The following is a 57671-nucleotide window of genomic DNA, read 5'->3' as shown; positions in this document are numbered from 1 at the left end:
AGAGGCCAGGGCGGGCAACGAGCAGTCGGCGGCGAAGGCCTTTGGCCTCGGCTTCGCCGCCAATGCGCTCAACCCGAAGGCGGTGTTCTTTTTCCTGTCGATCTTCTCGACGGTGGTCAGTGCGCACACGCCGATGATGATTAAGTTCGGCTATGGCCTTGTCATGGCGAGCGCCCTGATCCTCTGGTTCGTCGGCGTCAGCCTGTTCATGACGACGCCGCGGATGCGGGCCGCCTTTACGCGGGCGAGCAAGTGGATCGACCGGGCAAGCGGCGTGGTCTTCATCGGGCTCGGGTTGAAACTCGCGACCGAGAAGGTTGCCTGACGATGAAGCGCTGGAACGCTCTCCTCGCTTCGCTCGCGACCATCTCGGCCGCCGCACCGGCCCTTGCAGACGAGTGCTCGCAGGCGCATGCGATCTATGCCGACCCGGCAGGCACCTACGAGTTGCGATTCGAGCCGGTCGGCTCGGAAAGCGCCGTCACCAGCAATCACTTCAAGGTCAAGATCGGCAAGACCCGTCTATCGCTCGACGGCGTCGTGATGCAATCCGGCGAGCCGCTGCGCGCGAACGGCATCGTCATGCATGATTGCCCGACGGGCGACGTCACCGGCGCGGAGCTTGAGGCCTGCACCGTCTGGCAGGGCGCGATCTATACGGTCGACAAGGCCGGCCGCATCGGCCAGCTTCAGGCGGAGGACGCGCCGGCCGCCGAGCAGATCCTGCTTCCCGGTTTCGGTCCATCGTTGCGCACTTCCAGCGCCTGGGGCGACGGCAAGGCGAGCGCCGACAGCTCCGACGTCTTTGAGCTCAAGGGATGCGCCGCATGAGCGACGGGCGCGTTCTTCTCGTCACGGGCGGCAGCCGCGGCATCGGTGCCGCCGTCTGCATCGCAGCGGCAAGCGAAGGTTGGCGTGTCGCCGTCAACTACGCCTCGAACCGGCAGGCCGCGGAAGAGGTGGTGCGTGCGGTCGAGGCAGCGGGCAGCGCCGCGATTGCCGTCGAAGGGGACGTCGGTTCAGAAGCCGGCGTGAGGGCGCTCTTCGCCGCCGTGGACTCCGCCTTCGGCCGCCTCGACGGGCTCGTCAACAATGCGGGCATCGTCGGCCCGCCGCAGCGCATCGACGAGATTTCTCCCGAACGGCTGGACCGTATGTTCCGTGTCAACGTGACGGGTTCCATCCGCTGTGCGGCCGAAGCAGTGCTCAGGATGTCGACGCGTCACGGTGGGCGTGGCGGTTCGATCGTCAACCTCTCGTCCGTTGCGGCCATTCTGGGTTCACCCGGGCAATATGTCGACTATGCCGCCGCAAAGGGCGCCATCGATACCTTCACCGTCGGCCTGGCGCGTGAAGTGGCGGCGGAGGGTATTCGCGTGAATGCGGTGCGCCCCGGTATCGTCGATACGGACATTCATGCCTCCGGCGGACTGCCGGACCGCGCCCGCGACATGGCGCCCTCGATCCCCATGCAACGTCCCGGCACGGCCGGCGAGGTTGCCGATGCAATTCTCTATCTCCTGTCGGATAAGGCGACCTATGTGACGGGGGCAATTCTCAACGTCAGCGGCGGTCGGTAACCGCCCTGAAACAAGGACTGTCAAATGGCTTATGATCTCATCGTTATCGGAAGCGGCCCCGGCGGCTATGTCTGCGCCATCAAGGCGGCGCAACTGGGCATGAAGGTTGCCGTGGTCGAAAAGCGCAGCACCTATGGCGGCACCTGCCTCAATGTCGGCTGCATCCCCTCCAAGGCTTTGCTGCACGCTTCCGAGATGTTCCATCACGCACAGCACGGTCTTAATGCGCTGGGTGTGGAGGTCGCAAGCCCCAAGCTCAATCTCGGAAAGATGATGGCTCACAAGGACGCGACCGTTAAGTCGAATGTCGACGGCGTTGCGTTCCTGTTCAAAAAGAACAAGATCGATGGCTTCCAGGGCCTCGGCAAGGTCCTGGGGCAGGGCAAAGTCTCCGTCACCAACGACAAGGGTGAGGAGCAGGTTCTCGAAGCGAAGAACATCGTCATCGCCACCGGATCCGACGTCGCCGGCATACCGGGCGTCGAGTTCGAGTTCGATGAGAAGGTCATCATCTCGTCGGACGGCGCGCTCAAGCTGGAAAAGGTTCCTGAAAGCATGATCGTCGTAGGCGGCGGCGTCATCGGCCTCGAGCTCGGCTCGGTCTGGGCGCGCCTCGGCGCCAAGGTGACGGTGGTCGAATTCCTCGACACGATCCTCGGCGGCATGGACGGCGAAGTCGCCAAGCAGCTGCACCGCATGCTGACGAAGCAGGGCATCGACATCAAGCTCGGCGCCAAGGTGACCGGCGTCTCGAAGCCGGGCAGTGGCGCGCGGGTCACCTTCGAGCCGGTCAAAGGCGGCGAGTCGACCACGATCGACGCGGATGTCGTGCTGGTTGCCACCGGCCGCAAGCCCTGCACGGAGAATATGGGCCTCGCCAAGGCGGGAGTCGTGCTCGACGCGCGCGGCCGGATCGAGATCGACCGTCACTTCCAGACGAGCATCACCGGCGTCTACGCGATCGGCGACGTCGTGCGCGGTCCGATGCTTGCCCACAAGGCCGAGGACGAGGGCGTGGCCGTGGCGGAAATCATTGCCGGTCAGGCCGGCCACGTGAACTACGACGTCATCCCGGGCGTCGTCTATACCCAGCCGGAGGTGGCGTCGGTCGGCAAGACCGAGGAGGAGCTGAAGGCCGCCGGCGTCGCCTACAAGGTCGGCAAGTTCCCCTTCACCGCCAACGGCCGCGCCCGCGCGATGCTTCAGACGGACGGCTTAGTGAAGATCCTGGCCGACAAGGAAACCGACCGCGTGCTCGGTGGCCATATCATCGGCTTCGGCGCCGGCGAAATGATCCACGAGATCGCCGTGCTGATGGAATTCGGCGGTTCGTCGGAAGACCTCGGACGTACCTGCCATGCCCATCCGACCATGTCGGAAGCGGTCAAGGAGGCGGCTCTCGCCACCTTCTCCAAGCCGATCCACATGTGACAATTGGCCGGGGGGCTGCGACAAGCGGCCCCCTGCCATGCGGCGGCACGCGGCGCGAACATGAACGAACCGATATGAGGATCGTTCATGAGACCGCGAAGCGTCGCCGCTCCCCTCCCGAACGCGATACTGCCTGAAGCCGACTGGGCGGATCGCTACGAGCTTCTCATTTTGAATGAGCGGCTGACGGCGGGCGAAGCGGCGCAGCGCATGCTTGGTCAATTGCCGGCCTGGGTCCGTGCCCTTCTTGTGCTTCGAAACCGCATCGTGTCGCCGTTCGGACTGAAGACCGATGCGCCTGACGCGGATCGCGGTCTGATCGGTTTTTTTCCGATTTTGCTTGATGACCAACGCAAGGCCGTTCTCGGCTTCGATGACCGGCATCTGGATTTTCGCATCGTCGTGGAGGTTCGTGACGGTCCGGCCGACAGCCGGGTGGTCGGTGTCACGACCCTGGTGCGTCGCCGGAATTTTCTCGGCCGCATCTACCTCGCGGCTGTCACGCCGTTCCACAAGACCATCGTGCCGGCACTGTTGGCCGAGCTGAACGAGCGGCGTTGATCGATTCTAGAGCAATTCCAGGAAAAGTGTGCAACGGTTTTCCGTCCGGAATTTGCGTAGTTTCAACGAGTTAGATCGTTTCACTGTTTCAATGAAACAATGAAATGATCTAACGAGCGGGGGGAAGCCGGCTCACTTACCTTAGCCCGGCCTAGTTTGCCGGCGTGACGGTGAAGCCGCGTTGACGCAGGAGTTCGACCAGGCCCTCCGCGCCGGAAAGGTGCAGGGCGCCAACGGCCATGAAGGCGTTGCCGCCCTTCAGGATCGGTTCGGCACGCGTCGCCATGATCTTGTTGCGGTCGATGATGATGCGCTGCTCGAAATCGGCAAAACCGAAGTCCTTTGCCGCTGTCTGCGAGGAAACGGATTTCATCATCGGCATGATCATTCCGGTATCGCCGGAAAGATAGAGATCAGTCGTCGTCGTCATGACATCGTCGATCGTCTTGCCAAGCGCCAATGTTTCGATCAGCGCCTGCAGGTGAAGCTCGACGGGTAGCGAGTCCATCGCGGAAAGCTGCTCGACCAGCGTCTCCAGGCCCTTCAGCGTCTTCCCCTCGCTGAGCGCGTCCTCCGCCAGCTTCTTGTCGAGGAAGGACGCGCCGGCGGCCTTGCGCGACATCTCGCAGGCCGGAAGCGCGACGAAACTTGCAATCATCCACGGCTTCATCTTGGCGACGAGCGGCAGCGGAATGCCCCGCTCCTTGAGACCGCTTTCCAGGCGCGTGCGATCCTCCGGCTGGAGAAAGTCGTTGATCGTCTTGTCGCCGGCAAACATGGTGAGGTCCGGGCGCATCATGATCGCAGCCGCCGCCCTCTTGTCGTCGACGATCTCGTCCGATTCGACGATGACGATGGCCGCCTTGGCAAAGGCGTCGACCGCACCTTCCGGCATCGCCAACACGCGCGGATCGGTGACGTGCATGGTGCCGAGCAGCCACGAGGGTTCTGACCCCTGGCTTTCGATTTTCCAGAGAAGGCCCTTTCCGTTCGGGACCGCGTCGGCTTCCCGGCGCAGCGCGGCGAGCCGCGTCGGGTCCGACTGTTCCAGTCCCGTCAGGATGTTGCTGCCGCCGCAGGCGGGTTCCTCGGCAGCGCGCGCATCCGAGATCGAAAGCAGTGCGGTTATGAGGCTCGCGAGCACCAGAAGATGCAGGGACGCGATCAGCCACAGGGCGCTGTCTGCAAGCCTGTCGACAAGATAGCGAACGGGTTTTGAGATCGGAAACGTCGTCATCGGGCACCGATTCTGTACGATTCTACTTTCCTTGAATGCTCCCTCGAACCCTACGCCGCGATGGTCACGGGTTCCTTAACGGGTTTGGTTAATCCGGTACTTGGCCGATTTTCAGGCGGGCCGATTTTCAGGCGCGGGCCGAATTCAAGCGCGGGGATGAGCGCGATCATAGATTTCCAGAAGGCGAGCCGAATCGACGCCTGTGTAGACCTGCGTTGTCGAAAGGCTGGCATGGCCGAGCAACTCCTGGATGGTGCGCAGGTCACCACCGCCGGCCAGAAGATGGGTGGCGAAGGAATGCCGCAGGGCGTGCGGCGTTGCCGAATCGGGAAGGCCGAGGGCGGCGCGCAGTTTCTGCATCTCGCGCTGGATGATCGCCGGCTGCAGCGTGGCGCCGCGGGCACCGCGGAACAGCGGTGCATCGGCGGCGAGATGGTAGGGACAAATCCTGGTGTAGGTGGCTACGGCTTCGGTCGCGGCGGCAATGAGCGGGACGATTCGGGTCTTGCCGCCTTTGCCGTTGATGCGCAACGAAGAACTGGCGCCGGCAAAATCGTTGGGTGTCAGCGCAAGCGCTTCCGATATGCGCAGGCCGCAGCCGTAGAGAAGCGTCAGAACGGCAGCGTTTCGGGCTGCGATCCACGGCTCTTCCGCAAGCTGCGCGTCCGACGTGACGACCTTCAGCGCCTCGCCGTCCGTCAACGGTTTCGGCAGCGATTTCGGCTGCTTCGGCGAGCGCACGGCCTGGGCGCCCGCGGCGTTGGCAAGACCATTTTTCTCCAGGTAGCGCAGGAAGGAGCGGAGGCCCGCCAACCCGCGTCCGAGTGTACGCGCGCCCGCACCGTGTTTGCGTCGCTGCGCCAAGAAGCCGCGCAGGTCGGCCGGGCGCAAACTGCGGATATCCGCCAGGCGCGGCGGTCCGGCGAGGTGCCCGGTCAGGAAGGTCAGGAATTGCCGCGTATCGCGCTCATAGGCCTCGACCGTCTTCGCGGACAGACGCCGTTCCTGGGTGAGGCTCGCCAGCCAGCGCTGGCGTTCCGCCATGACTTCGGGGTGACCAATTGCAAGAAGCTCGTTCATCATCGCTCCGGCGATTCCGTGTGCCGTACACAATGTCGCCGGGCGTCTTATGTTTTTGCTAACGCACTTCTTTTTGCTGTCGCACCCTTGGAATTTGTCATTGTTCGATCATATTGAACTGCGATGGTCGGTCAGCAAACGCGGATGGGACTATGGCGAGAAGGGACATGGGGGGCGGATTCGCGCATTTTGCTGAGGCCATTGCCTTGGTTTCTCAGGGACAGCCCGGCCATATCGTCGATACCCTGATCGCCGAACGCGGCCGGAAGATCGTTCGCCACCCGTTGTGGCCGGCCATGCGGCCCTTTCTCTACACCCTGCTCAACTATCGCAAGGCGATCGAATTCGCCGATGCCGTCGCCAACATGCCGGGCTTTCAGGCGTTCGAGCACCTGAGCTCGCTGCTTTCGCTCGACATTCGCGTCGACAAGGCAGAGCGGATTCCGGCAAGGGGCGGCTTTCTCCTTGTCAGCAATCATCCGACCGGCATTGCCGATGGCATAGCGGTCTTCGATCTTTTGAAGTCCCGCCGGCCGGACATGATGTTCTTCGCCAATCGCGACGCGATCAGGGTCAATCCGCGCTTCGTCGAGATGGTCATTCCGGTCGAATGGCGCGAAGAGTACAAGAGCAAGCTCAAGGCTCGCGAAACGCTGCAGGTCACCAATCGCGCTATCGAAGAGGGCAAGGCAACCGTGCTTTTCCCTTCGGGCCGCATCGCCTATTGGGGCGACGGGTGCCTTAACGAGCGCCCATGGAAGAGTTCCGCCGTCGGTTTTGCGCGCAAATATGGCCTACCGATCCTGCCGGTGCATATGAGCGCGCGCAATTCCGGTCTCTTCTACTGGTTCGCCAAATGGTCGACGGAACTGCGCGACATGACGGTGTTCCATGAACTCCTGAACAAGAAGGGCGACCTCTTCGATTTTCGCGTCGGCAATCTGATCGCGCCCGAAGCGCTGGACGGCGATCCGGCAGACGTCACGCGTGCCCTGGAAAGACATACGGTTTTCGAACTCGCGGCCGACAGCGATTCGGTATTCGATCCGTCGGTCAGGCAGATCTGAGCAGATCTGAACGGCACACGCACCGCGACCCGAATGCACGAAGGCCCCGCATCGCTGCGAGGCCTTTCAAATTCTGCGCGCTGGAGCGCGACCGATCACCCGATCTTCTGGCCGGTCTTTGCCCAGTCGGCCAGGAACATTTCGAGGCCCTTGTCCGTCAGCGGGTGCTTGACGAGCGCCTTCAGCGTCGCCGGCGGCGCGGTGACGACGTCGGCGCCGATGAGGGCGGCTTCCTTGACGTGGTTGACCGTGCGCACCGAGGCGGCGAGGATTTCCGTCTCGTAGCCGTAGTTGTCGAAGATGTGGCGGATTTCACGGATGAGATCCATGCCGTCGAAGGCGATGTCGTCGAGGCGGCCGATGAAGGGTGAGACGAAGGTCGCGCCGGCCTTGGCGGCAAGCAGGGCCTGGTTGGCCGAGAAGCAAAGCGTCACGTTCGTCTGGTGGCCGTCCGAGGTCAGCGCCTTGCAGGCCTTGAGGCCGTCAAGCGTCAGCGGCACCTTGATGCAGATGTTGTCGGCGATCTTCGAAAGCGCCGCCGCCTCCTTCATCATCTCGCTGTATTCGGTTGCCGTCACTTCGGCAGATACCGGCCCCTCGACGATCGAGCAGATTTCCTTGGTGACTTCGACGATGTCGCGGCCCGACTTCAGGATGAGCGAGGGGTTTGTGGTGACGCCGTCGAGCAGGCCGAGGTCGTTCAGTTCCCGGATTTCCTTCACATCGGCGGTATCAACGAAAAATTTCATGGAGGTCTCTCCTTGGGGCATGATTGCCGTTCGGGCGCATATCTGCCGGGCGGAAAATCCGCGGACAGAAACCGCGCGCGTTGAAACTCTGATGGAACCGTGACAAACCCTGCTATCCACAAGGCAGCGGTTCGCTGCGCAGTTTTCTTTAACTGAAAGCGGTGGCAAGGTCACGGCAAAATGACTCTTGATTCAACCGATTTATTCGGGGCCGTATCCGACCGCCGCATCGTGCCCGTCCTGGTGCCGATGCCGGCGCCGAAGGCCTATTCCTATGTAGTGCCGGATGGCATGGCGGTCGAGCCGGGATCGATCGTGCAGGTGCCGCTAGGCCCTCGTCTTGTCGTGGGCGTGGTCTGGGACGGCGCCGATGATGGTACGGTCGATCCGAAGAAACTGAAGCAGATCGAGAAGGTCTTCGACTGCCCGCCGCTCACGGGCGACATGCGGGCCTTTCTCGATTGGGTGGCGGCCTATACGGTGACGCCGCCGGGGCTCGTCGCGCGCATGGCGTTGCGGGCGCCGACGGCCTTTGACCCGGAACCGATGGTGGAAGCATTGCGCCTGACGGATCAGCGGCCGGAGCGCATGACATCGGCGCGTGAAAGGGTTATCGCGGCGGCAAGCGACGGTTTTTCCTGGACGCGCTCCGGACTCGCGCATGCGGCAGGCGCTTCTTCGAGTGTCATCGACGGCCTTACCGCGCAGGGCGTGTTCGAGACCGTCTTCATGCCGCCGCCGCCCGTTGTTGCCCCGCCCGATCCCGATTTCGCCGCTCCCCGGCTGGAGGGCGCGCAGAAGGATGCCGCAGCCGATCTGCTGGCGGCGGTGGAAGAGGGAAGATTCTCCGTTTCCCTCATCGACGGCATTACCGGCTCCGGCAAGACAGAGGTCTATTTCGAGGCGATCGCCGCAACCCTGCGGGCCGGCAAGCAAGTGCTGATCCTGTTGCCGGAAATTGCGCTTACCGCAAGCTTCCTCGAACGGTTCCAGGATCGCTTCGGTGCAAAGCCGGCGGAATGGCATTCCGATCTCGCGCCGCGAACGCGCGAGAAAGTGTGGCGGCAGGTGACGACCGGCACGGTTCGCGTCGTCGCCGGCGCCCGTTCAGCGCTGTTCCTGCCCTTCGAGGATCTTGGTCTGATCATCGTCGACGAGGAGCACGACCCTGCCTACAAGCAGGAAGATCGCGTCTTCTACAACGCCCGCGATATGGCGGTCGTGCGCGGCAGGATCGGTGGCTTTCCGGTCGTCTTGGTATCGGCAACGCCCTCCGTCGAAAGCCGGGTGAACGGCGACGTAGGCCGTTATCGGCCGATCCACCTGCCGACGCGCTTTGGTGATGCGGCGCTTCCGCATCTCGGCGTCGTCGACATGCGCCGCCATCCGCCCGAGCGCGGCGGCTTTATCTCGCCGGTGCTCCTCAACCAGGTCGGCAAGGCGATCGGCCGTGGCGAACAGGCGCTGCTGTTTTTGAACCGGCGCGGCTATGCGCCCTTGACGCTCTGCCGCGTCTGCGGCCATCGCTTCCAATGCCCGGACTGCTCGAGCTGGCTCGTCGAACACCGCTTCCGCGGCCAGATCCAGTGCCATCATTGCGGCTATTCCGAGCGGACGCCGGAAGCCTGCCCCGAATGCGGCACACTCGATCATCTGGTCGCCTGCGGCCCAGGGGTCGAGCGCATCGCCGAGGAGGTCGAACGGCATTTCCCCGAAGCGCGCACGATCGTGCTCTCTTCCGATCTGATGGGCGTCAAACGTCTGCGACTGGAACTCGAGGCGATCGCACGCGGCGAGGCGGATATCGTCATCGGCACGCAGCTCGTCGCCAAGGGCCACAACTTCCCGATGATGACGCTGGTCGGCATCGTCGACGCCGATCTCGGCCTCGCCAACGGCGATCCGCGCGCGGCGGAGCGAACGTTTCAACTTCTTTCGCAGGTGACGGGGCGCGCCGGGCGGACGGGGCTGAAGAGCCTTGGCCTGCTGCAGACCTATCAGCCGCAGCATCCGGTGATGCAGGCGATCGTCTCGGGCGATTCGGACGCCTTCTACGAGCGTGAGATCAACGAGCGGGAACGCGCCGCGCTGCCGCCCTTCGGCCGGCTGGCCTCGATCATCGTCTCCGCCGACAGCCGTAATGACGCGGAAAGTCATGCGCGCAGTCTGCGTATGGCTGCCCCGCGCGTCGACGGCATCTCGATCCTCGGTCCAGCCGAGGCGCCACTCGCGCTCATCCGCGGGCGCCACCGCTTCCGTCTGCTCGTCCATGGGCGACGCAACAGCGACATGCAGGCCTTCGTCAAGGCGATGATTGCTGGCGGGCCCAAGGAGAGGGGGTCGATCAGCGTGCAACTCGACATCGATCCGCAGAGTTTTCTCTAGATCACGATGATCTTGGGTCGATTCGACCCAAAATCATAAACGCGATCGATTCTAATAAATTAGAAGCGGGACGCGGGCGGAAAACTGCACACACTTTCCTCATCCCGCTCTAATCGATGGTTTGAACGCGACGGAGCGGATTCACATTGGCGCCGACATGCGCTAGACCTCCCCCGGTGCCGCGTCTGCGAGGAATCGCTCGGGCGCGACGCCAACGACGATGATTCCATCAGCGGGGACGGCATGGAGTTCTACATTCCGACGGAAACCGGGGAGTTCCTGGCATTTTGCGCGGCGACCGCCGCAACGCTTATCGGCCTTGTCATGCTCTTTGCGCCGCGTCTTGCCTTTCGCGCGGCCGGCATCGGCGTCGCCGAGGGGCGCCGCGGCGGGCTTGCTGAAGCCCGCTCCACCATGGGCGGCATGCATGTCGGTCTCGGGCTCGGCGCCATCCTGCTCGGCCAGCCGATGGTCTATCTCGCTGTCGGCGCGGCCTTCGCGCTCGCGGCCTTCGGTCGCATCCTGTCGATGATGAGCGACAATGGCGGGACACTTTTCAACTGGATCGCCCTTGCTGTTCAGGCGGTGCTGGCGATCCTCCCGCTTGCGTATGTTTTCGGGCTGATCTGACGAACGTAAGCAGGATTTCAGCGTTTCATTCGGGGATTTACGGCAAAATTCGGCCGATGTGGGTCGACTTATGCCGCATTCCTGCCGTTGGCGTGTTGCGAGTCCAAACATCCTATGCTAGACGAACCGCGAATTGCGGGGGAAGTGGGTCGAGAGGCCTCGATATCCTGCGAGTTATTGCAGCAAATTCAAGGTGTTAAGTCAACGGTTCGCCGCAGCTGACGTTCTTGGATGATTTAGAGAGAAGCGTGTGCCCGTGGCAGACACATCCCAGCTTATTTCCGGTGTTGCAGAAAGATATGCGTCCTCGCTCTTCGAACTCGCTCTTGAGGCCGGTTCGCTCGATGCGGTCGGCGCCGACCTTAATCGCGTCCAGGCGCTGATCGACGGCAGCGATGACCTGAAGCGGCTGATCGTAAGCCCGGTCTTTTCTGCCGAGGACCAGTTCAAGGCCATTTCCGCGGTCGCCGAAAAGGCTGGTATCTCCGGGCTGGTCGGCAACTTCCTCAAGGTCGTTGCCCGCAACCGCCGCCTCTTCGCGCTGCCGGGCATCATCCAGGCGTTCCGCCTGATTGCCGCGCGCCATCGCGGCGAAATTTCCGCCGACGTCACGTCGGCCCATGCGCTGACCCCGGCGCAGGAAACTGAATTGAAGGCGACGCTCAAGGGCGTCACCGGCAAAGACGTGGCGGTCAACGTCACTGTCGACCCGTCTATTCTTGGAGGTCTGATCGTCAAGGTCGGGTCCCGCCAGATTGACACCTCCCTTCGCACCAAACTCTCTACCCTTAAGCTTGCACTGAAAGAGGTCGGCTGATGGATATCCGCGCCGCGGAAATTTCCGCAATTCTCAAAGATCAGATCAAAAATTTCGGCCAGGAAGCAGAAGTCTCCGAAGTTGGCCAGGTGCTTTCCGTCGGTGACGGTATCGCCCGCGTCTACGGCCTGGACAACGTACAGGCAGGCGAGATGGTCGAATTCCCCGGCGGAATTCGCGGCATGGCGCTGAACCTCGAAGCCGACAACGTCGGTGTGGTTATTTTCGGTTCCGACCGTGACATCAAGGAAGGCGACACCGTCAAGCGGACTGGCGCCATCGTGGACGTCCCGGTTGGTCCGGAACTGCTCGGCCGCGTCGTCGACGCGCTCGGCAACCCGATCGACGGCAAGGGCCCGATCAATGCCAAGCAGCGCGCCCGCGTTGACGTCAAGGCTCCCGGCATCATTCCGCGCAAGTCGGTTCATGAGCCGATGTCGACCGGCCTCAAGGCGATCGACGCCCTCATCCCGGTCGGCCGCGGCCAGCGCGAGCTCGTCATCGGCGACCGCCAGACCGGCAAGACCGCGATCATCCTCGACACCTTCCTGAACCAGAAGCCGATCCACGATAACGGCCCGGAGCAGGACAAGCTCTACTGCGTCTATGTCGCCATCGGCCAGAAGCGCTCGACGGTTGCCCAATTCGTGAAGGTTCTCGAAGAGCGCGGCGCGCTGCAGTACTCGATCATCATTGCCGCGACCGCTTCGGATCCGGCCCCGATGCAGTACCTCGCTCCGTTCGCCGGCTGCGCGATGGGCGAATACTTCCGCGACAACGGCAAGCATGCGCTGATCGGCTATGACGACCTTTCCAAGCAGGCCGTCGCATACCGTCAGATGTCGCTGCTCCTGCGCCGTCCGCCGGGCCGCGAAGCCTATCCGGGCGACGTTTTCTACCTGCATTCCCGCCTGCTTGAGCGCGCTGCAAAGCTCAACGACGACAAGGGTGCCGGCTCGCTGACGGCTCTGCCGGTCATCGAGACGCAGGGCAACGACGTTTCCGCGTTCATTCCGACCAACGTGATCTCGATCACCGACGGCCAGATCTTCCTTGAAACCGACCTGTTCTACCAGGGCATCCGTCCGGCCGTTAACGTCGGTCTGTCGGTTTCGCGCGTCGGCTCTTCGGCGCAGATCAAGGCGATGAAGCAGGTCGCAGGCTCGATCAAGGGTGAACTCGCGCAGTACCGCGAAATGGCGGCCTTCGCACAGTTCGGTTCGGATCTCGATGCCGCAACGCAACGCCTCTTGAACCGCGGTGCCCGCCTGACCGAACTCCTGAAGCAGCCGCAGTTCTCGCCGCTGAAGACGGAAGAGCAGGTCGCGGTGATCTTCGCAGGCGTCAACGGCTACCTTGACAAGCTGCCGGTCAACCAGGTCGGCAAGTTCGAGCAGGGCCTGCTCTCCTACCTGCGTTCGGAAGGCAAGGACGTGCTGGAAACGATCCGCACGGAAAAGGCGATTTCCGACGACACCAAGGGCAAGCTGAAGGCTGCAATCGACACCTTCGCCAAGTCTTTCGCCTGAGCGGGTTTCATTTAGGACGGACAACGGATGCCTTCACTTAAGGATCTGAAAAACCGGATCGCCTCCGTCAAGGCGACGCAGAAGATCACCAAGGCGATGAAGATGGTCGCCGCGGCGAAGCTTCGGCGTGCGCAGGAGGCGGCCGAGGCCGCCCGGCCTTACTCGCAGCGCATGGCTGCCGTTCTCGCCAACATCGCCCAGGCGGTCGGCGCGGACGAAAGCGTACCGCAGCTGATGACCGGAACCGGCAGGGACGACACACATCTCCTGATCGTCTGCACGGCGGAACGCGGCCTCTGCGGCGGCTTCAACTCGCAGATCGCGCGCTTTGCCCGCGATCATGTGCGCAAGCTGCTCGCTGCCGGCAAGACCGTGAAGATCATCTGCGTCGGCAAGAAGGGTTTCGATATCCTGCGGCGTGAATTCGCGTCGCTGATCATCGAACGTATCGACCTGCGTGAAGTCAAGAAGATCGGCTTCGAAAACGCCGATCAGATCGGCCACAAGGTCATCGCGCTCTTCGAGAAGGGCGAGTTCGATGTCTGCACGCTGTTCTACTCCGAGTTCAAGTCCGTCATTTCCCAGGTTCCGACCGCGCAGCAGCTCATCCCGGCCTCGGCTGGCGATGTTTCCACCGAGAGCTCGGACGCTTCGGCGATCTACGAATACGAGCCGGACGCAGCCGCCATCCTGACCGATCTCATCCCGCGCAACATCTCGGTGCAGATCTTCCGGGCCCTGCTCGAGAACGTCGCTGGCGAAATGGGCGCCAAGATGAGCGCCATGGACAATGCGACGCGCAACGCCGGTGAGATGATCAACAAGCTGACGCTTAACTACAACCGTCAGCGGCAGGCGCAGATCACCAAGGAACTCATTGAAATCATCTCTGGCGCGGAAGCGCTCTAAGGTTACGAAAGAGGGTAAGAATTATGGCTAAGGCAGCTACCCCCAAAGAAACCGCAGCGGCGAAGAAGCCCGCTGCTCCGAAGAAGGCAGCTTCCGCCAAGACAGCCGTTGCTGCGACCGGCGCTGTCGGTCGCGTCACGCAGGTTATCGGCGCCGTTGTCGACGTCGCTTTCGAGGAGGGTCAACTCCCGCAGATCCTGAACGCGCTGGAAACCGACAACAAGGGCAACCGCCTCGTTCTCGAAGTCGCGCAGCATCTCGGCGAAAACTCCGTCCGCACGATCGCCATGGACTCGACCGAAGGCGTGGTTCGCGGCCAGTCGGTCACCGACACGGGCGGCCCGATCTCGGTTCCGGTCGGCAAGGAAACCCTCGGCCGCATCATGAACGTCATCGGCGAGCCGGTCGATGAAGCCGGTCCACTGAAGACCTCCGCACGCCGCGCGATCCACCAGGACGCGCCGGCCTATGTCGAGCAGTCGACCGAAGCGCAGATCCTCGTCACCGGCATCAAGGTCGTCGACCTGCTCGCTCCCTATGCGAAGGGCGGCAAGATCGGCCTCTTCGGCGGTGCAGGCGTCGGCAAGACCGTTCTGATCATGGAGCTGATCAACAACGTCGCCAAGGCGCACGGTGGTTACTCGGTCTTTGCAGGCGTCGGTGAACGCACCCGCGAAGGCAACGACCTCTATCACGAAATGATCGAGTCGGGCGTGAACAAGCACGGCGGCGGCGAAGGCTCCAAGGCCGCTCTCGTTTACGGCCAGATGAACGAACCGCCGGGCGCCCGCGCTCGCGTCGCGCTCACCGGCCTGACGGTCGCCGAACAGTTCCGTGACGAAGGCCAGGACGTTCTCTTCTTCGTCGACAACATCTTCCGCTTCACCCAGGCGGGTTCGGAAGTGTCGGCTCTGCTCGGCCGTATTCCTTCAGCCGTGGGTTATCAGCCGACGCTCGCGACCGACATGGGCCAGATGCAGGAGCGCATCACCACGACGACCAAGGGTTCGATCACTTCGGTTCAGGCCATCTACGTTCCGGCCGACGACTTGACCGACCCGGCGCCGGCAACCTCGTTCGCTCACCTCGATGCAACGACCGTTCTGTCGCGCTCGATCGCGGAAAAGGGCATCTACCCGGCCGTGGACCCGCTCGACTCGACCTCGCGCATGCTCGACCCGATGATCGTCGGCGAAGAGCACTACGAAGTGTCGCGCAAGGTGCAGTCGACGCTGCAGCGCTACAAGGCGCTCCAAGACATCATCGCCATCCTCGGCATGGACGAGCTTTCCGAAGAGGACAAGCTGGCGGTTGCCCGCGCCCGCAAGATCGAGCGCTTCCTGTCGCAGCCGTTCTTCGTCGCCGAAGTATTCACCGGTTCGCCGGGCAAGCTGGTTGCGCTCGAAGACACGATCAAGGGCTTCAAGGGCCTCGTCAACGGCGAATACGACCACCTGCCGGAAGCTGCCTTCTACATGGTCGGCTCGATCGACGAAGCGATCGAGAAGGCTAAGAAGCTGGCTGCCGAAGCCGCTTAATCAGCATCGTGAACCGTGGCGCGAACATTTCACGCCACGGTTTTCATTCTGCCGCCACGAGCGGCAGAGAACATGCCACAGCCGCTGCCAACGGATGGCGCGCGCACCAGAAGTGAATGGTCATGGCCGACAGTTTCAATTTTGAGCTTGTTTCCCCCGAGCGCCTGCTGCTTTCGGAAAAAGTGACGGAAGTCGTCATTCCGGCAACCGAGGGCGAGATGACCGTGATGGCCTATCACGCGCCGACGATGACGACCGTCAAGCCGGGCGTGGTTACCGTGAAAACGGCTGACGGCAAGACCGAGCGTTTCGCAGTATTCGGTGGTTTCGCCGATATCCTGCCGACCGGCTGCACGCTGCTTGCCGAGTCCGCCGTCCACGTCGATGAACTCGACCGCACGGTTCTGGAAAACCGCATCGACGCCGTTCGCGCCGAACTGGAGGGCGCAGGCGACGAGAAGAAGACTCGTCTCGAGCAATTCATCGCCGAACTGACGAAGCTCGGGGAGATCGTCATTCCCGCCTGAAGGGGGCATCCCGATAAGGGATAATGCCTATCGAACCCCGCCTCGAGCGGGGTTTTTCATGTCCGGCGCCATCGCGTTCCGTTCGTGGTGGGTAATGTCGACAACCGGTCAAGCGAACGTCGCCGCGCACAGCGTTCACAATGCCCCTCACCCTAGCCCTCTCCCGGCAGGCGGGGCGAGGGGACGAGCACCGCCGCAATCGTATTCTTCCTGGGAGAGGGAACTGAAGCGGTGCCTCGAGTCTCCTTCGCCCCGCTTGCGGGGAGAAGGTGGCCGGCAGGCCGGATGAGGGGGATGCGAGACGGGATGACCCTTGAACGCAAAAATGCCCGGACCTCGCCCGGGCATTTATCGTGTTTCATTTCGCCGACGCGCTGGAACGCCCCCTCTACGGCGCCGCGCGCCTATGAGACGCGCAAAGGACGCTGTAGCGCTTTGAACTGCTGCATGTCTTTATCCTTAAATCGGCTACGATTAAGGAAACATGCAGCAGGAGCAGCGCTTCAGCTCGCCGCGCGTTCCCTCTCGTGCTTCTGCGCGTAGTAATAACCGAAGCGGTTGGCGAGGAAGGTGTCGAGCGCGATGTCTTCCTGGCGGACGAAGCCCTTCGTCGCGATCTTGCCTTCGGCGAGCAGGTCGAGGACGGCGCAGATACTGCCCGCCGTGGTGATCTGGATGCCGCTCTGCATGCGTCCGGCGACAACACCGCTATAGACCTTGTTGGCGTAGGTTTCCTGAACCAGGCGGCCTTCGCGGAAGCCGGAGACGGTGACGAAGATGACGACGACGTCCTGCGTGGTGGTCGGCAGGGCGTTCTCCAGAATATCCTTCAGCACCTCGCGGCGATGGCGCAGGCCAAGGTCGTTCAGGAGCGCCTTGAAGATGGCGGCGTGGCCCGGATAGCGGATCGTCTTGTAGTTCAGCGTGCGGACCTTGCCCTTCAAGGTTTCGCAAAGCGTACCGAGGCCGCCGGAGGTGTTGAAGGCCTCGTAGGTGACGCCGTCGAGCGAGAATTCCTCGCGCTCTTCCATCGCCGGAACTTCGATCAGGGAACCCTCGACGATCGCTTCGCAGGGCTCGATATATTCGTTGATGACGCCGTCCGTGCTCCAGGTCAGGTTATAGTTGAGGGCGTTGGACGGATATTGCGGCAGGGCGCCGACGCGCATGCGCACGCTCTCCAGCGTGTCGAAGCGCTTCGCCAGATCGTTAGCGACGATCGAGATGAAGCCCGGCGCAAGGCCGCATTGCGGAATGAAGGCGGTCTTCGCTTCTGCCGCGATCGCCTTGACCTGGCGGGTCGATTCGACGTCCTCGGTCAGGTCGAGATAGTGGATCCCGGCGTCGGCGGCAGCTTCGGCAATGGCGACCGTCAGGTGGAACGGTGCCGCACTCAACACGGCGAACTTGCCGGTCAGCAGGCCGACGAGGGCCTTCTTGTCGGAGATGTCGATGGTCGCGGTCGAAATGGCATCGTGCTTTTCGACCTGTTGCAGTTGCTCGGCGCTGCGGTCGGCAACACAGACGCGATAGTCGCCGGTATGCGCCAGCATGCGTGCGATGGTGGAGCCGATCTTGCCGGCGCCGATGACGACGATGTCTTTCATTCTTTTCCCCAGGGTATGAGCTGCTTCGTATTCTATTCTCTCGCGATGGCCTGTTGATTTGAAGCGTCGATGCGGCTAAATCGCCGGTCAATATTCGGCAATTCGCCAAAATGGACCGACGATATGCAGGTAACTGACAAGGACCGTGAGCTTCTCGCCATCCTGAGCGAGAATGCGCGGATGCCGACGGCGACGATCGCACGCCGGCTCGGCCTTTCGCGCACGACGGTGCAGGCGCGAATCGAACGACTGGAGCGCGAGGGCGTCATTGCCGGCTATGGCGTGCGGCTTTCGGAAAGCTACGAGAAGGGCCTGGTGAAGGCGCATGTGCTGATCACCATCGCGCCACGGGCGCTGAGCCGTGTTACGCCCGAGCTCGGTGCGATCCGGGAGATCCGGACGCTTCATTCCGTCAGCGGCAGTTTCGATCTCATCGCGGTCGTGGCGGCGGCCTCGATCAGCGAGCTCGACCTGTTGATCGATCGCATCGGCGAAATCGACGGCGTCGAAAAGACGCTGTCCTCGATCATTCTCTCGACCCGCATCGACCGCTGAGCGGCTCTGGTTTCAGCGGTCTGATTGCTTATTCGTTGATGGAGAGGCGCTGCTTTCCTCAGGCATGGCCTCCGGCGCGTTCCAGGCCGCCGGGCCGCGCACGAAGGAGACAGCCGAGCCGTCGCCGGGAGTGAGCCACTTGCCGCGATCGAAAAAGAGCTCGGCGATAGTCTTCGGCCGTGTGCGTGCCGCCTGGTTGGCGAGGAAATTGTAGCGGGGAACGTCGCCCGATTCCTGCTTGAACTGGATCCGGCTGCCGAAGCGCTTGAGGTCGAATTCCTTGAGCGCCTGGATTCGCAAGGCGATGCTTGCGCTATCCGCCCAGCGCACCTGCGTCAGGAAGACCGAGGCGGCTTTGGCCGCGGCGCTGGTGACGGCCTGTGTGTCCTCGGGCCGTTCGATGTTGAGCTTTACGCGGAACGAGGTGATTTCGTCTTCGCCGTTGCCTTTGACGAAAATGAAGACCGAGGAGGGGTTGTCTTCGCCAGGCCGGGCAAGCGGGATGAGCGAGGAGCATTCCCACCGGCCGCTCTCGGCGGACTTCCACTCAAGTTCACGAAAGCCCGCGTCGCGCAAGCCTTCGCAAAGCGCGCGCGGGTCGCTGCGGATGTCGCGCAGAAACTGCTGCTCGGGCGTGTGCAGGTCTTCAAAGGTTCGGGCCGGCAGCAGCATCCGGGGCGGTTCCGATTTCTTGCGGACCTCACGCGCCGGCTCCGCTTGATTAGCCTCCTGCTTCGCCTCCTCCAGCATCGTCGTTGGCAGACCGGCGGCCGTGAGGAGTTGTTTCAGGTTGCGCTGTTCGTTGGCAAGAAGAACGGTCGCGAGGATCGCCGTGAAAACGAGCGCCACGGCAAGGAAGAAAAAGGCGATGCCGGAACGGCCTTTCTGGTTCTTCTCCATCGGGCCTCAGCGCCCCGTCTCGAAAAGTGCGCCAGCCACGCAAAATGTCTCGCGCGCTACGAAGATTGCGCATGGCGCAGCCAGAGCGCCGCGCTGCAGGGGCCCACTATCCTGGATCGGCGCGCCGTTCATGCCGGCCTGCTCAGCGCTGCGTGGAGGCGGAGCACCTCGTCTGTCGATGGCCGGTTGCGCGGCAACCCGAGATAATAGCCGTAACCGGAGGCAAGACTGCGTTGGCCGAGCATTGCCAGGCGGCCATCCCTGAGGTGTTCCCGCACCAGGCCGAGGCTGCCGAGCGCCACGCCGTCGCCGCGCAAAGCCGCATCGATCGCCATCACATAGGTTGAAAACGTATATTTGGGGCGCGGCTTTGCCCCGTGCCGGGAAGGCTCGATCCGCTCGAACCATTTCTGGAACGAGATCCAGTGGGCGTTGAAGCGATCGTAGTCGATGAGGTCGAGCGTTGCGATGGTCTCGGGTGGCAGTTCGGCGGCATCGAGGCCCCTGGCGGCGAGATAGTCGGGCGAGGCGACCGGCGCCAACTCCTCGGCCATCAACAGGGTCAGCGACCAGCGCGGGTGATCTCCGGTGGAATAGAGGATGACGAGGTCGTTGTTTTCCGAGGCAAGCTCGGAGGGGCTGTCCGTCGTCAAGAGGCGGATCGAGATGCCCGGGTTCTCCTTGCCGAATTCGCGCAATCGCGTGCCGAGCCAGAGATGGGAGACCGAGCCGCTGGCGGCGATCGAGATCGTCTGGCCGGAGGCACCGCGGAAAGGTTCGAGGCTTTCCTCGAGATAGTCGAGCGAGGCGCGTACCCGCTGAAAAAGCCGCTCGCCCTGCGGTGTCAACTCCAGGTTCTTGCCGCGACGGCTGAAGAGCGGGCTGCCCAGATGATCCTCAAGCGTCTTGATGCGCCGGCTGACGGCCGCCTGGGTGATGTTGAGCTCGCGACCGGCGCGGGAAAAGTTCATGTGCCGGCTCGCGGCATCGAAGACGCGGAAGGCCTCCAGCGGAATGCGATCGAGCAGACGGTTTTCCATGACTTCAGGTTATCAAAAAGGCCGAAAATTCACCGGATTTGAAAATATCAGATCGTGTTGCAGGGTAAAGCCGCGACGCAGGCCAGCCGGGAGCACGACCTTTGCAGTTTTCCATGTCTTTCATTCCGGAAATCCGTTTCGGAGAGAATATTCATCAGACCCTTGCCCTCGCCGCAAGGACGTTTGGCGCGCAACGCGCGATCATCGTTATCGATGTCTTTCTCGCGCAGTCCGGTTTGAGCGAATGTGTCACGAAAACCCTTGAGCAGGAGGGAATCAGCACCCGCATCTTCTCGGAATTTACCGGGGAGCCGAAGCTTGCCCACCTGCGTGCGGCGCTTGAAATGGCGACGGGCTGCGATCTCGTGATCGGCATCGGCGGCGGTTCGGCGCTCGATATCGCCAAGATCGTCGCCTGTTGCGCGGACTCTGGCCGGGACCCGATGCACTACGCGCTCGCCGCCAATCCGTTGCCGAAAAACCCCTTGAAGAAGATCCTGGTGCCGACGACAGCCGGCACCGGATCGGAGACCTCCGCCACCAACATCTTCTCGGGGCCGGAAGGCAAGAAGCTCTGGATCTGGGGGGCGGAGACTAAGGCCGATCTGGTGCTGCTCGATCCGTCCCTGACGACGACACTGCCCGCCAATCTCACTGCCTGGTGTGGGCTCGATGCGTTCGTCCACGCTTTCGAAGCGGCGACCAATCGCAACACGCACGGCGGCGCCCAGTTTTATGCCCACGAGGCGCTGCGGCTGATCACCGGCGCCCTGGAGACGGCGGTGAAGGAGCCCGGCAATCTGGAGGTGCGCGGCAAGGTGCTGCTCGGCTCCTGCTATGCTGGGATCGCCATCGACAATTGCGGCACGGCGATCGCGCATAACATCAGCCATGCGTTGGCCGGGCTTGCGCCGGTGCATCACGGGCTCGCGACGGCACTTGCCTTCGAGGCGACGATCAGCTGGCTCGTCGAGGCGAACACGCCCGACCTCGGCCGTGCCGCACGGGCCTGCGGCGTCGAAGAGGTGACAGATCTTCCTGCCTTCGTCTCCGACCTGATGGACCGCTGCGGCGTCTCGCGCGCTCTACCGAGTGCATTCAACGCTTTCGAGACCGACGATCTCGCCCGCGAGATGAAGGCTCCGGAAAACCAGCCGATGCGTCGGTCGACGATCCGCGACGTGACGGATGCCGATATCGACCGTTTTGCGGCGACGATGATGGCGCTCGCGAAAGGGCGATGAGATGACGAAGGAATATACGCGCGCCTATTGGGAGAGCCTGCTTGCCGACCTGAAGCCCGAGGGCCGGCATTTCATCGACGGCGCGCATAGAGCCTCCGCATCCGGCGCCACCTTCACGCGCATCCGGCCGATGGACGGAAAGCCGGGCGCCAAGCTCGCCCGTGGTGACGCCGCCGATGTCGATATTGCGGTCGCGGCTGCCCGCGCCGCCTTCGAGGGTGGCATCTGGCGCAAAAAGGAGCCGCTGGAAAAAAAGAAGATCATGCTAAAATGGGCGGATCTCATCCGGCGGCATGGCGAGGAGCTTGCGCTGCTGGAAACGCTCGATGTCGGCAAGCCGATCATGGCGTCTCTTAACGTCGATGTCCATCTCGCGGCCGACGGCGTCCAGTATTACGGCGAGACGATCGACAAGCTCTATGACGAGATCGCGCCGACCGGCCCGAACGCGCGCGCCCTGGTGCGGAAGGTGCCGCTCGGCGTCATCGGCGCGATCACGCCATGGAACTATCCGCTGATCATCGACGCCTGGAAGCTCGGGCCGGCGATCGCCGCCGGCAATTCGGTCGTGCTGAAACCGGCCGAACAGTCATCGCTCTCGGCCATCCGGCTCGCGGAACTCGCACTGGAGGCCGGGCTTCCGGCGGGTGTGTTCAACGTCGTCACCGGATACGGCGAGGAAGCCGGCAAGCCGCTGGCGCGGCACATGGATGTCGACATGATCGCCTTCACCGGCTCGACCGAGGTCGGCAAGCTGATCATGGGCTATGCGGCGCAATCGAACGTCAAGCGGGTCGCGCTGGAACTGGGCGGCAAGTCGCCGCTCGTCGTCTTCGAGGATGCCGATCTCGATGCGGCAGCGAGCGCCGTCGCCTGGGGCTGCTTCTACAATTCCGGCGAAACCTGCCACGCATCGACGCGTCTGATCGTCCAGCGCTCGGTGCAGGAGACGCTGATCGAAAGGATCGAGGCGGTGACCAGGCGTGAGATCACCCTCGGCCATCCGCTCGATCCTTCGGCGCAGATCGGCGCGCTGATCGAGGAGGAGCACATGAACAAGGTGCTTTCGATCATCGGCGCCGGCGAGAAGGAAGGCGGTCGCCGTGCCTTCGGCGCCGAACGGGTGATGGGCGAAACCGGCGGCTATTATGTTTCGCCCGGCGTCTTCGTCGATGTGACCAACGAAATGACGCTCGCGCGCCAGGAAATCTTCGGGCCGGTGCTCGCCGCCATCCCTTTCGACACGGAAGAGGAGGCGTTGAGGATCGCCAACGACACGATCTACGGGCTGGCTGGCGCCGTCTTCACCCGAGACATGGACCGGGCCCATCGCTTCTCCGAGGCGATCCACGCGGGCACGGTGTGGATCAACACCTATGACATGTCGAACTTCGCCACGCCCTTCGGCGGCTTCAAGCAATCCGGCTTCGGCCGCGACCGTTCGGTGCATGCGATCGACAAGTATTGCGACTACAAGACCATCTGGCAGCAGTTCGATTAGGGTTTTCGCAGGAGAGGGAGGACGGCGCCATGAGCAGGATTGTTTCCATCGAGATCACCCACCACCGTCTGCCGCTCGATCCGCCGTTCAAGGCAAGCTGGGACGGGCAGCCGCGCAAGCACTTCGATGCGACGATAGTCCGGGTGCGCGACGACGAGGGCCGCGAGGGGATCGGCTCCGGCGACCTGATGGAGGGCTTCGAGGGCCATGAAGAGCTCTTCATCGGCGAGGATCCGCGCCATGTCGAACGGCACTACGAGGTGCTGTCGCATATCAGTTTCCACTACGGCCGCTGCTGGCCGATGGATCTGGCGCTCTGGGACTTGTCCGGCAAGATCACGGGCGAACCCGTCTGGCGCATGCTTGGCGGGCGGGCGGACCGCGTCCGTCTCTACGCCTCGTCGGGCGTTCTTCGTGATGCCGGCGCGATGGCGGCACAGGCCGAAAGCTATCTTGAGGAGGGTTTTCCGGCGATGAAGGTGCGCTTTACCTCCTCCGCAGGTGGCCGCGACGGCTGGCGGGAGGACGTGCGGGCGCTGGAGGCGATCCGAGCGCGGGTCGGCGACCGGCTGGAACTGATGGTCGACTGCAATCAGGGCTGGCGCATGCCCTGGGATACGACGCTCGCCTGGACCTTCAAGGATGCGCTGGCAGTTGCGAGAGAGCTGGAGCGGCTCGGTGTCTACTGGATGGAGGAGCCGCTCCATCGCTCCGACCGGAAAGGCATGAGGCGGTTGAGCGATGCGACGTCCGTCCGTATCGCCGGCGGAGAGATGACGCGCGAGCTTTACGAGTTCCGCGACATCATCGAAGAGCGAGCCTTCGACGTGATCCAGCCGGACGTGGCGCTGGTTGGCGGCATCACCGGATGCCGCAGGCTTGCCTGGCAGGCGCGCGAGGCGGGCGTGATGTTCACGCCGCACTCCTGGACCAACGGCATCGGCGTGCTGGCGAACGCACACCTGACCGCGGGCGTCGGCGAAGCACCCTGGCTCGAATACCCGTACGACAATCCGGAGTGGAGCGAAGCGCGTCGCGACTTTCCGATGGCAGCGCCACTGACACACGCGAAGGGTTGGCTCGAACTTGGCGAGGCGCCGGGTCTTGGCATCGTACTCGACGATGAGAGATTGAAGGAGACACGGATCGGTTGAAGCATCGCCGACCTGCACTTCACTCATACCAAAATCGCACAACCATTCGAGGCGTGCGGCCGCCGTCGCACACCAGTACTCTGTTGTTGCGGAGGCCCGTTAACTATCAACCTTTGTGACACCTAACGCCCAAAGTGATCTGCATCTCCGGAACTTCCCCGTCTTGGCATTGTTTGGCTCGGCATTTTAAAACTGTTATGTAAGCTTGGACTAATTCAATCCTGAGAGTGACGCAGTTTGGCGATCGCAAGAAAAATCTTTGAAGGCGTTTCGAGACTCTGTCGAGGCTGCTTTGGCATCCCGACCTGACTATCGGGGCCGATCTGACGTGACAGTCGAGCCGAATATTCGCGCCGTACCGCGGCGCGATGACATTCAGGGCCTGCGGGCAGTCGGCGCGCTTCTGGTCGCGATATATCACATATGGATCGGCCGGGTGTCCGGGGGGGTCGATGTGTTCTTCATCGTCTCCGGCTACCTGCTCATTGGGTCGCTGGCGCGCCAGGCGGAAGCCGGGCATCGCGTGGACCTCGTCCTCTTTACCACCAAATTGGCCCGTCGGCTTCTGCCCTCGTCCTTTTTGGTGCTTGCTGTGATCGCGACGTCGGCGCCTTTTTGGCTACCGAGAATGCAATGGCAAACCGTCATGCAACAGATTGCGGCCAGTTCTGTCTATCTTGAGAATTGGTTACTGGCGACTGCGGCGATCGATTATCTTGCACGAGACGAAGTGGCGAGCCCGGTCCAGCACTACTGGGCGATGGCCACCCAGGTCCAATGCCTGCTGATTTTGGCAGCGGCTGTTGCCCTATTTGCCTTGATCAGGCGTCGGCCGTCGCGCATCGACCTGTTGGTGTTTCTGACAACTGTATTCGCGCTATCGTTGGCCTACTCGGTCTACAGCACGTCCCGAAACCAGGCATTCGCCTACTACGACACCTTTGCACGGATCTGGGAATTCGCGCTTGGCGGGATCACTCGGCTAGCGTTGCCCGCTATCATCTTGTCGCCAACGCTGCGGACCATCGGCGGATGGATTGGTTTGGCAGCTATTTTGAGTTGTGGCATCCTGCTTGAGATTTCGACTGTTTTTCCCGGCTACGCCGCGCTCTGGCCGACGCTCGCCGCCGCAGCGATCCTTGTTTGCGGCGATGGTCCGCCGTTACGGTTCGGCGTCGCCAGATTGCTGGCCGCGCGACCGCTGGTTTGGCTTGGAGACATATCCTATTTTTTATATCTCTGGCACTGGCCAATCCTCGTCTTCTATCTCACCTATTCGTATCAAACCTCGGCCGGTCCAATAGAGGGTACGGTCGTCCTGTTCGTCTCTATCGTCCTTTCCCATGCTACGACGCGAATGCTCGATGGACGTTTTCCCGGACGGAAAAATGATGACCGGCCTTTGCAAACGGCGTTCGGAGCGATCATTGCTCTTGCCGTGATAGCTGCGGGACTATTCGTCTGGAGAGGCGAGGCTGCTCGGAGCATGGCCGAGGAGCGGTTGCGTGTCGCGGATCCCGCGCGTTACCCCGGTGCGGCTATCAAGGGGCTCGCGGCGGGTTCGAGTGATATCCCCGTCCATCCTGGACCAATGACCGCAAGGTGGGACGATGCGGACGTATATCGCGACGGCTGCCATCAGTCGCTGCTGGGCATCGCCTTGCTCAGTTGCCGCTATGGACCGGGAGGCGCAACCCACACTTTGGCGCTCGTTGGCGGTTCGCACAGCGTGCATTGGCTACCGGCACTGCAGGGCGTCTTGCAGCGGTATCCGGACTGGAAAATCGTCACCTACACCAAGAGCAGTTGCGTCCTGAGTTCGCAGGAGTCGTCCGAGGTGCCCGCATATCGCGACGCCTGCACCAAGTGGAACGAACTGCTGATGGCAAGATTGTTGGCGACAAAGCCGAATCTGATTTTCACCACATCCACGCGGGTGATCGATGGCATCGAGGAAGTGCCCGCCGGTTATCAACGGCAATGGGAGAAGCTGGCGGTGGCGGGAATTCCTGTCGTGGCGATGCGCGACACGCCCTGGTTTGGCTTTGACGTGCCCGAGTGCGTGGAAATCAATGGCCGCTTCTCGCCGAAATGCGCTGTGGAGCGGGATTCGGTGCTCGCTCCGATCAATCCGACACGCGCGGTGTCCTTCAAGGAAAACCTGCATTTCCTGGACTTTTCCGATTATTTCTGCACCGCAGAAATGTGCCCCGCAGTCATTGGCAATGTGCAGGTCTATTATGACAAGCATCACGTAACGGCGACGTATATGCGCACATTGAGCGAAGAGCTTGCTCGTCAGCTTGCCCCGCTAATGCGCGATGCGAAACCCTTGGCGCAGAAATGAACGTCACGCTCAAAGGGCGACCGTGTATTAGTCGTGAGAGCGCTGGGGGCTTGAATCCAACGAGCTCGCCAGGCGTGCCGTTCTCCAGGTGGAATAGGCGAAGGCGGCGAGGAAGATCACCGTCATCAGCATCACGATGGTCGGGGCAGGGGCGCTGTCGATGAAGAAGGACAGGTAGACCCCGGCAAACGAGGCGACGACGGCGACGAGTACCGCAACGATCAGCATGCCACCGAATGTGCGCGTCAGCAGGAAGGCGATCGCGCCCGGCGCGATCAGCATGGCGATCGCGAGAATGAGGCCGACGGCCTTCAGCGCGCCGACGATCGTCAGCGACAGGATCGCAAGCAGCCCGTAGTGCAGCCATCCGACCGGCAGCCCGACGGCGCGCGCCTGGGCGGGGTCGAAGGCGTGCAGCAGCAGGTCACGCCACTTGAGGCCGAGGATGCCGGCGGCAAGGAGCGCAATCAGGCCCGTTTCCAGAATGTCGCCCCAGCCGATGCCGAGCATGTCGCCGAAAAGGATGTGGTCGAGATGCACGTCGCTCTGGATCTTGGTGTAGAGCACAAGGCCGAAACCGAACATGCCGGAAAAGACGATGCCCATCACCGTGTCCTGCTTGATGCGGCTGTTTTCCTTGAGATAGCCGGTCAGGAGGGCGCAGCACATGCCCGCGGCAAAGGCGCCGACGGCGAGCGGCAGGCCGACGATGTAGGAGATGACGACGCCCGGAAAGACCGCATGCGAGATCGCGTCGCCCATCAGCGACCAGCCCTTCAGCACGAGGAAGCAGGAGAGCATTGCCGTCGGGATTGCGACCAGGACCGAGATCAGCAGCGCATTGCGCATGAACTCGAATTCGAAGACGGCGAGAAGCATGTCGAGCGAGATCATCGTGCGACCTCCAGTGCCTCGGAGGCGCGGCGACGGGCGGCGATGAGCCCATGCTTCGGAGCGAAGACAAAGGCGAGGAGGAAGATCAGCGTCTGCAGCACGATGATGATGCCGCCAGTCGCGCCGTCAAGGAAATAGCTGGCATAGGCGCCGGCAAAGCTCGTCAGTGCGCCGATGGCGATGCTGATCGCGATCAGCTTCGGGAAGCGGTCCGTGAGCAGGTAGGCGGTCGCCCCGGGCGTTACGACCATGGCGATGACGAGAAACGCGCCGACGGTCTGAAGCGCGGCGACCGTAGATGCCGAGAGCAACGTGAAGAACAGCACCTTCAGGAATGTCGTTTTGATGCCGATCGAGCGGGCGTGACTCTCGTCGAAGAAGGTGACCATCAGGTCCTTCCATTTCGCGAAGAGGATCACCAGCGAGACGACGCCGATGATCGCGAGCTGCAGCGTGTCGGCCGGCGTGATGGCAAGGATGTTGCCGAGCACGATCGTCTGGATGTTCACCGAGGTCGGCGACAGCGACACCATGAAGAGGCCGAGGCCGAAGAAGGAGGTGAAAATCAGCCCGATGATCGTGTCCTCCTTCAGCCGCGTGCGCTGGTTCAGGAACAGCATGGCGGCTGCGGCAAGCGCGCCGGAAAAGAAGGCGCCGAGCGAAAAAGGAAGCCCCAGCATATAGGCCCCGGCGACACCCGGCACGATCGAGTGAGAAAGCGCGTCGCCGATCAGCGACCAGCCCTTGAGCATGAGATAAGCCGAGAGGAAGGCGCAGACGGCGCCGACCAGTGCGCTGACCCACATGGCGTTCAGCATGTACCCGTATGTGAACGGCTCGACGAGGATGGCGATCATTCGGTGTCCGCCTCGGTCTCGGGCTTTGCCGGCTGCGTCACCATCCGCCCCTGCGCGCCGTACATGACGAGCGGACGCTCGTCGTCGGTGATGACGGCAAGCTGGCGCGGGTCGGCGTCGTCGTGCAGATTTTCGCCGCCGAGCACGAAATGGCGCAGCACGCCGCCGAAGGCCAGCTCGAGGTTCTCGCGGGTAAATGTGGTTGTCGTTGGTCCGTAGGCGAGCACCGTGTTCTTCAGGAGTACCGTGCGATCGCAGAATTCCGGCACGCTGCCGAGATTGTGGGTGGAGACGAGCATTACCCGTCCCTCGTCGCGCAGGCCGATCAACAGGCGGATGATCGCGTCCTCGGTCTTGACGTCGACGCCGGTAAAGGGCTCGTCGAGCAGGATGACGCGGCCGTCCTGGGCCAGCGCCCGGGCGAGGAAGACGCGTTTCTTCTGGCCGCCGGAAAGCTCGCCGATCTGGCGCTTGCGGAAATCGCTCATGCCGACGCGCGCAAGTGCAGTGTCGACCGCGTCATGATCCGCCTTCTTCGGGATCCGAAGCATGTTCATGTGGCCGTAACGGCCCATCATCACCACGTCCTCGACGAGAACCGGGAAGTTCCAGTCGACTTCCTCGGCCTGGGGCACATAAGCAACGAGGTTTCTCTTCAGCGCCGCCGATACGGAAAGGCCGAGGATCGAGATTTCGCCCTGCGCCAAGCGGACGAAGCCCATGATCGCCTTGAACAGGGTCGACTTGCCGCTGCCGTTGACGCCGACGAGCGCTGCGATCGTCCCGGTCGGGATCTCAAAGGAGGCGTCACGGAGCGCCCGGTGACCGGTGCGATAGGTCACCGTCGCGCCGCGAACGCGGATGCCGCCACCCTCGTCCTCTGAAGTCGGCGCCGGCCTGGCGCGCTCCTTTACCTGAAGGTTCATTGCGAAAGACCTTTCGCGATCGTTTCGGAGGTGACACGCAGGAGATCGATATAGGTCGGAACCGGACCATCGGCCTCGCTCAAGGAATCGACATAGAGCACACCACCATATTTCACGCCGGTTTCCCGTGCCACCTGTTCTGCCGGATCCGGCGAGATCGTGCTCTCGGAAAAGACCACCGGAATGTTGTTGGCACGCACCGCGTCGATCACCTTGCGCACCTGCTGCGGCGTGCCCTGCTGGTCGGCATTGATCGGCCAGAGATAGAGTTCCTTCATGCCGAAGTCGCGGATCAGGTAGCTGAAGGCACCCTCGCTCGAGACGAGCCAGCGCTTTTCCGCCGGGATCTTCTCGAGCTCCGCCCGGATCGGCGCGATGGCCGCCTCGATCTTCTGTTTATAGGCCTCGGCATTCGCCTTGTAGGTCTCGGCGTTCTGGGGGTCGAATTTCACGAATGCATCGCGGATGTTGTCGACATAGATCAGCGCTGCCGAGGGCGACATCCAGGCATGTGGGTTCGGCTTGCCGGTATAGGGCCCCTCCGCGATCCCCATCGGCTCGACCCCTTCGGAGACGACGACGCCCGGAACCTCATCGAAGTTCTGGAAGAATTTTTCGAACCAGAGTTCGAGGTTCAGCCCGTTCCAGAGGATGAGCTTGGCGTCGTGGGCTTTGAGGATATCGCGCGGCGTCGGCTGGTAGTTGTGGATCTCTGCGCCAGGTTTGGTGATCGATTCGACGATTGCCGCGTCGCCCGCAACGTTCTGCGCCATGTCGGCAATGACCGTGAAAGTGGTGACCGCCTTGAATTTTTCCTGGGCCAGCGCCGCGCCGGGGACGAAGGAAAAGGCAGCCGCCGCTGCTGCCGCCGTCAAAATCATGCGCCTCGTGCGATCGACCATTCATTACTCCTCAGGGCCAGCCTCGATGTAGTCCGGTCCTATGGGTAGGCGAATGACCTGCATAAGTCAATGCAAATGAGAACCATTTGCAACTAGCTATTTTCAAACAGGTCGCCCTTGGCTAGTGTCGCCAGATGAGACAAAGCAAGAATCGGATCAAGGAACTGGAAGGAATCCTGCGGGACGGCGGCGTGCGCGTTACTCGCCAACGCGCTGCAATCCTTAAGATTCTGGCCGAGGCCGAGGACCATCCCGATGCTAGCGAATTGCACCGGCGCGCGAAGGAAATCGATGCGACCGTGTCGCTTTCGACCGTTTACCGGACACTGTCTGCGCTGGAGCAGCAGGGGGTCGTGCAGCGGCATGCGTTCGAGAATGCAACCGCTCGATTCGAGACGGCGGACGCGCCGCATCACGACCATCTGATCGACATCGATACAGGTGCCGTGATCGAATTCAGGTCCGACAAGATCGAACAATTGCAGGCGGAGATCGCCGCCGAACTCGGCTATGACCTGGTGCGCCACCGGCTGGAGCTCTATTGCCGGAAGCGCAAGGACTGACCGGGGATCACGCTTTGGCTGCGGTCGCCGCCGCGCGCTTCCGCGCCGGCATTGTCATAGCGGCGACGCCGGCGATAACGCAGCAGAGGCCGATCCACGCAGTCGTCGGTAGAGTTTCGCCGAGGAACAGGACTCCGATGGCAACGCCGATCGGAACGCGGACATAGGCCTGTGCCGTCGTGCCGACGGATCCGAGCGTGTGGATCAGGCGGAAATAGATAACGAAGGCGAGCGCCGTCGAAAAGGCTGACAGGCAGACGAGCGCGATCAGCGATTCGGGCGAGGGGTTGAGCGTCCAGGGCCGATCGACGATCAGGCTCGCCGGGACGAGCAGGACAGCGCCGGCGAGAAGCGACCCCGCGGCGGGTATGATCGGATCCAGCCCCCTGAAACTTTTGCCGAAGATCGCCGCGCCGGCATAGCAAATGGTTGCAAGAACAACGGCAAGCTGCGGGACCAACTGATCGCCGATGCCGCGAAAGGCTTCGAGCCCAATGATCAGGCTGATGCCGGTGAGGCCGGCAATGACGCCCACGAATTTCCGGGCGGTAACGGGCTCGTGCCGGGTGATCAGGGCCGTCAAAAGGAAGGCGAAGATGGGTGTGGTGGAATTAAGGATCACTGCCACCCCGGCGTCGATCGTCCGCTCGGCCCAGGCAATCAGCGTGAAGGGAAAGACGCTGTTGAGGCAAGCCTGGAACAGAAACCGCCTCAAGGTGGCCGTGTCACGGGGCAACGAAAGGCCGCGCCATCCGATCACTGCCAGAAGAATCGCGCCGGCGAGCAGCGTGCGCGCGGCAATCAGCGTCACCGGTGGAATGGTTTCGACGCCGAGCTTGATGAAGGTGTAGGAGGCGCCCCAGAGTGTGGCAAGCGCGAGAAGAAGCAAGAGTTCGAAGGCGATGTTTGTCTTGGCCGCGGTCATCAATCCAGTCCTTGAAGCGAGTCCATGCCGTCCTTCTAACATCGTCGGACGACGGATGCTTCGGTCCCGATCGAAATGTGATGCATCTGCGGGAGAGATTTCCCCGAGACGGGGAAATCTTTTCACGACAGCGCCGTGCGTGCGATAAGACGCACGGCGCTGTCGGTGCGGACGGTCAGTGCGCTTCCGAAGCGATCACGGGCACCTCGATGCCCTTTGCGTCGTAGAGCTTGCCGTTGAGGAAATAGTCGCCATCGTGCAGCCGCGCGATGTCCTGATACCGGAGCGTCCGCTCCGTTCCGGCAACGAACACCGATTGCTGGTCGGAGTTTCCGACCGTCAGATGGTTGAAGATCAGGTTGAGGCTGATTGCCATCAGCGCGGCCGAGCTGATGCCGGAGTGGAAGATCGTCGCGACCCAGGCCGGAAAATGCTCGTAGAAGCCGGGAGAGGCGATCGGGATCATGCCGAAGCCGATGGCCGTGGCGACGATGACCAGGTTCATATTGTTGTTGTAGTCGACCTTGGACAGGGTGCGGATGCCGCTTGCCGCGACCGTGCCGAAGAGCACGATGCCGGCGCCGCCGAGCACGGCGCTTGGAACCGCCGCGACAACGCGGCCCATGACGGGCAACAGGCCGAGCGCCACGAGAAACATGCCACCCGTCGCCACCACGTAGCGGCTCTTCACGCCGGTGACGGCCACCAGCCCGACATTCTGGGCAAAGGCGCTCTGGGTGAAGGAGCCGAAGACCGGTGCGATGAGGCTGGACAGCATGTCCGCCCTGAGGCCATCGCCGAGGCGGCGCGAGTCCACTTTCGTTTCAATGATTTCGCCGACGGCAAGGATATCCGCTGACGTCTCGACCAGCGTCACCATGATGACGATGAACATCGAGACGACCGCTGCGATCTCGAAGGTCGGATAGCCGAAATGGAACATCGTCGGAAGGGAGAAAAGCGGCCCCTCGGTCACCTTCGTGAAATCGGTCATGCCGGCGAAATAGGCGATGACGGTGCCGATGATCAGCGCGATCAGGATCGACAGCCTTGAGATCGACGCGCTGCCGAGCTTGCTGAGCAGGAGCACGATCACGAGCGTCGCCGCTGCGAGCTGGATGTTGGCCGGGCTGCCGAAGTCCGGCGCAGCACTGTTGCCTCCCATGGCCCAGCGCGCGGCGACGGGCATCAGCGTCAAGCCGATGGTGGTGATCACGATGCCCGTGACGAGCGGTGGGAAGAAACGCGTGATCCGCGAGAAGACGGGCGTGATCAGAAGGCCGATCAGTGACGCGGCCATGACGGCGCCGAGCACGGCCTCGATACCGCCATTGCCGGAAATGGCAATCATCGTCGCAACACCAGAGAACGAAACGCCCTGGACCAGCGGCAACCGGCTTCCGAAAAACGGCAGGCCGATGGTCTGCAGGATGGTGGCGAGGCCGCCGGCGAAAAGGGAGGCGGTGATCAGCAGGCCGACGTCGGTGGAGGTGAGGCCTGCCGCCTGGCCGAGGATCAGCGGTACGGCGACGATGCCGCCGTACATCGTCAGGACATGTTGCAGGCCATAGGCCAGATTGGCACCGATGCCGAGATTCTCATCTTCCGGCCGCATATGTCGTACAGTTTCGTCTGCATTGTTTGCCAAGGTAATCTCCTCCAATACCTTTGCATGTATTCCCGCCTCGTCATGAGGCAGGTGGCAAACTATGGCAGCGACGATGACGCATTACCTTATTGAAAAAGGGGAAACAGTTTTCAATCGATCAACGGTAATACGGTCGATCGGCAGCGTTTCGACCGCCTATGTTATCCATTCGGTTGCGGATACTTGATATTGCAAGGACGGGGCACGGCCCGACTTGAACCGGATGCAAGGCTCGCTGCTCCTTCAAGCGAAAACCGGAGCTGTTGCCAGCCCCGGCGCCGCATCTCCAGACGTCGTGGTGCCGCCGATGATTTCGGAGGGCACCTACAGCGCCGCGCGTCTTACCAGACGGCGCTGTAGCACTTTGAATTGCTGCATGTTTTTATCCTTAAATCGGCTGCGATTTAAGGAAACATGCAGTAGCCTTGGGAGGCTTAGTTCGTCTGCCAGCTCTTGACCAGTTCGTCGTAGTTGACGGTCATCGGCTTTTCCTTCTCGTTCTCGACCTTCAGCTGCGGAGCGAGGTTGCCGGCCTTGACGGCCTCCGCGTTCCAGAATTCGAGGTCGTGCTCTTCGGCGAGCTTCGGACCGATGTCGCCCTGGATACCGGCGCGCTCGAGGCGCTGCAGCACCTTTTCCTGCTCGGCGCAAAGCGAGTCCATGGCTTCCTGGGCGGTCTTTGCGCCGGAGGAGGCATCGCCGATCGCCTGCCACCAGAGCTGAGCCAGCTTCGGATAGTCAGGCACGTTCGTGCCGGTCGGCGACCACTGCAGGCGGGCCGGCGAGCGGTAGAACTCGACCAGGCCGCCGAGCTTCGGTGCGCGCTCGGTAAAGCTCTGATGATCGAGCGTCGACTGGCGGATGAAGGTGAGACCGACATGGCTCTTCTTCACGTCCACGGTCTTGGAGGTCACGAACTGCGCGTAGAGCCACGCGGCCTTGGCGCGGTCGTCCGGAGTGGACTTCAGGATCGTCCAGGAACCGGCGTCCTGATAGCCGAGCTTCATGCCGTCCTTCCAGTAGACGCCGTGCGGGCTCGGGGCAAAACGCCACTTCGGCGTGCCGTCCTCGTTCACCACCGGCAGGCCTTGCTTCACGAAGTCTGCGGTGAACGCCGTATAGGTGAACATTTGCTGGGCGATCTCACCCTGCGACGGAACCGGACCGGATTCCGAGAAGGTCATGCCCTGGGCAGCAGCCGGAGCATAGGCCTTCAGCCAGTCGAGATACTTCTGGATGGCATAGACCGACGCCGGGCCGTTGGTGTCGCCGCCGCGCGCAACGCAGGATCCGACGGGACGCGAGTTCTCGTCGACTCGGATGCCCCACTCGTCGACCGGCTTGCCGTTCGGGATGCCCTTGTCACCGTTGCCGGCCATCGACAGCCAGGCGTCAGTGAACCGCCAACCGAGGGACGGGTCCTTCTTGCCGTAATCCATGTGGCCGTAGACCTTCTTGCCGTCGATCTCGCGGCCATTGAAGAACTCGGCGATGTCCTCGTAGGCCGACCAGTTTACCGGAACGCCGAGGTCGTAGCCGTACTTGGCCTTGAACTCTTCCTGGATCTTCGGATCGTTGAACCAGTCATAGCGGAACCAATAGAGGTTCGCGAACTGCTGGTCGGGAAGCTGGTAGAGCTTGCCGTCCGGAGCGGTGGTGAAGGACTTGCCGATGAAGTCGTCGATGTCGAGGTTGGGGTTGGTGACGTCCTTGCCCTCATTCGCCATGAAATCGGTCAGGCTGCGGGCCTGCTGGTAGCGCCAATGGGTACCGATCAGATCCGAGTCGTTGATGTAGGCGTCATAGACGTTTTCACCGGACTGCATCTGCGTCTGCAGCTTCTCGACGACGTCGCCTTCACCGATCAGGTCGTGTGTGATCTTGATGCCCGTGATGTCGGAGAAGGCCTTGGCGAGGGTCTTCGACTCGTATTCATGGGTGGTGATCGTTTCGGAGACGACCTTGATGTCCATGCCGGCAAAGGGCTTGGCTGCATCGATGAACCATTGCATTTCCGCTTCCTGGGCGGCGCGGTCGAGTGACGAGAGGTCGCCGATTTCCTTGTCCAGGAACGCCTTTGCCTCATCCATGCCGGCATAGGCCGACCCGGTGAGAGCCAGCAGCATTGCTGCCGTCGTCGTTAGAAGATGCCGTCGCATAATTTCCTCCCTTGGGTTTTGCGATTGCAGTTCATTGCAGTTTCGAGGGGCGCGCCGTCGATGCGCCCCCCATTGCGTTTCTCAGACGTAGCGGAAAACGCCGATGGCATAGACCACGGAGAGCGCCACCGCCCACCAGAGGTTTGTGCCGACGAGCCCCAGCCAGCCGAGATGAATAAAGGCGGATCCGAGCAGCGAGACGAAAAGCCGGTCGCCGCGCGTCGTCTCGAAGCGCAGGATGCCGACGCGCGGGTTGCCTCCGGGCCGGGCATATTCCCAGACGGCCATCAGCGACAGCAGCGTGAAGATCGTCAGAAAGAACATGGCGGTCGGGAAGGACCAGGCCATCCAGCCGCCGGGGATCAGCGGGGCGAACCAGTCGCGTTCGCCGTCCTTGAGCGGCAGGGCGGAAACGAGCAGGCCGGCGGCTACGACATAGACGACGAGCACGGCGACAAGTGCGACGGGCCAGCGGTTCTTGCGCATGGCGATGGTTTCCATCAGACCCTCCCCAGGGCGAAGCCCTTGGCGATGTAGTTGCGAACGAAATAGATGACGAGCGCGCCGGGGATGATCGTCAGAACGCCGGCGGCGGCAAGCACGCCCCAGTCGAGACCGGAGGCGGAAACCGTGCGGGTCATTGTCGCGGCGATCGGCTTGGCATCGGTGGTCGTCAGCGTACGGGCGATCAGCAGTTCGACCCAGGAGAACATGAAGCAGAAGAAGGCGGCGACGCCGATGCCGGATGCGATCAGCGGCACGAAGATTTTTACGAAGAAGCGCGGGAAGGAGTAGCCGTCGATATAGGCCGTCTCGTCGATCTCCTTCGGCACGCCCGACATGAAGCCTTCGAGGATCCAGACCGCCAGCGGCACGTTGAAGAGGCAATGGGCGATCGCGACCGCGATATGCGTGTCGATCAGGCCGAAGGCGGAATAAAGCTGGAAGAAAGGCAGCGCGAAAACGGCCGGCGGCGCCATCCGGTTCGTCAGCAGCCAGAAGAACAGATGCTTGTCTCCGAGGAAGCGGTAGCGCGAGAAGGCGTAGGCCGCCGGCAGCGCCACGGAGACCGAGATCACCGTGTTCATCACCACGTAGGTGATCGAATTGATGTAGCCGTTGTACCATGAGGGATCGGTGAAGATCACCCGGTAGTTCCTGAGCGTCGGGTTCTGCGGCCAGAGCGAGAAGGTGCTGAGAATCTCGCCCGTCTCCTTGAAGCTCATGTTGACCAGCCAGTAGATCGGCAGGAGCAGGAAGACGATGTAGATCGTCGGCACCAGCCAGGAGAGGCGTTGCGAGAGCGGTTGAGTGTTGGTTTTCATAATGTCTCCTCCCTCCTTTCTCAGCCTTGCGCGTCGCTGGTGGTCATCACCGTGTAGAAGATCCACGAGAGCAGCAGGATGATGAGGAAGTAGATGATCGAGAGGGCTGCCGCCGGACCGAGGTCGAACTGGCCGATCGCCATCTTGACGAGATCGATCGACAGGAAGGTCGTCGAATTACCCGGACCGCCGCCGGTGACGACGAAGGGTTCTGTATAGATCATGAAACTGTCCATGAAGCGCAGCAGGAAGGCGATCAGGAGCACGCGCTTCATCTTCGGCAGCTGGATGTAGCGGAAGACGGACCACCGCGACGCGCCGTCGATCTTGGCCGCCTGGTAGTAGGCGTCCGGGATCGAGACGAGGCCGGCATAGCAGAGGAGCACGACGAGGCTCGTCCAGTGCCAGACGTCCATGACGATCAGCGTCACCCAGGCGTCGATCGGGTTCTGCACATAGTTGTAGTTGATGCCGAGCGATGCGAGCGTGCGTCCGAGCAGGCCGATATCGACACGGCCGAAGACCTGCCAGATGGTGCCGACGACGTTCCACGGAATGAGCAGCGGCAGCGCCATCAGCACCAGGCAGATCGGGACGCCGATGCCCTTCTTCGGCATGTTGAGTGCGATCACGATGCCGAGCGGAATCTGGATCGTCAGGATGATCGCCGAGAAGATCAGGTTGCGGGTGAGCGCATCCCAGAAGCGGTCGGATTCAAGTGTCTCCAGGAACCAGTCGGTGCCGGCCCAGAAGAACTCGTTGTTGCCGAAAGTGTCCTGCACCGAATAGTTGACGACCGTCATCAGCGGGATCACCGCGGAGAAGGCGACGAGCACCAGCACCGGCAGGACCATGAACCAGGCCTTGTTGTTCCAGGTTTTTTCCATGGTTCAGGCCTCCTCTCCGACGCGCCAGGAATCTGCGTAGACATTGATTGCCTTCGGATCGAAGGTGACGCGCGGTTCGGCGGGAATTTCGCCGTCCTCGTCGACGACGATCGAGATCGGCCGGTCGGCAAAGCGGGCCCGGACGATCTTGCGGCGTCCGATGTCCTCGACCTTGGTGATCATGACCGGCATGCCTTCGCGCCCAAGCATGATGAACTCCGGGCGGATGCCAAGTTCGGTCTTGGCACCGGGCGTAACCTTCGGCTGGAAATTCAAGGCGATGCTCTCGTTGCCTACCGCCGCCTTGCTGCCTTCGATCGTCGCCGGCAGGACGTTCATACCCGGCGAGCCGATGAAATAACCGACGAAGGTATGGCGCGGGCGCTCGAAGAGTTCGGCCGGCGTGCCGATCTGGACGATCTGGCCGTCATACATGACGACGACCTTGTCGGCGAAGGTCAGCGCCTCGGTCTGGTCGTGCGTGACATAGACCATGGTGAAGCCGAACTGCTTGTGCAGCCGCTTGATCTGGGAGCGCAGCACCCACTTCATCTCGGGGTCGATGACGGTCAGCGGCTCGTCGAAGAGGATGGCGCTGACGTCCGAGCGCACCAGACCGCGGCCGAGCGAGATCTTCTGCTTCTGGTCGGCGGTCAATCTCCGGGCCGTCTTCTTCGCCCATCCGCCGAGGCCTGTCATCTCGATGATCTCCTTGACGCGCCGGTCGACCTCCGCCTCCGGCACGTGCCGGTTGCGCAGCGGGAAGGCGAGATTGTCGTAAACCGTCATCGTGTCGTAGATCACCGGGAACTGGAACACCTGGGCGATGTTGCGTTCCTGGGTGGATAGATTAGTGACATCGTGGCCATCGAAGAGAATGCGGCCTTCGGACGGATTGATGAGGCCGGAAATGATGTTGAGAAGCGTGGTCTTGCCGCATCCGGAAGGACCGAGCAGCGCATAGGCGCCGCCGTCGTTCCACTCGTGGTGCACTTCCCTCAGGGCGTAGTCCGCTTCCGACTTCGGCTTGGCGCCGTAGGCGTGGCGGATGTGTTCAAGATTGATTCGTGCCATTTTCTCCTCCCAGCGCTGCCTCAGGCCGTGCCGCCGATCGCGCGACCGTCCGGCCCAAAGACCATCAGGTGGCGTATATCGACAAAGACCTGAAGAACCGCGTCCGGTTCGATGTCGTGAATGCCGGGCGCGAGCATGACCCAGCGCGCGCCGGCGAAGCCGACGTGAATGAAGCTCTCCGAACCTGCGATCTCAGAGATCGCCGTCTTGACGGTCAGCGCATTGCCGTTGCCGTTTGGCGCATCGAAAGAAAGGTGGTGCGGCTGGAAGGCGACCGTGCAGGGGCCGTCGGGAACGGCCGAAAGGTGGGCCGGGACGGTAAGCACCGGCTTTCCATCGAGCGTGAAATTGGCTCCCGTTTTCACGAGCTCGATCGTATTCAGCGGCGGGTCGGCGAAAGTGCGCGCGGTGACAATGTCGATCGGGCGGCGATAGACATCGATGGTGCGGCCGAACTGGGTGATGCGGCCCTCGCTCAGGGTGGCGGTATTGCCGCCGAGCAGCAAGGCCTCCGACGGCTCCGTCGTTGCATAAACGAAGATTGCGCCGGAGGCGGAGAAGATCTTCGGCAATTCCTCGCGCAGTTCCTCGCGCAGCTTGTAGTCGAGATTGGCCAGCGGTTCGTCGAGCAGCACCAGATCGGCGTTCTTGACGATCGCACGCGCAAGCGCGGTACGCTGCTGCTGGCCGCCGGAAAGGTTCAAGGGCGTGCGGTCTAGATAGGGGGTGAGCTTCAGGAGTTCGGCAGCCTTGCGCACTTCCCGATCGACGGTTGCGCTATCGGCGCCCTTGATGCGCATCGGAGAGGCGATGTTGTCGTAGACCGTCATCGCCGGATAGTTGATGAACTGCTGGTAGACCATGGCGACGGAGCGTTGCTGCACCGGCAGGCCGGTGACGTCGGCGCCATCGAAGCGAAGCGATCCGGAGGCAGGCTTGTCGAGACCGGCCATCAGCCGCATCAACGACGTCTTGCCGGAGAGCGTGGGGCCGAGCAGCACATTCAGCGACCCCCTCTCCAGCACAAGGTCGGTCGGGTGGATATGCGTCTCCCCGCCCACGACCTTGGATATGTTCTTCATTTCAAGCATTGAATTCTCCGGTGTTCCACCCAGCCATCGGCAGTCTCAAATTGCAGGCTATCAGAGCGGGACGCGGAAAAGGGCTTCGGTTTTCCGCCCGCACATCGTGATCTAGGCGGCAGCGTTGGCCGCGCCCTGCATATAGTCCTCCAACTCCGCGGCTTCGGCCGGAGAGAGCTTCAGCCCCAGTTTCGTCCGGCGCCACAAAACGTCCTCCGCGCGCCGCGCCCATTCCTGCTCGATCTGCCAATTGACTTCGGTTTCGTAGAGGTCGGCTCCGAAACGTCTTCCGAGATCGGCTTCGCTCGCCGCCTTGCCGAGAAGCTGCGCCGCCCGCGTGCCGTAGAGCCGCACGAGGCGGCGCGCGTGAGTATTGGCAAGAAAAGGGTAGCGCGCCTTGAGGCTGGCGACCTCGGCGTCGTAGCCGGCAGCGGGAAAATCGCCACCCGGCAGGCTCGACCCGGCCGTCCATTTCCGACCCTTGGCCCCGATCGCCTCGCCAATTTTTTCCAACGCAGACTCGCTCAGCCGCCGGTAGGTTGTGAGCTTGCCTCCGAAGACGTTAAGCAGCGGCGGCTGGCCGTTCTCACCCTCTAGGCGCAGCACGTAATCGCGGGTCGCCTCCTGTGCCTTGCTGGCACCATCGTCGAACAGCGGGCGCACCGCCGAATAGGTCCAGACGATGTCGTCCCGCGTTACCGGCTCGGTGAAGTATTCGCTCGCCGCCTTGCAAAGATAGTCGATCTCGGCGTCGCTGATGCGCGCTTCCGCCGGGTTGCCGTCGAAATCGTGGTCCGTGGTTCCGATCAGTGTGAACTCGTTCTCGTAGGGAATGGCGAAGATGATCCGTCCGTCCGGGTTCTGGAAGAAATAGGCGCGCGGATCGTCAAACTTCTTCTTCACGACGATATGGCTGCCCTGGACGAGGCGGACATTGTGTACGTCGTTCTTGCCGATCGCGTCCGCAAGCACGCGATCCACCCACGGACCGGTGGCGTTGACGAGCATGCGGGCGCGCAGGGTCGCGCGCGCGCCCGTCACCATATTCTCCGTTTCGATTGTCCAGTGGCCGTCCTTGCGGCGCGCCGAGACGACCCGGGTGCGCGGCATGACCCGCGCGCCGCGATCGGCCGCGTCGCGGGCGTTCAGCACCACCAGGCGGGCATCGTTGACCCAGCCGTCGGAATATTCGAATGCCTTGGTGAAAAGGCGCTTCAGCGGTGCCCCGGCAGGATCGCGTGTCATGTCCAGCGTGCGGGTTGCGGGCAACAGCTTGCGGCCGCCGATGTGATCATAAAGAAACAGGCCGAGCCGGATGAGCCAGGCCGGCCGCAGGCCGCCCCTGTGGAAGGGCAGCACGAAGCGCATCGGCCAGATCACGTGCGGCGCCATCGCCCACAAGATCTCGCGCTCCATCAGTGCCTCGCGGACCAAGCGAAACTCGTAATATTCGAGATAGCGCAGACCGCCATGGATAAGCTTGGTGGAGCCGGAGGAAGTACCCGAGGCAAAGTCTTTCATTTCGGCGAGCGCGACCGAATAGCCACGACCGACCGCGTCGCGTGCAATGCCGCATCCGTTGATGCCGCCGCCTATGACGAAGACGTCGAAGATTGCCTGCTCTGACACTGTATTTCCCCTCCGCATCCCGCAACGCACAAATTGATGCTACTGCGAAAGTGAAATCAGTTAAAATGAAAACATATCGAATGTCAAACGAATGTTTCCCGAATCCTGAACGGCCGCAAAGGGTCGTGGATCAGACGTCCGTCTCGACCAGCCGGACGTCCTGTTCGGTGCATATTTTCCGAACGTTTTCAATGACGCAGCGGTCGGTGATAAAAGTCTGGACCTGGGAGATGTGGCCGATCCTGACCGGGGCGGTTCGCTCGAATTTCGTGGAATCCGAAACGAGAATGACGTGGCGCGCATTGGCGATGATCGCCTGGGCGACTTTCACTTCGCGATAGTCGAAATCGAGGAGCGCACCGTCATGGTCGATTGCCGAGGCCCCGATGACGGCGAAATCCACCTTGAACTGCTTGATGAAGTCGACGGCGGCCTCGCCGACGATGCCGCCGTCGGAACCGCGCACGACACCGCCCGCGATCACCACCTCGATCGAGGGGAAAACGCGCAACCTGTTGGCAACGTTGATATTGTTGGTGATGACCATCAATTCCTTGTGGTCGAGCAACGCTTCTCCCACCGCCTCGGTGGTGGTGCCGATATTGATGAAGAGCGAGGCGTTGTCGGGGATAAGGGCGGCGGCGGCGCGGCCGATTGCTTGTTTCTCGGCCGCGGCGATCTGGCGTCGCGCGTCGTATTTGACGTTTTCCTTGCCGCTCGGGAAGATGGCGCCGCCGTGAATGCGGTTCAGCACCCTTGCATCGCAGAGATCGTTGAGATCCTTGCGGATCGTTTGCGGCGTCACCGAAAAGCGCTGGGCAAGCTCCTCGACGAGGACGCGCCCCTCCATTTTTGCCAGCTCCAGGATTTCTGCTTGCCGCCCGCTGAGATACATCTCGGCTCCCTCGTTTTCGTTTTCTTTCATAATATGCAAAAACGAAACCCTTGCAATTTCAGAAGTCAGCGTTTTTGCACGATGCTGGTTTCGCGGCAATCGCTGACGCGCCCGTGTTGCAATCCGGCGGTGGATGGGCGAGCCTGTTGGTCTGTCAGGGCGGGAGAAAAGACGCTGGGCACTTTTTTCTTCCGCATTCTGCTCCAGCTTTATGATTGTTGATCGGCGCTTGTGATCCGGGCTGCTCGCCTGTTGGGGATCGTGGGTCAGAGGGGGAAGGCATGTTTCATCCGGCCTTGTTCAGGGGCATGAACCTGGTGGTGACCGGCGGTGGCCGGGGGATAGGGCTGGAGGTTGCGCGGCAATTTCTCGATTGCGGCGCGCACGTCCTCGTCCACATGGGCAGGACAGCCGCCCGCGAGCGTCACGATTTTCTCGAATTGGCCGCAACCGAGGGTAGGGCATTTCTTTGTGCCGCCGATTTTCTCGTCGCTGGTGGCGTCGAAAGCCTGGCGGATGCCGTGCGCGAGCGTTTCGACCGTGTCGATGTCCTCATCAACAATGCCGGCACGATGGTCGGGCGCTTCCCTGCCGCCGACCTGACCGACGAAGACTACCGAACCGTCGTGCAACTCAATCAGACCTCGGTCGTCGAGATGACGCGGGCAATGTTGCCGCTGCTGCGCAAGGGCACGCATCCTGCAATCGTCAACACCGTGTCGATCTCCGCCTCGACCGGCGGCAGCGCCGGTTCGTCGATCTACTCTGCGACCAAGGCTTTCGTTGCGACCTATTCGAAGGCACTGGCGCGCGAGCTGGCGCCGGAGGGCATCCGCGTGAACTGCGTCTCGCCCGGTACCATCGCGACGGATTTCCACGAGCGCTATTCATCGCCGGAGAAGCTCGAGGCGACGCGCAAGACGATCCCCCTCGGCCGGCTCGGCGCCGCCGAGGATTGCGCGCCCGCCTATCTCTTCCTCGCCTCGCATGCGCTTTCGGGCTACATCACCGGACAGGTGCTGGAGGTGAATGGGGGGCAACTTATCTGCTAAGTGGGAATGATGGATGAGGTGTGCGTTGTTCCGGCCCCTCATCCGCCTGCCGGCACCTTCTCCCCGCAAGCGGGGCGAAGGGGACTTGCCGCGCCGTCCAGTGTCCTCTTCCCGCGTGCGGGGGAGGGCCAGGTGAGGGACGAAACCAATCTGCTCTAAAGGTCAGGCATGATCGACAAGCTGGAATTTTTTCTCGCACTTGCTCGCGAACGGCATTTTGGCCGGGCTGCGGAGGAATGCGGCGTCACGCAGCCGACGCTGTCGGCGGCGATCCGGCAACTCGAGGACCAGCTCGGCGTCATGCTCGTCAACCGCGGATCGCGTTACCAGGGTCTGACGCCCGAGGGCCAGCGGGTGCTTGAATGGGCGCGGCGGATCGTCAGCGACACCCGGACCATGCGCGAGGAGATGCGCGCGGCGCGCACGGGTCTGTCAGGGCACATCCGGCTGGCCGCGATCCCGACAACGCTTGCCATGGTGCCGATGATCACCGCACCCTTCCAGGAAAAGCATCCGGACGTCACTTTCTCGGTGCTTTCGACCACATCGTTGCAGATTCTGGGGCTTCTCGAAAACCTCGAGATCGATGCCGGTCTGACCTATCTGGAGAACGAGCCGCTCGGCCGGGTGACGAGCGTGCCGCTACAGATCGAGCAATATCATCTGGTTACCGCCTCCGGCACGCCGCTATCGGATCGCAAAAGCGTGACCTGGAAGGAAGTCAGCAACGTTCGGCTTTGTCTATTGACCGCCGACATGCAGAACCGCCGTATCATCAATCAGCATTTTGCCGAAGCCGGCGCGATTGCCAGCCCGACGCTCGAATCGAATTCGATGATCGTGCTTTTCTCCCATGTGCGCACTGGCCGCTGGGCGAGCATCATGCCGTTTAACGTGGCGAAATCATTTGGCTTTCACGAGGACATCCGGATGATTCCAATCGTCGATCCGGATGTCCATCACACCGTCGGCCTGGTTGCCACCTACCGCGAGCCCTTCACGCCGCTGGTCTCCGCGCTGCTGCATGAGGCGCGCATCCTCGCCGAACGCAACAAGGCTCAATAGGTTTTTTCTATCAATCAACGGAACAGCATTATTGACCCTTTGGGCCATAAGCGCGAAGCTTGAATCCATGGGCAAAGACCGAGGAGGCTTTGATCTTTGCCAAGTGGTTGATAATTCGGCGCGATGACGGTCGGGAAACACCTGGCAGCGCAGAGCGCCGCGAGCCGGGAGGGCTCTTCGCGTGAATATTCAGCTGCCGCGCGCAGACGTGGCTGAGCGTACGCAGGCGATCGTCGGTGAACTCAAGGGGCTCGAAGGTCCACTTCTTCCGATCCTGCACGAGATCCAGGACGAATTCGGCTATGTGCCTGAGGAATGCTTGCCGGTGATTGCGCGCGAGCTCAATCTTTCGCGCGCCGAGGTCTATGGCGTCGTCACCTTCTATCATGATTTCCGTGAGCACCCGGCGGGACGCCACGTCTTGAAACTCTGTCGTGCCGAAGCCTGCCAGTCCATGGGGGGAGACCGCCTGGCCGAACGCGCCAAGGCGCTGCTCGGGATCGATTTCCATGAGACGACGCCGGACGGAGCGGTGACGCTCGAGCCGGTCTACTGTCTCGGGCTCTGTTCCTGCTCGCCGTCGGCGATGCTCGACGGCGAGGTGCATGGCCGGGTCGACGACGCAGAGCTCGAAGCGCTGGTTGCGGAGGCGCGCCGATGACCGTGAAGATCTACATCCCTCGTGATGCCGCCGCACTGGCGCTCGGCGCCGAAAAGGTGGCGACGGCGATGGCGGAGGAGCTCGTTGCGCGCGGGCACAACGCGATGATCATCCGCAACGGCTCGCGCGGCATGCACTGGCTGGAGCCGCTGGTCGAGGTCGAAACGGCCGAGGGCCGCGTCGCCTATGGTCCGGTGAAGGCGCGCGACGTGCCATCGCTTATCGATGCCGGGCTGCTCTCCGGCGGCGCGCATCCGCTCTGTCTTGGCAAGACAGAGGAGATTCCGTTCCTCAAGAACCAGACGCGGCTGACCTTTGCCCGCTGCGGCGTTACCGATCCCGTTTCGCTCGACGACTATCGCGCCCATGGCGGCCTGCGCGGCCTTGAAAAGGCGGTGGCCATGCAGCCTGCTGTGATCGTTGCGGAGGTGACCGAAAGCGGGCTTCGCGGGCGCGGCGGCGCCGGCTTCCCGACCGGCATCAAGTGGAAGACCGTGCTCGAAGCGCAAGGTGCGCAGAAATACATCGTCTGCAATGCCGACGAGGGCGACAGCGGCACCTTCGCCGACCGGATGATCATGGAAGGGGATCCCTTCGTCCTGATCGAGGGCATGGCGATCGCCGGCATTGCGACGGGCGCCACCAAGGGCTACGTCTACACGCGCTCGGAATATCCGCACGCAATCGCTGTCATGAGCGAGGCGATCGAGATCGCCCGCGCAGCCGGCGTGCTCGGACCTTCGGTGCTTGGCTCCGGACATGCCTTCGATATGGAGGTCAGGACCGGTGCCGGCGCCTATGTCTGCGGCGAGGAGACCTCGCTCCTGAACAGCCTCGAAGGCAAGCGCGGTATCGTTCGCGCCAAGCCGCCGCTTCCGGCGCACAAGGGGCTCTTCGACTGCCCGACCGTCATTAACAACGTCATCTCGCTCGCCTCCGTGCCGGTGATCCTCGACAAGGGTGCAGGCTTCTACCGCGACTTCGGCATGGGCCGGTCGCGCGGCACGATCCCGATCCAGATCGCCGGCAACGTCAAGCATGGCGGCCTCTATGAAACCGCCTTCGGCCTGACGCTCGGCGAACTCGTCGACGAGATCGCCGGCGGCACGGCAAGCGGCCGGGCGGTCAAGGCGGTGCAGGTCGGCGGCCCGCTCGGCGCCTATTTCCCGCGCTCGCTGTTCGCCACGCCGTTCGACTACGAGGCCTTCGCGGCCAAGGATGGCCTGATCGGCCATGCCGGTATCGTCGTCTTCGACGAGACGGCCGACATGCTGAAACAGGCGCGCTTCGCCATGGAATTCTGTGCCGTCGAAAGCTGCGGCAAGTGCACGCCCTGCCGCATCGGCTCGATACGCGGGGTCGAGGTCGCGGACAAGATTGCGGCCGGCATCGAGCCGCAGAAGAATCGCGAACTGCTTGCCGACCTATGCAACACGATGAAGTTTGGCTCGCTCTGCGCACTCGGCGGCTTCACGCCCTATCCGGTGATGAGCGCGATGACGCATTTCCCGGAGGATTTCTCGCCGGCCCCGGCGGTGGAGGCTGCGGAATGATGGCGGCGGCTTACACCCCCCTGAACGTATTTTCCCAGGAGGTCCCTTATGTCTCTCATTCGTGAAATCGACTACGGCACTCCTGCTTCCAAATCCGAAAAGCAGGTGACGCTCACCATTGACGGTCGCGAGATCACCGTGCCGGAGGGCACGTCGATCATGCGCGCGGCGATGGAAGCCGGCGTCGAGGTTCCGAAGCTCTGTGCCTCCGACATGATGGAAGCCTTTGGTTCCTGCCGCCTCTGTCTCGTGGAAATCGAGGGACGCGCCGGCATGCCGGCCTCGTGCACGACGCCGGTGGCGCCGGGAATCGTGGTTTCCACCCAGACCAAGCGGCTCAAGGACGTGCGCCGCGGGGTGATGGAGCTCTATATCTCCGACCACCCGCTCGACTGCCTCACCTGCGCGGCCAATGGCGATTGCGAATTGCAGGACATGGCCGGCGCTGTGGGCCTGCGCGACGTGCGTTACGGCTATGACGGTTCCAACCACGTCAAGGCACGTAACAACGGCGACGAGATCAATCTCAAATGGGCGCCGAAGGACGAATCCAATCCCTACTTCACCTTTGATCCGGCGAAGTGCATCGTCTGCTCGCGCTGTGTTCGCGCCTGCGAGGAGGTGCAGGGCACCTTTGCGCTGACGATCGGCGGGCGAGGCTTCGATTCGCGCGTCGCCGCGGGCATGAACGAGGATTTCGTTTCGTCAGAATGCGTGTCCTGCGGCGCCTGCGTGCAGGCCTGCCCGACGGCGACGCTTACCGAAAAATCGGTAATCGAGATCGGCCAACCGGAACATTCGGTCGTCACCACCTGCGCCTATTGCGGCGTCGGCTGCTCCTTCAAGGCGGAAATGCGCGGCGAGGAACTGGTGCGGATGGTGCCGTGGAAGGACGGCCAGGCAAACCGCGGGCATTCCTGCGTCAAGGGGCGTTTCGCCTACGGCTATTCGAGCCATAAGGACCGCATCCTCAATCCGATGGTTCGCGAGAAGGTCACCGATCCCTGGCGCGAGGTCACCTGGGAAGAGGCGTTCGCGCATATCGCTTCCGAGTTCCGCCGTATCCAATATCAATATGGCCGCGACTCCGTCGGTGGCATCACCTCGTCGCGCTGCACCAACGAGGAGACCTATCTGGTGCAGAAGCTGGTGCGCGCCGGCTTCGGCAACAACAATGTCGATACCTGCGCCCGCGTCTGCCATTCGCCGACCGGCTACGGTCTCAACCAGACTTTCGGCACTTCCGCCGGCACGCAGGATTTCGACAGCGTCGAGCATACGGATGTCGCGATCATCATTGGCGCCAACCCGACCGACGGCCACCCGGTCTTCGCTTCGCGGCTGAAGAAGCGGCTGCGCGAGGGCGCCAAGCTGATCGTCATCGATCCGCGCCGGATCGACCTGGTCCGCTCGGCCCATGTCGAAGCCTCTTACCATCTGCCGCTGAAGCCCGGCACCAACGTCGCCATCCTGACGGCGCTCGCCCATGTCATCGTCACCGAAGGGCTCGCCAACGAAGCCTTTATCCGTGAGCGCTGCGACTGGTCTGAGTACGAGGATTGGGCGGCTTTCGTCGCCGAGCCCTACCACAGCCCGGAAGCGACCGAGGCCTATACCGGCGTGCCGGCCGAACTCGTCCGCGGCGCGGCGCGGCTTTACGCCACCGGCGGCAACGGCGCGATCTATTACGGCCTCGGCGTCACCGAGCACAGCCAAGGCTCGACGACCGTCATGGCGATCGCCAACCTCGCCATGGTGACCGGCAACATCGGCCGGGCCGGTGTGGGCGTCAATCCGCTGCGCGGCCAGAACAACGTGCAGGGCTCCTGTGATATGGGCTCGTTCCCGCACGAATTGCCCGGCTACCGGCACATCTCCGATGACGCGACGCGCGACATCTTCGAGAAGCTGTGGGGCGTCACGCTCAACAACGAGCCGGGCTTACGCATCCCCAACATGCTCGATGCCGCCGTCGAGGGTACCTTCAAGGCGCTCTACATCCAGGGCGAGGATATCCTGCAGTCGGATCCGGACACCAAGCATGTCGCTGCCGGCCTTGCCGCGATGGAGTGCGTCGTCGTGCACGACCTCTTCCTCAACGAAACGGCCAACTACGCCCACGTCTTCCTGCCGGGATCGACCTTCCTCGAGAAGGACGGCACCTTCACCAATGCCGAGCGCCGGATCAACCGCGTTCGCCGTGTGATGAGCCCGAAGAACGGCTATGCCGACTGGGAGGTGACGCAGAAGCTCGCCCAGGCCATCGGCCTTGACTGGAACTACCGCCATCCGTCCGAGATCATGGACGAGATCGCCGCGACGACGCCGACCTTCGCGATGGTCTCCTACGACTATCTGGACAAGATGGGTTCGGTGCAGTGGCCGTGCAACGAGAATGCGCCGCTTGGTTCACCGATCATGCATGTCGACGGCTTCGTTCGCGGCAAGGGCAAGTTCATCCGCACCGAGTTCGTCGCAACCGACGAGAAGGCCGGTCCGCGCTTCCCGCTGCTTTTGACCACCGGCCGCATCCTCAGCCAGTACAATGTCGGCGCCCAGACACGGCGCACCGAGAACGTCGTCTGGCATGCGGAAGACCGGCTGGAGATCCATCCGCACGATGCCGAGCAGCGCGGCATTCGCGATGGCGACTGGGTCAGGCTCGCCAGCCGTTCGGGCGAAACGACGCTGCGCGCGCTCATCACCGATCGTGTCGCACCGGGTGTGGTTTACACGACCTTCCATCACCCGACGACGCAGGCGAACGTCATCACCACCGACTTCACCGACTGGGCGACCAACTGCCCGGAATACAAGGTGACGGCCGTGCAGGTCTCGCCCTCGAACGGTCCCTCCGACTGGCAGCGCGACTATGACGAGCAGGCCCGGCAGTCGCGCCGCATCAGCGGTAAGCTGGAGGCGGCGGAGTAGGGGAGTGCGGGAGCGCGTCGCATGACCGGTATCAAGACAAGCGTGAAGGTCGCTGAAGCGGCGCGCCGCGCCGGGGCCCTTGTCGCCGGGTCACGAGTGGTGCCCGAGGAGACGCCGGTCGCGCTGACCTATGGCGGCTCCACGCACGCGGTGATGATGGCGACGCCCGCCGACTTCGATGATTTTGCCCTCGGCTTCAGCCTGACCGAAGGCATCGTTACCGAGCCGGACCAGATCGAGGCTGTCGACGTCGTGGCCGAGGACAGGGGCATCGACCTGCAGATCACGCTTCGTGACGAAGAAAACGACATGCTGCGGCAGCGGCGCCGGCACATGGCCGGTCCGGTCGGCTGTGGCCTTTGCGGCATCGAATCGATCGAGCAGGCTGTCCGCCACACCCCGGATGTCTCGCGGGCGAAGCTTAGGCTTTCGCAGGCGGACGTCGTCAAGTCTGTCGCGCTTCTCAACGGCCAGCAGCCGCTGCACTTCGAAACACGCGCCGTACATGGCGCGGCGTTCTATGTTCCGGGAAAGGGCCTGATTGCGGTACGCGAGGATGTCGGACGCCACAATGCGCTCGACAAGCTCGTGGGTGCGGCGGCACGTGCCGGTTTCAAGGGCGATGAGGGTGCCGTCGTCGTAACCTCGCGCGTATCGGTCGAGATGGTTCAGAAAACCGCGATCATCGGGAGCCCGGTGATCATTGCCATTTCGGCGCCGACGGCGCTCGCCATTCGCACGGCAGAAGAGGCGGGCATGACGCTTATCGCGCTGGTGCGCGGCGATGAATTCGAAATCTTCACCCATGCCGCGCGCATACATTCCGGAGCTGTTGCCGATGTCGCCTGATACCAATGCCAAGCTCGTCTACATGGCCAACCAGATCGCCACCTTCTTCAAGAGCCAGCCGGCGGCGGAAGCGGCCGCGGGCGTTGCGACGCATATCAACAAATATTGGGAGCCGCGCATGCGCCGCAAGCTCTTCGAGCATATCGACCATGGCGGCGAAGGGCTGAACCCGCTGGTGATCGAGGCGGCTTCGAAGATTCGTCGCCCGGAAGCGGCGTAGCGTCACTCAAAGCAAAACAAACGCGCCTCACACCCCCCCGAACAAGCGGAGGGCTGCAGCCCGCATTTCCTTCTCCCGATGAAAAAGGCCGTCTCAGCGCGAGCCGGACGGCATCGTCGAAATATCCGGCGAAGCCTCAGGCGGCGAGGTCTTCCACGTCGCGTTCCTTGAACATGCGGGAAAGATTGAGGAAGCAGATCATGCCCGATTCATTGGCGATGATGCCTTCGGCAAAGCTCTTGTCGAAGGAGGCCGTTACTTCCGGCACAGGCTGAACCTGGCTGCCCTGGACCGTCAAAATGTCGGAGACGCGGTCGACGACGAGGCCGATGACCATGTTGTGCACCTCGGCGACGACGATCGCGCTGCGCTCGTTGGCGACGGTCGACTTCATTCCGAGCTTGTGAGCAAGGTCGATGATCGGGATCACCGTGCCGCGCAGGTTCATCACGCCGATGACTTCCGGCGGCGAATGCGGGATGGGCGTCGACGGTGCCCAGCCGCGAATCTCGCGGATCGTCGTGGTCTTGACGCAAAATTCCTGATCATGAAGGCGGAACGCTATGATTTCCAGCGTTTCGCCGTCAAATCCGGCCGTTCTCAGTGTGCCTGTCATCGAAGGTCCCTCCAGCTTTCCGGTCGACGCCTCCCGCGGATGCTGCGAGGAAGCGCAGGTTCCAGCCAATAGGAGGTGCCGTTAGATCCGCCGAGGACATTCCGGCGAGGCGCAAGCTGCATCATGCGCGGGGGGAGCCCGCTTTGCGCTTTGGGGAGCTATTCTAAGCCGGGATTCGTTAAGACTTGCTTTTGCGAAGCGGCCGATCCGCCCCGATGTCGAGACGGATCGGAGGTATAGTTTTATGCGGAGGCAAGTACGGCCGCGAAATGTTCGACCGCCCAATCGACCTGATCGTCGGTGATGACGAGCGGGGGGGCGATGCGGATCGTGTCGCCATGGGTGTCCTTGGCGAGAATGCCGCGCGCCTTCAGGGCCTCGCAATATTGGCGGGCGCCGCCCGCTTCCGGAACCAGCTCGACCGCGAGCATGAGGCCGCGGCCGCGAACATCCTTGATGATGTTGGAGCGAATATCGCGCAGGCCGTTCTGGAAGCGCTCGCCCATCCGGGCGGAATTTTCGATCATCCCCTCTTCGGTGAGCGCCTTCAGCGCCGCCCGGGCAATCGCACAGGCGAGCGGATTGCCGCCGAAGGTCGAGCCATGCTGGCCGGGTTTCAGGACACCGAGCACTTCCGAATTCGAAAGCACGGCCGAGACCGGATAGAAGCCGCCGGACAGCGCCTTGCCGATCAGCGTCACATCCGCCTCGATGCCTTCATGCTCTTCCGCAAGCAACTTGCCCGTGCGGCCGAGACCGGTCTGGATTTCGTCGAGAATGAGCGTGATGCCATGTTTCGTGCAGAGTTCGCGCACACCGGCGAAATAGCCTGACGGCGGCACGATCACGCCGGCCTCGCCCTGGATCGGCTCGACCAGGAAGGCGACGGTGTTTTCGCTGATCGCTTCGCGGAAGGCGTCGATGTCGCCGAAGGGGACGACCTTGAAGCCCGGCGCGAAAGGTCCGAAGCCGCTGCGGGCGTCCGGATCGGTCGAAAAGCCGACGATGCCCATGGTGCGGCCGTGGAAATTGTTGGAGCAAACGATGATCTCCGCCTTGTCGTCGGCGACGCCCTTGACCTCGTATCCCCACTTTCGCACGGCCTTGATGGCGGTCTCGACCGCTTCGGCGCCGGAGTTCATCGGCAGCACCTTGTGCGAGCCGGTAAGCGCCGCGATCTCCTCGTAGAAATGCGCGAGTTGGTCGTTGCGGAAAGCGCGCGAGGTCAGCGTCAGCTTCTGCGCCTGCTCGATCATCGCCTTGAAGATCTTTGGATGACAATGGCCCTGGTTGACGGCGGAATAGGCCGAGAGGCAGTCGAGATAGCGATTGCCGTCGATATCCCAGACGTAGACTCCCTCGCCGCGCGAAAGCACGACGTCGAGTGGCTTGTAGTTATGGGCGCCCAGCCGGTATTCGGTTTCGATCAGGGCCTCAGTTGTTGTCATAAACGATCCTCCGGGTTGTATCGTGGCGCCGCGCGCCTCGTGGGTCATGCGCGGATCGCCGGGACGTCTCAGTTACCTTCAGGCGCTGCGGGTCGGCCGATCAAGGATGCGGCGACCGAAAAGGCTTGCCGTGAGCTCGACCAGGATGCGGGCGCTCTTGCCGCGGTCGTCGAGGAAGGGGTTGAGTTCGACGACGTCGAGCGACGAGACGAGATCGCTGTCGCAGAGCATTTCCATGATCAGGTGGGCTTCGCGGAATGTCGCGCCGCCCGGAACGGTGGTGCCGACACCGGGCGCAATTTCCGGATCCATGAAATCGACGTCGAGGCTCACATGCAAGAGGCCGTTGGCAGCGCGGACCTCATCGAGGATCTGGCGCATGATCTGGGCGATGCCGAGCTCATCGACGGCGCGCATGTCGTAGACATTGACGCCGTGCTCGGCGATCTCCTCGCGCTCGCGCGCGTCGACCGAGCGAATGCCGATCTGATAGACCTTCTTCGGGTCGACCAGCGGCCGGTCACTGGCGAGGATCGGGGCGAATTCGGCCTCGCCGCAGAAAAAGGCGACGGGCATGCCATGCATGTTGCCAGAGGGCGAAGTGTCGGGCGAATTGAAGTCGGCATGCGCATCGAGCCAGAGCACGAAAAGCGGCCGGCCGACCTCGTCGGCGTAGCGGGCCATGCCGGAGACGCTGCCCATGGAAAGCGCATGGTCGCCACCGAGGATGATCGGGAAATGTCCCTTGCGGGCGGCGTCATGCACGCCGTCGTGCAGCGCGCGGGCGAAGGCTGCGACCATCTGCAGGTTATTGGCACGCGGGTGATTGGCGAGGTCGCGTGCCGGCAGCGGCCGGACATCGCCCTCGTCGTGAACCGTATGGCCGAGTTCGGCCAGAACCGTGTCGATGCCGGCGATCCTCAGCGCCGTCGGGCCCATGGCCGCGCCGCGCCGTCCGGAGCCTTCTTCGATGGGTGCGCCGATCAAGGTGATGGTCTTCATTTCCGCCCTTTTCCTTCCTCTGGTTCACGCAAGAATGGCGCGGATTATCGTCAAAAGGCATGGCAGCAAAAAGATGGAAAACTGTCGATTGGAAGGCTATTATCGGCATATTGATAAGGTCAATTTTCCAAATTGAGAAGCATGGACGATCTCGACCAAACCCTCATTAGCGCGCTCCGACAAAATGCGCGCACACCGGTCTCGACGCTTTCGGCGATGACGGGCGTGTCGCGTGCGACCGTTGCTGCGCGCATCGATCGGCTGGTGGCAAACGGAACGATTGCGGCCTTCACAATCCGGACCGGCTCGGAAATTCCGGCGTCCGGGGTGCGTGCCGTCGTCATGATCGAAGTTCACGGCAAGATGGCCGACCGCGTCGCGGATCAATTGCGCGGCTTGCCGCAGGTCAGGGCGCTGCACAGCACCAACGGACGGTGGGATTTTATTGCCGAGCTCGAGGATCGCGACCTCGTCAGTTTCGATGAAACGCTGAGGCGCATTCGGCTCATCGACGGCATCACCGTGACCGAGACCAATATCCTCCTGAAGACGAGCAAGATGAGCGGAGCGTTCTGACGCGGCGGCACGTTCCCGCGAATGGGAGGCGACTTGGCGATGGAATGATGCGGCAACTCCCGGCGCCAAAGCGCCGTCCATTTTTCTCGGACGCAAAGTCGATTTGTTCTTGATTTGTTCCGATTCCTCTGTAGAGTGTTTCACCTCAGCGAAAATGAGAGGCATGAGGAAAGTGCGCGGCGTCCGCCCGCATCCGTTCTCGTTCACTACAGCGCCGCGCGTCTTTTGGGACGCGCAACGGTCACTGGACCACTTTGAATTGCTGCATGATTCCTCAAGTCGATTCCGATTTGAGGAATCATGCAGTGCAAACGATCGCGTTGACCGCGATCCTGGGAGGTTGTCATGGCCATGTACAATGGCGGCCGGGCACGGCAGATTTGCATAAAGCTGTTCGTCAGGCATGGGGACGAGGAGCGGGCGATCGCCTTCTATCGTGACGTCTTTGGCGCCGAGCTTCTGCAACGCCATGAGTGGAGCGGCATCCTGACGAGCGCCGACCTTTGCATCGGCGATTCCGTCTTCCGCGTCGCTGGCGCCAATCCGCGCCGGGATGCCGAGCCGGGGCTTGGCGGACCGCGGTCGCCACATGCGCTCGGCACGACCGCGGCCATCCTCGAGCTCCATGTCGACGATGTGGATCGGGTGCTGGGGCGGGCGATCGGTTCTGGCGCGAGCCTGCGCAATGCCGCCGAAACGCTGCCGACGGGAGATCGGGTCGGCGCCCTCATCGATCCGTTCGGGCACATCTGGGCGCTGTTCACCGCCATTGACGAGAGCGAGGTATTGGACGCGTTCGGGGTCGATCGAAACGCTGCTTGATGCGCGCCTTGCCGCAACCTGCCACCCCGCTGTTCGGTCCGGAAGCGAGGGTAACACGGAGGCCCGGTTAGATGAAACTACGCAATTCCGGACGGAAAACCGCTACACACTTTTCCTGGAATTGCTCTAATACTCCCTCTCGAAGAAGACGCCGCCTGCTGCCGATCCGTCTCCGCCCGCTTCACCTCTCAGCTTGACGCCCCTGCCGACATCGAGATTGATCACGGCCTTGCCGGCGCTGGCGCCCGAGCCCTGTTGCAATTCGAGATAGGTCCGGTCGTTCAGATACTTGCCGGCGCGCACCTGGGTGCCGCCACTCTCGTCGGTCGTCACATCGAGATCGTCGACGCCAAGCTTGTTACGCAAACCGTCGAGCAGGGAGGTCGAGCCGCCGCCGGCAAGCTGACTGACGGCCGACGCGAGCTGGGCGATCTGGAATGCCGACAGGTTGTTAAGCGACCGGTTGAAGATGAGGCGCGCCAGTATTTCGTCCTGGGGCAGTGCCGGCGAGGACGAGAACGTCACTTGCGGATTGTTGGCGAGCCCGGAGACATTGACGGTAATGGTCGTCGAACCGGCACTCGAGGTGGCGTCGAGGTCGAGCGTCGGAATCAGGTCGCCGCCGAAGCCGATTCGTCCTCGGGTAAAGGTGAGGCGCTTGCCGAGAATTTCGAGCCGCCCGCGCCGCATGTCGAAGCCGCCGGAAACGATCGGCTGCACGGCGGTGCCACGGATCGTCAGTTCGCCGCCGAGCTCCGCGTCGATGCCGCGGCCGCGCACGAAAAACTGTCCGGGAGCACTGACGACAAGATCGAAGGCGATGACACCACTGGCGTTGGCCCCTGCGGAGGTGTCTCGGTGCAGGGTTCTTGCCATCTGCTGCACCTTGGCCGGGGCGTTCCTGTGCGTGATGTCGATCGCAGTGAGCGACGTTGGCAGTCTCTCCGGAACGGTGATTGCGGCGCGGCGGATCGTCAACCTTCCGCCGAGCACCGGAGTGGCGACGAGGGGGCCCCTCAGCGTCAGATCGCCGGTAAGGTTTGCATTAAAGAGCGTGCCGTCGACATAGCTCGCGTTGTTCAGGCGAATTCTCAAATCCGCCGGAAAGCTGGAGCCGGCGGCAATCCCGATGGTTCCGCTTGCCTCGATTGAGCCGCCGGTGGCGAGATTGGCGGAAAGCCTCGAAATGGTTGCCTGCCTGCCGTCGAGCGTGACGTTTGCGGTCAGGTCATTGAGGGCGAGATTGCGACGGACGTCGACCAGCCGGCCGCCTGCCGTCCTGATCGTTCCGTTGATCTGCGGCGCCCTCGCGGAACCGGAAAGGGTGAGATCGACTGTTGCGGACCCGGTGAGCGTGAAGCCGTTTTGCGCCATCATATTGGCAAGCAGCGCGAAGGGGACATTGCCCGAAAATCTCATCGAAAGCGGCATCGTACCACCGAGCTCCACGGTGCCGCCGCCCCTGAGCGAAAGACCAGAAGCACCGGACAACGCGGTATCGAGCGTGACGCGATTGTTGACGAGCCGGCCGTTCGCGGAAATGTCGACCGCACCGATCCCGGCGGAACGCACTGCCGCCACGGACGCACCGCTCCACCTCAGATCGTATGCGACCACCGGCGCGGCCGGCGTGCCGTCAATGTCGACTGTCCCGGCGATCGCGCCTTCCGCACCAAGGGCGGGCGCGAAGGTGTTGATCAGCGCAGCAGGCAACGCGTTCAGTCGCGCCGAGATATCGAGCCTTTGCCCTGCTGTGCCGGTGACCGTGATGGTGCCCCTCGATGCCTGAATGACGATGTCGTTGAGACGCACGACGCCGTTGTCGATCGCAACGACGGTGGGCTTGGCGAGCCTCAAAGGAATTTGCCTCGGTGTCGCCGAGAGGGAGGCGAGGCGGATTTCCGCGCGGCCTGCAGCGCTCGAAAGGTCACCCTTCGCCGCGAGCGGGCCACCGTCATAGTTTCCGTCGATCGAAAAACCCGTCCTGCCACCCTGCTGTTCGAAAGTCAGGTTGAGGCCCGAAACGCGATTTGCCCCCTGCGCAATGCTGTCCGCCCGGACGCTGCCCCTGATCGCGAGCGCGGCGACATCGGCGATGCTGATGTCGGCAACAGGTCTTGCGATCGTCAGGGCGTCGCGCTTGATGCCGCTGCCGCTTGCCTTGACCGACACGGAAGTGATGCCGTTGACGGTGCGCACCGCTGCGGAGCCGGCGAGGTCGCCGGATGCGGTCTGGCCGGCCATTGCGGCAAGCAGCCCGAGGTCGGGCAGGTTGAAGTCGATCGTGCCGTCGGGCTTGAAGTCGGGCGTCAGATTGAGCGCGCCGGCCAACCGATTGTCGCCGATCATCGCCTCCAGCGTCGGGATCGAGGTGCGGCCGTTCTCGGAGACCACATCGGCCCGGATATTGATCGCCTGGCCGCCGAGGGCGCCGGTTGCAGTCAGCTTCGCTTGCGGGCTGCCGGGCTTGGCGGTCACGTCGGCATTGATCATCAAGTCCGTCAATGCGCGGCCGGCCAGGGTTGCTCCGCTGGAGGTCATTTCCGCCTTGATACCGAGTTCGTCGAGCGGACCGGAGATGTCGGCGCTGAATGCGGCCGTACCCTGTGCGTCTGCGAGCAGTTTGCCGAGGTTGGGCAGCGTGCCTTCGATATCCGCGGTCAGGGCGCCTTCGGCAAGGGCAGCGGTGCCGCGGGCGTCGATGGTGCCGGAGGTAAGTTCG

52 protein-coding genes (1 of these 52 only partly in view) are annotated in these 57671 nt (G+C 62.5%); 28 read left to right on the top strand and 24 right to left on the bottom strand.

The window, feature by feature from the left end:
* From QN222_RS22145 to QN222_RS22125, 5 genes are all read left to right on the top strand, one after another.
* Nucleotides 1-325, top strand: the 3' portion of a protein-coding gene (locus QN222_RS22145; RefSeq protein ID WP_283961761.1) for a LysE family translocator. Its footprint begins 314 nt before the window's first position; the window shows 325 of its 639 coding nt (coding positions 315-639); its start codon lies beyond the left edge, outside the window; it ends in the stop codon at nt 323-325.
* A gap of 2 nt (nt 326-327) precedes the next feature.
* Nucleotides 328-831, top strand: a complete 504-nt coding sequence (locus QN222_RS22140; protein WP_283961762.1) for a hypothetical protein — start codon at nt 328-330, stop codon at nt 829-831.
* Complete coding sequence (locus tag QN222_RS22135; protein WP_283961763.1) at nt 828-1580, top strand: SDR family oxidoreductase; 753 nt, start codon at nt 828-830, stop codon at nt 1578-1580. Before QN222_RS22140 ends, QN222_RS22135 begins: the two co-directional genes overlap by 4 nt.
* 24 nt (nt 1581-1604) lie before the next feature.
* Nucleotides 1605-3011, top strand: coding sequence for a dihydrolipoyl dehydrogenase (gene lpdA / locus QN222_RS22130; RefSeq protein ID WP_283961764.1), 1407 nt, complete (start codon nt 1605-1607; stop codon nt 3009-3011).
* 87 nt (nt 3012-3098) lie between these two features.
* Nucleotides 3099-3572 carry a DUF2867 domain-containing protein gene (locus tag QN222_RS22125; protein WP_283961765.1) on the top strand — a complete coding sequence of 158 codons (474 nt, stop codon included), beginning with the start codon at nt 3099-3101 and terminating at the stop codon, nt 3570-3572.
* A gap of 151 nt (nt 3573-3723) precedes the next feature.
* Here the strand turns inward: QN222_RS22125 and QN222_RS22120 are convergent, their stop codons facing one another.
* Both QN222_RS22120 and QN222_RS22115 read right to left on the bottom strand, forming a co-directional pair.
* On the bottom strand, nt 3724-4809 hold the full coding sequence (locus QN222_RS22120) for a TraB/GumN family protein (RefSeq protein ID WP_283961766.1): 1086 nt from the start codon (nt 4807-4809) through the stop codon (nt 3724-3726).
* Between the two features lie 144 nt (nt 4810-4953).
* Nucleotides 4954-5889 (bottom strand): tyrosine recombinase XerC, encoded by a 936-nt coding sequence (locus QN222_RS22115; protein ID WP_283961767.1) that lies wholly within the window; start codon nt 5887-5889, stop codon nt 4954-4956.
* A gap of 152 nt (nt 5890-6041) precedes the next feature.
* Here QN222_RS22115 and QN222_RS22110 point away from each other — a divergent pair, with 152 nt between their 5' ends.
* The gene (locus QN222_RS22110) at nt 6042-6956 is read left to right on the top strand and encodes a GNAT family N-acetyltransferase (protein WP_283961768.1); all 915 of its coding nucleotides are present in this window, start codon (nt 6042-6044) and stop codon (nt 6954-6956) included.
* Nucleotides 6957-7051: 95 nt separating this feature from the next.
* On the opposite strand, the gene fsa is transcribed toward QN222_RS22110, so the two are convergent.
* On the bottom strand, nt 7052-7705 hold the full coding sequence (gene fsa, locus QN222_RS22105; RefSeq protein WP_280660950.1) for a fructose-6-phosphate aldolase: 654 nt from the start codon (nt 7703-7705) through the stop codon (nt 7052-7054).
* Between the two features lie 180 nt (nt 7706-7885).
* Between fsa and QN222_RS22100 the strand changes: the two genes are divergently transcribed.
* From QN222_RS22100 to QN222_RS22070, 7 genes are all read left to right on the top strand, one after another.
* Nucleotides 7886-10090, top strand: a complete 2205-nt coding sequence (locus QN222_RS22100; protein WP_283961769.1) for a primosomal protein N' — start codon at nt 7886-7888, stop codon at nt 10088-10090.
* A gap of 243 nt (nt 10091-10333) precedes the next feature.
* Nucleotides 10334-10720 (top strand): DUF4345 domain-containing protein, encoded by a 387-nt coding sequence (locus QN222_RS22095; protein WP_283961770.1) that lies wholly within the window; start codon nt 10334-10336, stop codon nt 10718-10720.
* Nucleotides 10721-10970: 250 nt separating this feature from the next.
* A complete protein-coding gene (locus tag QN222_RS22090; RefSeq protein ID WP_283961771.1) occupies nt 10971-11537 on the top strand; it encodes a F0F1 ATP synthase subunit delta in 567 nt (188 codons plus the stop codon).
* Entirely contained in the window at nt 11537-13066 is a 1530-nt protein-coding gene (atpA, locus tag QN222_RS22085; protein ID WP_283961772.1) for a F0F1 ATP synthase subunit alpha, read from the top strand. Before QN222_RS22090 ends, atpA begins: the two co-directional genes overlap by 1 nt.
* Before the next feature lie 27 nt (nt 13067-13093).
* Entirely contained in the window at nt 13094-13975 is an 882-nt protein-coding gene (locus QN222_RS22080; protein WP_283961773.1) for a F0F1 ATP synthase subunit gamma, read from the top strand.
* Between the two features lie 23 nt (nt 13976-13998).
* Complete coding sequence (gene atpD / locus QN222_RS22075) at nt 13999-15513, top strand: F0F1 ATP synthase subunit beta (RefSeq protein ID WP_283961774.1); 1515 nt, start codon at nt 13999-14001, stop codon at nt 15511-15513.
* Nucleotides 15514-15635: 122 nt separating this feature from the next.
* On the top strand, nt 15636-16040 hold the full coding sequence (locus tag QN222_RS22070) for a F0F1 ATP synthase subunit epsilon (RefSeq protein ID WP_283961775.1): 405 nt from the start codon (nt 15636-15638) through the stop codon (nt 16038-16040).
* A gap of 503 nt (nt 16041-16543) precedes the next feature.
* Here the strand turns inward: QN222_RS22070 and QN222_RS22065 are convergent.
* Nucleotides 16544-17647 carry a saccharopine dehydrogenase family protein gene (locus QN222_RS22065; RefSeq protein ID WP_283961776.1) on the bottom strand — a complete coding sequence of 368 codons (1104 nt, stop codon included), beginning with the start codon at nt 17645-17647 and terminating at the stop codon, nt 16544-16546.
* Nucleotides 17648-17770: 123 nt separating this feature from the next.
* On the opposite strand from QN222_RS22065, the gene QN222_RS22060 reads away from it, so the two are divergent.
* Entirely contained in the window at nt 17771-18202 is a 432-nt protein-coding gene (locus tag QN222_RS22060) for an Lrp/AsnC family transcriptional regulator (RefSeq protein ID WP_180939289.1), read from the top strand.
* A gap of 12 nt (nt 18203-18214) precedes the next feature.
* On the opposite strand, the gene QN222_RS22055 is transcribed toward QN222_RS22060, so the two are convergent.
* Both QN222_RS22055 and QN222_RS22050 read right to left on the bottom strand, forming a co-directional pair.
* Nucleotides 18215-19102 (bottom strand): DUF6030 family protein, encoded by an 888-nt coding sequence (locus tag QN222_RS22055; protein ID WP_283961777.1) that lies wholly within the window; start codon nt 19100-19102, stop codon nt 18215-18217.
* Nucleotides 19103-19230: 128 nt separating this feature from the next.
* Nucleotides 19231-20142, bottom strand: a complete 912-nt coding sequence (locus QN222_RS22050) for a LysR substrate-binding domain-containing protein (protein WP_283961778.1) — start codon at nt 20140-20142, stop codon at nt 19231-19233.
* A 113-nt stretch (nt 20143-20255) separates the two neighbouring features.
* Here QN222_RS22050 and QN222_RS22045 point away from each other — a divergent pair, with 113 nt between their 5' ends.
* From QN222_RS22045 to QN222_RS22030, 4 genes are all read left to right on the top strand, one after another.
* Entirely contained in the window at nt 20256-21386 is a 1131-nt protein-coding gene (locus tag QN222_RS22045; RefSeq protein WP_283961779.1) for an iron-containing alcohol dehydrogenase, read from the top strand.
* Nucleotide 21387: 1 nt separating this feature from the next.
* Complete coding sequence (locus tag QN222_RS22040) at nt 21388-22887, top strand: aldehyde dehydrogenase (protein WP_283961780.1); 1500 nt, start codon at nt 21388-21390, stop codon at nt 22885-22887.
* Between the two features lie 29 nt (nt 22888-22916).
* The gene (locus tag QN222_RS22035) at nt 22917-24041 is read left to right on the top strand and encodes a mandelate racemase/muconate lactonizing enzyme family protein (RefSeq protein ID WP_283961781.1); all 1125 of its coding nucleotides are present in this window, start codon (nt 22917-22919) and stop codon (nt 24039-24041) included.
* A 328-nt stretch (nt 24042-24369) separates the two neighbouring features.
* Complete coding sequence (locus tag QN222_RS22030) at nt 24370-26388, top strand: acyltransferase family protein (RefSeq protein ID WP_283961782.1); 2019 nt, start codon at nt 24370-24372, stop codon at nt 26386-26388.
* A gap of 27 nt (nt 26389-26415) precedes the next feature.
* On the opposite strand, the gene QN222_RS22025 is transcribed toward QN222_RS22030, so the two are convergent.
* The 4 genes from QN222_RS22025 to QN222_RS22010 are packed head-to-tail and all read right to left on the bottom strand — an operon-like array spanning nt 26416 to nt 29967.
* Nucleotides 26416-27282, bottom strand: a complete 867-nt coding sequence (locus QN222_RS22025) for a metal ABC transporter permease (RefSeq protein ID WP_283961783.1) — start codon at nt 27280-27282, stop codon at nt 26416-26418.
* Complete coding sequence (locus tag QN222_RS22020; protein ID WP_283961784.1) at nt 27279-28139, bottom strand: metal ABC transporter permease; 861 nt, start codon at nt 28137-28139, stop codon at nt 27279-27281. Before QN222_RS22020 ends, QN222_RS22025 begins: the two co-directional genes overlap by 4 nt.
* Entirely contained in the window at nt 28136-29065 is a 930-nt protein-coding gene (locus QN222_RS22015) for a manganese/iron ABC transporter ATP-binding protein (protein ID WP_283961785.1), read from the bottom strand. The genes QN222_RS22020 and QN222_RS22015 overlap by 4 nt, the downstream gene beginning before the upstream one ends.
* Nucleotides 29062-29967, bottom strand: a complete 906-nt coding sequence (locus QN222_RS22010; protein WP_283961786.1) for a metal ABC transporter substrate-binding protein — start codon at nt 29965-29967, stop codon at nt 29062-29064. Before QN222_RS22010 ends, QN222_RS22015 begins: the two co-directional genes overlap by 4 nt.
* Before the next feature lie 134 nt (nt 29968-30101).
* Between QN222_RS22010 and QN222_RS22005 the strand changes: the two genes are divergently transcribed.
* A complete protein-coding gene (locus tag QN222_RS22005; RefSeq protein WP_153436669.1) occupies nt 30102-30530 on the top strand; it encodes a Fur family transcriptional regulator in 429 nt (142 codons plus the stop codon).
* A gap of 7 nt (nt 30531-30537) precedes the next feature.
* Here QN222_RS22005 and QN222_RS22000 read toward each other — a convergent pair whose 3' ends face one another.
* From QN222_RS22000 to QN222_RS21955, 10 genes are all read right to left on the bottom strand, one after another.
* The gene (locus tag QN222_RS22000) at nt 30538-31455 is read right to left on the bottom strand and encodes a DMT family transporter (protein WP_283961787.1); all 918 of its coding nucleotides are present in this window, start codon (nt 31453-31455) and stop codon (nt 30538-30540) included.
* 175 nt (nt 31456-31630) lie between these two features.
* Entirely contained in the window at nt 31631-33103 is a 1473-nt protein-coding gene (locus QN222_RS21995) for a nucleobase:cation symporter-2 family protein (RefSeq protein ID WP_283961788.1), read from the bottom strand.
* Between the two features lie 434 nt (nt 33104-33537).
* Nucleotides 33538-35262, bottom strand: a complete 1725-nt coding sequence (locus QN222_RS21990) for an ABC transporter substrate-binding protein (protein ID WP_283961789.1) — start codon at nt 35260-35262, stop codon at nt 33538-33540.
* 81 nt (nt 35263-35343) lie between these two features.
* Nucleotides 35344-35763, bottom strand: coding sequence for a DUF2160 domain-containing protein (locus tag QN222_RS21985; protein ID WP_283961790.1), 420 nt, complete (start codon nt 35761-35763; stop codon nt 35344-35346).
* A complete protein-coding gene (locus QN222_RS21980) occupies nt 35763-36587 on the bottom strand; it encodes a carbohydrate ABC transporter permease (RefSeq protein WP_153436663.1) in 825 nt (274 codons plus the stop codon). The genes QN222_RS21985 and QN222_RS21980 overlap by 1 nt, the downstream gene beginning before the upstream one ends.
* A gap of 20 nt (nt 36588-36607) precedes the next feature.
* On the bottom strand, nt 36608-37474 hold the full coding sequence (locus QN222_RS21975) for a sugar ABC transporter permease (protein ID WP_283961791.1): 867 nt from the start codon (nt 37472-37474) through the stop codon (nt 36608-36610).
* A 3-nt stretch (nt 37475-37477) separates the two neighbouring features.
* Entirely contained in the window at nt 37478-38548 is a 1071-nt protein-coding gene (locus QN222_RS21970) for an ABC transporter ATP-binding protein (protein WP_283961792.1), read from the bottom strand.
* Nucleotides 38549-38568: 20 nt separating this feature from the next.
* Nucleotides 38569-39639, bottom strand: a complete 1071-nt coding sequence (locus QN222_RS21965) for an ABC transporter ATP-binding protein (RefSeq protein ID WP_283961793.1) — start codon at nt 39637-39639, stop codon at nt 38569-38571.
* Nucleotides 39640-39741: 102 nt separating this feature from the next.
* The gene (gene glpD, locus QN222_RS21960; protein ID WP_283961794.1) at nt 39742-41259 is read right to left on the bottom strand and encodes a glycerol-3-phosphate dehydrogenase; all 1518 of its coding nucleotides are present in this window, start codon (nt 41257-41259) and stop codon (nt 39742-39744) included.
* A gap of 130 nt (nt 41260-41389) precedes the next feature.
* The gene (locus tag QN222_RS21955; protein WP_283961795.1) at nt 41390-42154 is read right to left on the bottom strand and encodes a DeoR/GlpR family DNA-binding transcription regulator; all 765 of its coding nucleotides are present in this window, start codon (nt 42152-42154) and stop codon (nt 41390-41392) included.
* Nucleotides 42155-42435: 281 nt separating this feature from the next.
* Here QN222_RS21955 and QN222_RS21950 point away from each other — a divergent pair, with 281 nt between their 5' ends.
* The 7 genes from QN222_RS21950 to QN222_RS21920 all read left to right on the top strand — a co-directional run bounded on the left by QN222_RS21950 (nt 42436) and on the right by QN222_RS21920 (nt 50485).
* On the top strand, nt 42436-43206 hold the full coding sequence (locus tag QN222_RS21950; protein WP_283961796.1) for an SDR family oxidoreductase: 771 nt from the start codon (nt 42436-42438) through the stop codon (nt 43204-43206).
* 168 nt (nt 43207-43374) lie between these two features.
* Nucleotides 43375-44271, top strand: coding sequence for a LysR family transcriptional regulator (locus tag QN222_RS21945; protein WP_283961797.1), 897 nt, complete (start codon nt 43375-43377; stop codon nt 44269-44271).
* 181 nt (nt 44272-44452) lie between these two features.
* Nucleotides 44453-44932, top strand: coding sequence for a formate dehydrogenase subunit gamma (locus QN222_RS21940; RefSeq protein WP_283961798.1), 480 nt, complete (start codon nt 44453-44455; stop codon nt 44930-44932).
* On the top strand, nt 44929-46485 hold the full coding sequence (locus QN222_RS21935; protein WP_283961799.1) for an NADH-quinone oxidoreductase subunit NuoF: 1557 nt from the start codon (nt 44929-44931) through the stop codon (nt 46483-46485). The genes QN222_RS21940 and QN222_RS21935 overlap by 4 nt, the downstream gene beginning before the upstream one ends.
* Before the next feature lie 48 nt (nt 46486-46533).
* On the top strand, nt 46534-49416 hold the full coding sequence (fdhF, locus tag QN222_RS21930) for a formate dehydrogenase subunit alpha (protein WP_283961800.1): 2883 nt from the start codon (nt 46534-46536) through the stop codon (nt 49414-49416).
* A gap of 21 nt (nt 49417-49437) precedes the next feature.
* Nucleotides 49438-50265, top strand: a complete 828-nt coding sequence (gene fdhD / locus QN222_RS21925) for a formate dehydrogenase accessory sulfurtransferase FdhD (protein WP_283961801.1) — start codon at nt 49438-49440, stop codon at nt 50263-50265.
* The gene (locus tag QN222_RS21920; RefSeq protein WP_283961802.1) at nt 50255-50485 is read left to right on the top strand and encodes a formate dehydrogenase subunit delta; all 231 of its coding nucleotides are present in this window, start codon (nt 50255-50257) and stop codon (nt 50483-50485) included. The genes fdhD and QN222_RS21920 overlap by 11 nt, the downstream gene beginning before the upstream one ends.
* A gap of 136 nt (nt 50486-50621) precedes the next feature.
* Here QN222_RS21920 and QN222_RS21915 read toward each other — a convergent pair whose 3' ends face one another.
* The 3 genes from QN222_RS21915 to rocF all read right to left on the bottom strand — a co-directional run bounded on the left by QN222_RS21915 (nt 50622) and on the right by rocF (nt 53551).
* Nucleotides 50622-51101 (bottom strand): chemotaxis protein CheW, encoded by a 480-nt coding sequence (locus tag QN222_RS21915; RefSeq protein WP_180939267.1) that lies wholly within the window; start codon nt 51099-51101, stop codon nt 50622-50624.
* Between the two features lie 242 nt (nt 51102-51343).
* Nucleotides 51344-52549 (bottom strand): ornithine--oxo-acid transaminase, encoded by a 1206-nt coding sequence (gene rocD, locus QN222_RS21910; RefSeq protein ID WP_283961803.1) that lies wholly within the window; start codon nt 52547-52549, stop codon nt 51344-51346.
* A gap of 78 nt (nt 52550-52627) precedes the next feature.
* Entirely contained in the window at nt 52628-53551 is a 924-nt protein-coding gene (rocF, locus tag QN222_RS21905; protein ID WP_283961804.1) for an arginase, read from the bottom strand.
* A 141-nt stretch (nt 53552-53692) separates the two neighbouring features.
* Between rocF and QN222_RS21900 the strand changes: the two genes are divergently transcribed.
* Both QN222_RS21900 and QN222_RS21895 read left to right on the top strand, forming a co-directional pair.
* Nucleotides 53693-54127: an Lrp/AsnC family transcriptional regulator gene (locus QN222_RS21900; protein ID WP_180939264.1), complete on the top strand. Its 435-nt coding sequence runs from the start codon at nt 53693-53695 to the stop codon at nt 54125-54127.
* A gap of 345 nt (nt 54128-54472) precedes the next feature.
* Nucleotides 54473-54949 carry a VOC family protein gene (locus QN222_RS21895; protein ID WP_283961805.1) on the top strand — a complete coding sequence of 159 codons (477 nt, stop codon included), beginning with the start codon at nt 54473-54475 and terminating at the stop codon, nt 54947-54949.
* Between the two features lie 126 nt (nt 54950-55075).
* Here QN222_RS21895 and QN222_RS21890 read toward each other — a convergent pair.
* The coding region (locus tag QN222_RS21890; protein ID WP_284005591.1) for a translocation/assembly module TamB domain-containing protein at nt 55076-57671 on the bottom strand (2596 nt) is incomplete at its 5' end.

Origin of the sequence: Sinorhizobium sp. 6-70 (assembly GCF_030124375.1) — a bacterium.
Taxonomy (GTDB): Bacteria; Pseudomonadota; Alphaproteobacteria; order Rhizobiales; family Rhizobiaceae; genus Sinorhizobium.
The sequence above is the reverse complement of the archived record's forward strand: the minus strand, read 5'-3'. Positions and strand labels throughout refer to the sequence as shown.

Coding starts and splice junctions, on each gene's coding strand:
- QN222_RS22140 (WP_283961762.1), top strand. CDS start 328: ATGAAGCGCTGGAACGCTCTCCTCGCTTCGCTCGCGACCATCTCGGCC.
- QN222_RS22135 (WP_283961763.1), top strand. CDS start 828: ATGAGCGACGGGCGCGTTCTTCTCGTCACGGGCGGCAGCCGCGGCATC.
- lpdA (WP_283961764.1), top strand. CDS start 1,605: ATGGCTTATGATCTCATCGTTATCGGAAGCGGCCCCGGCGGCTATGTC.
- QN222_RS22125 (WP_283961765.1), top strand. CDS start 3,099: ATGAGACCGCGAAGCGTCGCCGCTCCCCTCCCGAACGCGATACTGCCT.
- QN222_RS22120 (WP_283961766.1), bottom strand. CDS start 4,809: ATGACGACGTTTCCGATCTCAAAACCCGTTCGCTATCTTGTCGACAGG.
- QN222_RS22115 (WP_283961767.1), bottom strand. CDS start 5,889: ATGAACGAGCTTCTTGCAATTGGTCACCCCGAAGTCATGGCGGAACGC.
- QN222_RS22110 (WP_283961768.1), top strand. CDS start 6,042: ATGGCGAGAAGGGACATGGGGGGCGGATTCGCGCATTTTGCTGAGGCC.
- fsa (WP_280660950.1), bottom strand. CDS start 7,705: ATGAAATTTTTCGTTGATACCGCCGATGTGAAGGAAATCCGGGAACTG.
- QN222_RS22100 (WP_283961769.1), top strand. CDS start 7,886: ATGACTCTTGATTCAACCGATTTATTCGGGGCCGTATCCGACCGCCGC.
- QN222_RS22095 (WP_283961770.1), top strand. CDS start 10,334: ATGGAGTTCTACATTCCGACGGAAACCGGGGAGTTCCTGGCATTTTGC.
- atpA (WP_283961772.1), top strand. CDS start 11,537: ATGGATATCCGCGCCGCGGAAATTTCCGCAATTCTCAAAGATCAGATC.
- QN222_RS22080 (WP_283961773.1), top strand. CDS start 13,094: ATGCCTTCACTTAAGGATCTGAAAAACCGGATCGCCTCCGTCAAGGCG.
- atpD (WP_283961774.1), top strand. CDS start 13,999: ATGGCTAAGGCAGCTACCCCCAAAGAAACCGCAGCGGCGAAGAAGCCC.
- QN222_RS22070 (WP_283961775.1), top strand. CDS start 15,636: ATGGCCGACAGTTTCAATTTTGAGCTTGTTTCCCCCGAGCGCCTGCTG.
- QN222_RS22065 (WP_283961776.1), bottom strand. CDS start 17,647: ATGAAAGACATCGTCGTCATCGGCGCCGGCAAGATCGGCTCCACCATC.
- QN222_RS22060 (WP_180939289.1), top strand. CDS start 17,771: ATGCAGGTAACTGACAAGGACCGTGAGCTTCTCGCCATCCTGAGCGAG.
- QN222_RS22055 (WP_283961777.1), bottom strand. CDS start 19,102: ATGGAGAAGAACCAGAAAGGCCGTTCCGGCATCGCCTTTTTCTTCCTT.
- QN222_RS22050 (WP_283961778.1), bottom strand. CDS start 20,142: ATGGAAAACCGTCTGCTCGATCGCATTCCGCTGGAGGCCTTCCGCGTC.
- QN222_RS22045 (WP_283961779.1), top strand. CDS start 20,256: ATGTCTTTCATTCCGGAAATCCGTTTCGGAGAGAATATTCATCAGACC.
- QN222_RS22040 (WP_283961780.1), top strand. CDS start 21,388: ATGACGAAGGAATATACGCGCGCCTATTGGGAGAGCCTGCTTGCCGAC.
- QN222_RS22035 (WP_283961781.1), top strand. CDS start 22,917: ATGAGCAGGATTGTTTCCATCGAGATCACCCACCACCGTCTGCCGCTC.
- QN222_RS22025 (WP_283961783.1), bottom strand. CDS start 27,282: ATGATCTCGCTCGACATGCTTCTCGCCGTCTTCGAATTCGAGTTCATG.
- QN222_RS22020 (WP_283961784.1), bottom strand. CDS start 28,139: ATGATCGCCATCCTCGTCGAGCCGTTCACATACGGGTACATGCTGAAC.
- QN222_RS22015 (WP_283961785.1), bottom strand. CDS start 29,065: ATGAACCTTCAGGTAAAGGAGCGCGCCAGGCCGGCGCCGACTTCAGAG.
- QN222_RS22010 (WP_283961786.1), bottom strand. CDS start 29,967: ATGGTCGATCGCACGAGGCGCATGATTTTGACGGCGGCAGCAGCGGCG.
- QN222_RS22005 (WP_153436669.1), top strand. CDS start 30,102: ATGAGACAAAGCAAGAATCGGATCAAGGAACTGGAAGGAATCCTGCGG.
- QN222_RS22000 (WP_283961787.1), bottom strand. CDS start 31,455: ATGACCGCGGCCAAGACAAACATCGCCTTCGAACTCTTGCTTCTTCTC.
- QN222_RS21990 (WP_283961789.1), bottom strand. CDS start 35,262: ATGCGACGGCATCTTCTAACGACGACGGCAGCAATGCTGCTGGCTCTC.
- QN222_RS21985 (WP_283961790.1), bottom strand. CDS start 35,763: ATGGAAACCATCGCCATGCGCAAGAACCGCTGGCCCGTCGCACTTGTC.
- QN222_RS21980 (WP_153436663.1), bottom strand. CDS start 36,587: ATGAAAACCAACACTCAACCGCTCTCGCAACGCCTCTCCTGGCTGGTG.
- QN222_RS21975 (WP_283961791.1), bottom strand. CDS start 37,474: ATGGAAAAAACCTGGAACAACAAGGCCTGGTTCATGGTCCTGCCGGTG.
- QN222_RS21970 (WP_283961792.1), bottom strand. CDS start 38,548: ATGGCACGAATCAATCTTGAACACATCCGCCACGCCTACGGCGCCAAG.
- QN222_RS21965 (WP_283961793.1), bottom strand. CDS start 39,639: ATGCTTGAAATGAAGAACATATCCAAGGTCGTGGGCGGGGAGACGCAT.
- QN222_RS21955 (WP_283961795.1), bottom strand. CDS start 42,154: ATGTATCTCAGCGGGCGGCAAGCAGAAATCCTGGAGCTGGCAAAAATG.
- QN222_RS21950 (WP_283961796.1), top strand. CDS start 42,436: ATGTTTCATCCGGCCTTGTTCAGGGGCATGAACCTGGTGGTGACCGGC.
- QN222_RS21945 (WP_283961797.1), top strand. CDS start 43,375: ATGATCGACAAGCTGGAATTTTTTCTCGCACTTGCTCGCGAACGGCAT.
- QN222_RS21935 (WP_283961799.1), top strand. CDS start 44,929: ATGACCGTGAAGATCTACATCCCTCGTGATGCCGCCGCACTGGCGCTC.
- fdhF (WP_283961800.1), top strand. CDS start 46,534: ATGTCTCTCATTCGTGAAATCGACTACGGCACTCCTGCTTCCAAATCC.
- fdhD (WP_283961801.1), top strand. CDS start 49,438: ATGACCGGTATCAAGACAAGCGTGAAGGTCGCTGAAGCGGCGCGCCGC.
- QN222_RS21920 (WP_283961802.1), top strand. CDS start 50,255: ATGTCGCCTGATACCAATGCCAAGCTCGTCTACATGGCCAACCAGATC.
- QN222_RS21915 (WP_180939267.1), bottom strand. CDS start 51,101: ATGACAGGCACACTGAGAACGGCCGGATTTGACGGCGAAACGCTGGAA.
- rocD (WP_283961803.1), bottom strand. CDS start 52,549: ATGACAACAACTGAGGCCCTGATCGAAACCGAATACCGGCTGGGCGCC.
- rocF (WP_283961804.1), bottom strand. CDS start 53,551: ATGAAGACCATCACCTTGATCGGCGCACCCATCGAAGAAGGCTCCGGA.
- QN222_RS21900 (WP_180939264.1), top strand. CDS start 53,693: ATGGACGATCTCGACCAAACCCTCATTAGCGCGCTCCGACAAAATGCG.
- QN222_RS21895 (WP_283961805.1), top strand. CDS start 54,473: ATGGCCATGTACAATGGCGGCCGGGCACGGCAGATTTGCATAAAGCTG.